Source organism: Bartonella sp. LB28NMGDW (assembly GCF_042194435.1).
In the GTDB taxonomy this organism is placed as follows: domain Bacteria; phylum Pseudomonadota; class Alphaproteobacteria; order Rhizobiales; family Rhizobiaceae; genus Bartonella; species Bartonella grahamii.
On record NZ_JBHIMX010000012.1, the window covers coordinates 1 to 47,800 of the forward strand.

A 47,800-nucleotide genomic window follows, 5' to 3' on the forward strand; every position below is an offset into this window, starting at 1 on the left:
TTATACTTCCTAAATCAAAAACCGGTAAACTTGTTGAAGGTTCATTTGCATGGCTGCTTAAACAATACTTTAACAGCGTTCATTGGCATAGCCTTGCTAAAGCTACGAAAAGACAAAGAGAACTTATCCTTATGAAGGTATGTGATGCTATAGGAAACATTCCATACAGAGAAATAAAGAAATCACATATTACAGCGGGTGTTGAACGCCGCAAAGAAAAACCAACAGCTGCCCAAAATTTTCTAAAAGCCCTTAATGGACTTTTTAATTGGGCGATCGATCAAGAACTTCTGGAGAATAACCCAGCTTTAGGAATAAAAAGACCTCCTCTCAACAACAAAGATGGATTTGCTGTTTGGACAGAAGAAGATGTTGAAAAATATTATCACCATTGGTCACATGGTTCACATGAACGCGTCTGGATTGATGTTCTTCTTTACACGGGTTTGCGTCGTGGTGATGCGGTACGAATTGGTTGGAAAGATGTCAAAGATAATATCATTCATCTCAAGACAGAGAAAAGTAAATTCCAAACAGATGTTTTTCTACCCATTTTGCCTGAATTAGCAGAAACTCTAAAAATTGGTCCTATTGGAAATGAAACATTCATTTGCGGAAAAAACGGAAATAAACTCGTAAAAGAAAGTTTTGGAAACTTATTTCGTGAAGCGTGTAATGCGGCGGGAATCAAAAAATCAGCACATGGCTTAAGAAAATTAGCAGCAACACGCGCCGCTAATTCTGGTGCAACAGTATCACAACTCAAGGCAATTTTTGGATGGACCGACGACAACATGGCATCTCTTTATACAAAAAGCGCAGATCGCAAAAGGCTAGCTATAGAAGCGATAAAAAAGCTCCAAAAAAATGAGGGATAGTGCTATAAAAAACATTAATGGAATCAATAACGATAAATTTCCCCCATATCGCAATAACTCATTTATTTTATTTAAAATTATTGAATCTCTGGGGGCACCATATGATTTTTTAATTACGTGTAGCTTATTCATTTTCCGATCCTTTTTAAATTCAGGAGAAGGTAGAGCTAAACGTGAATTTATAAAACGTATTATTTTATCAAACTTCTTTTTTAATGCTTTAAATTCAACTAATTCCTATTAAGAAAATAGGTTAGAGTTTAAGTTTCTAATGAATATACTAACAACTCCGTAACATTGGCAAAATTATCCGGTGAGCCATTATTAAGAATCAGAAAGTTTTTTGTAAAGTTCTTACCACAAACATTTTCTTCAATAAAACCACCTAATGAATCAGCCTTAACTTTACCAAAGATATAACCAAAGTCTTTTAAAGCTTTAATCGGATAAGGAGTATGATTATAAAATACATGCGTTTCATTTATTAAAGCAATTTTTTTCTTTTAAAAGATTATAGCCTTCTATTTAACAGCGTTTTTTGCTGTAAAACTCAAATTATCTGTCTGCTCAACTAAAAGAACTTTATTGTTTAGCTTTTGTGCTTTTTTCAAAGAGATGTGGGCTTTCAAGAATAAGCTTTTCTCGTGCTTTTTGTAACTGTTTAATGACTTCATCAATCTTTGAAGGAGAACAAAAAGATTCTTGGCTATTCAACAAATGCAGCCTCTCCTTTCCCTCATATAAACATTGCATCTGAGATTGAAGTATTCTAACTTCTTGAAAAAAAAGACGTCCTGTTTCCTTAAAACCATTGTTAAGTGCAAAAAGTTGATCGGAAATGGATAGCAGAATTTGTTTTAAAAAACGCTCATTTTCTTGGCGTTTACGATATTCTAAAATAAGAGCATGGCTTATCTCATCTAACTGTTTTTTTGTAGAATCAATTTGACGCAATAAATTTGGTTTTTCCCCCATATCACCTTTTCTCACCTTCAAAAGCATAGCATGAATATCTAACAACTTAATTGCGGAATGAGATAAATAATCAACAACTGTAGGCGTATTAACATAGCGTTTCCGTGCAATCATCACAAACTCACCTAATGACTGTTTTTTACATTCATCCCGCTATTTATTTTCCATTTTACAAAGCCATTCTAAAGAAAGTGCTAAAAAATATTACCTCCAATGCATTATTCCATGTCCCCTTCTCTCTTTTCACTATCAACGTGGAATCCGTGGAGAGAGAAAACGTACAGGTGTATAAAGGATAAGATGTGTTGTTTTCTCCAACACACTACTACCATCAGCAAGAAGAGCTTGACTAGGTGACAATTCTGTACCTTGCATAATTGTGGAAGCCAAAGAACCTTCTCGAGAAAGAGCCATCAACGTTGGTGAAGATGCAAAGACATTGTGTGCTCCCCCATCCACATGAGAGAAATCAAGAACAGCTATTCCATTTTTACGCAACATTTCAATATCTGAGCCATCGCCCACACGATGATGTCCACCCGTAAGACGTCCTGAAACCGCGAGAGCTTTATCCGCTCTAGATACTAAAATAGCTGTTGGCTGCGGGAGTTTTTTTATATCATTAAGTTGGCGCTCAAATACATCAACATCAATGTCTGGTGCCGCCATTAATAAACTTGTAATACGACGAATAGGCTTATATTTTTTCTGTAAGGCTAAAGTTCTAAATGCTTCCATTATAACAAAATTGCCCATAGAATGCGCAATAACCGAAATCTGATCAGCATTGGTTTCACTAATAAGTGTTAAAAGCTCTATCAATCCGTCACGGGCAAAATTAGCACTGTCACGATCATAAATATAAAGAGGAACAGATCCGGCAGAAGGCCAAGAATAATGCACAGCGACAACATTTAAAGAATAATCGTGTGTAAACTGTGCTGTACGAAATGTACCATCTGCAAAATTATTATTATACCCATGGATAAAAAGAAAAATTTCTCTTTTTCCTTTTGGCTTTTTTTCTAAAGCAGCATTTAATTGCTGTTTAAACTGTTCTTTATTATCGTATTTTTGCAATGCTACTGCTGCAAAATACTTATCATGCGTAGGTTTATAGGCATTTATTTCAACAACTCCCTTTGTATGTTGCTGAGGAATTCCTACGTCAACGCGATTGTAATGTACTTTATTTGATCGCTCTGCACCATAAGGTTGAGCGTAATTATTTTGCATCATACGACTTGTTGCAACATACACTGGAATGATGGCTTTTGGAGAAACCGGGTTCTCTTCAACTTCTCTTTCTACTGCAGTCATAGAAGGAGTTGCATGCACTCCATGCCAAAGCACAGCGCGTGAATCACTACATGCTGACAATAAAGAAATACAAATAAGAAGTGTTAAATATCTCAAAATCATTATACTTCTCACTGCAACTTTACCCCCACCCTATAAAAATATAACATTTCAAATGCACAGATAAAGTAATAAAAAATGAAACATTATTAGCAACACATCAACAAATAACATACAAAAAAAATTTTTCTATAATGCGCATAAATCCCCTCTCTCTACATAACTTCATCTCATTACAGAGACTCACCGCTAACTGGTGCGGTCGAGAAGACTCGAACTTCCACGGGTTGCCCCACAGCGACCTCAACGCTGCGCGTCTACCAATTCCGCCACGACCGCACGTGGGAAGAAAAACATTCTGGTTTTTAGCCTCTAACAAATCATAAAGAAAGGTACAAGCCAATTTTCTCTTTCTCATAATTTATTTTTATCCGAACGATTTATAACTTAATAGAGATTACTAAAAATATCGACTTTACTACGATCTTTGAATCATCATCATAAAGTGTGCTTGTGCAGCTTGATCTTTTTCATAATAACCATGAAAGTTTTTTGTAATTGTTGTAGAGCCCTGTTTTTGGATTCCTCTCATAGCCATACACATGTGCTCCGCCTCAATCAATACTGCTACACCATGAGGCTTCAGATACGTTTTTAACGCGTGAGCCACTTGCGCTGTCATAGCTTCTTGTGTTTGTAAACGACGAGAAAAAATATCTACAACACGCACAATTTTTGAAAGGCCAACAATTTTTTCATTAGGAAGATATGCTATATGTGCTTTCCCAATAATTGGGATCATATGATGCTCACAGTGTGAATAAAAAGGTATATTTTTTACGATTACGGCTTCATTATATCCTGAAACCTCTTCAAAAACTGTACCTAAGGTTTCTTTAACCGATTGACTATAACCACTAAAAAGCTCGCGATATGCCTTGGCTATACGTCTTGGAGTATCTAAAAGCCCTTCTCTATTTGGATTTTCCCCTATCCATAAGAGTAATGTACGAATCGCTTCTTCCACCTCTTCAATACTCGGACGCTTTTCTTCAGATAAAAAAGAATCCTTCGCGTCTTCTTTAACAACATTACGCATTCAAAAACTCCAAGCTTACTCTATACAAAGCATTTGCTCCATACCTATTTCATTTTGTATAATCTCTATATAAGCGAATTAAAAGTTTAAACAATCACGACTCTCAAAATTTCAGGCAATAGCGCATGATTGATAATATCTATAATGATAAAATACTTAAATATGCTGCACATATAGGAAAAATTGGGCGTCTTAATAATCCTGATGCAACATCAAAAAAACATGCACACCTTTGTGGTTCGACAATCACTGTAGATTTAAAAGTGGAAAATGGTATTATTACGGATTTTGCCCATGAAATACACGCATGTGTGCTAGGGCAAGCATCGGCTTCACTTTTAGCATCTCATATCATCGGACAAACAACACAAGATCTTAAAATATTGCGTGAAGTTATTTATCAAATGCTAACGCAAAATGGTCCTTCTCCTCAAGCTCCATTTAAGGATTTTTCTTGCTTACAGCCCATTAAAGATTATAAAATGCGCCATGCAGCAACACTACTACCCTTTGATGCAACGATAGACTGCATTCAAAAAATTGAAGAAAAATAAATGTTCAAATCACAATCTCGACAAAAAAAATTGACTCGAAATTACACAGGCAATTGGCAAAAAACACCTGGACGATTATTGGGTATTTTCTTAATACGTTTCTATCAAATAACACTTTCAAATCTTATAGGCAATCAATGTCGCCATGCCCCGACTTGTTCAGAATATACATATGAAGCGATTGCACGCCATGGGCTTTGGGCTGGTGCATGGATGGGACTCTTTCGTATCATACGTTGTGGGCCCTTTGGAACAGATGGCTTTGACCCAGTACCTATTTCTCTTGGAAATTCTTGCTGTTTTTATAAACCTTGGCGTTACTGGAAAATTTCTGACAAACACAACAAATAATCCTTTTCTTTTTTCGTATGTATTGATAAAAAATCAGTCTATAAGCTTTTTACTCAATTTTCACGAAACCATCCGCAATCGTTAGCGGAATTGGATTAAAAGGGTGTTTTTATGTCTTGCTCTGTTTCTCTTTCTTTTCCTGATGGTTCAAAACGTAATTACCCCTCCGAAATGACTGGTTTGGAATTAGCAGAATCCATTTCTAAATCACTCGCAAAAAAAGCTGTCGCCTATAGGCTTGATGGTATCACGCGAGACTTATCGGATCCATTGGAACAATCTGGTCAAGTAGAGATTATTACCCGAGAAGATTCACGCGCTCTTGAACTCATAAGGCATGACTGCGCCCATGTCCTTGCTGAAGCAGTGCAAGAACTCTTTCCTGAAACGCAAGTAACAATAGGTCCTGTCATTGAGAATGGATTCTATTATGATTTTGCACGCCAACAACCTTTTACATTAGATGATCTCACCGTCATTGAAAAGAAAATGCGTGAAATTATCCAACGCAATAAACCTTTCAGAAAAGAAATTTGGTCTCGTGAAAAAGCGAGAAAAATTTTTTCTGAGAAAAAGGAATTTTATAAAGTTGAACTTATTGATAGCATTCCTGAAAATCAAGATTTAAAAATTTATTATCAAGGAAAATGGTTTGATCTTTGCCGCGGACCGCACATGCAATCTACAGGGCAAATTGGGAATGCTTTCAAATTAATGAAAGTCGCAGGAGCTTATTGGCGTGGCGATGCCAATAATCCAATGCTCACAAGAATTTATGGAACAGCATTTGCAAATGAAAATGACTTAAAAGCCTACCTCCATATGCTAGAAGAAGCTGAAAAACGTGATCATCGCCGCTTGGGACGTGAAATGGACTTATTTCATTTTCAAGAAGAAGGGCCAGGAATGATTTTTTGGCACAAAAAAGGTTGGAAAATGTTCCAAAATTTGATCAACTATATGCGTAGACGCCTTGATGATCATCAATACGCTGAAGTTAATGCACCACAAGTTCTCGATAGGTCACTCTGGGAAATATCTGGCCATTGGGGCTGGTATAAGGAGAATATGTTCAAAGTAACTCCAGCAGCAGAAGATTCAGATCATGGGAATATTTATGCCCTTAAACCAATGAATTGCCCTGGTCATGTGCAAATTTTTAAACATGGTTTAAAATCTTATCGTGATTTGCCTATCAGACTTGCTGAATTTGGACTTGTTCATCGTTATGAGCCTTCGGGCTCTTTACATGGTCTTATGCGTGTGCGTGGTTTTACGCAAGATGATGCGCATATTTTTTGTACTGATGAACAATTAGCCGATGAATGTCTCAGTATTAATGATCTTATTTTATCAACTTATGCTGATTTTGGTTTTAAAGAAATTAGTCTTAAGCTTTCAACACGTCCAGAAAAACGAGTTGGGTCTGATGCATTATGGGATCATGCAGAAAGTATCATGGAATCTGTCCTTAAAACGATTGAAACAAAATTTGCAGGACAAATCAGAACAAGCATCCTTCCAGGTGAAGGAGCATTTTATGGTCCAAAATTTGAATATACATTAAAGGATGCTATCGGTCGTGAATGGCAATGTGGAACAACACAAATAGACTTTAATCTCCCCGAACGTTTTGGTGCATTCTATATTGATAAAGATTCAGAAAAACGTCAACCTGTTATGATCCACCGTGCTATCTTTGGATCAATGGAGCGTTTTCTTGGTATATTAATCGAAAATTTTGCTGGACATATGCCACTTTGGCTTGCTCCTGAACAAGTTGTTGTTGCAACAATTACGTCCGAAGCAAATGAATATGCCCAAAAAATAACAGCAAAACTTAGAGCTATTGGACTTTCCGCAACAACAGATCTCCGCAATGAAAAAATTAACTATAAAATACGAGAACATTCTTTACAAAAAGTCCCCGTAATTTTGGTATGTGGTAAACGTGAAGCTGAAACAAACAGCGTAAATATGCGCCGTTTAGGAAGTACGAATAAAACCCTTTTATCTGTAGAAGATGTGATTAAACAACTCTCAAATGAGGCAACACCTCCGGATTTGCAACGTGTAATAGATGCATAACATCGCAGAAGGTGGTAATACGTTAATTTTTTACTATAAATCTTCAAATTTTGTACAAAATGAGAGGGTTTGATATTGTAGTGTGTTTTGGTTTCATGCACAATTACCTATAACCAGAAAGAATCACGTGATCACTCTCTACAAGGTAGATTGATGAAAAAAATCAATGTAAGCTATGAGCTTTTTTAATGCAAAAATCATAGACAATTGAATATTAATAATAACATTAATCTTTTACCTTTATAATGAAAAGATGGTGCTATTATCATGGATAGATCATTACGATAATTATAGCAACATCAAGCAAGAAGGCTGAAAACAAGATTATATTTATTAATAAAAAATATGTAAAATTAGCTGAACAATGATATGTCTTATTCGTAAGATAAGCTCTTATAAAAAGACAAGATATTGATTTATAATGATAATATATCTTTATTCATATTAAATAAGGTTTCGAATATCATAGGATTGTCTCATTTTAGATATGTTTATGTTGAATCTATCAAAATTATTTTTTGGCACGAGACAAGCGGAATGAGTGTGTGGTTAAAAATTATTGAGAAAGGACTTTTAAAATGCCCACAATGAACCGCCTAAAGTGCTAAGGATTGTTGCAATCATTGAGGGTAGGCTAAACTATAATGCTGATGCCGACTTGCTCCTTCATAAATGTAAAAATAACAGTACTCAACGGGTTTACCATTATATCATTCACGAGAAATCATGGTGAAATAAGCTTAAGAAGCCTTAAGAAACATCTCTTTAAAACAAGCAGATGAATTGGTGAATCAATGGCATTCTACATCCTGCAATCTACACTGATGAGATATTGCATTAGCTTTCATAAAGTCAAATCAGAGAAAAATGGCAAAACTCAGCGCCTATTCTTTCCCCTCTTCATATTTTACCAAATTAAAAACTCTTATAAAAAACTCGTTAAATATACACATACGATACATTACTACTCGTTAAACGTATAAAACTCTGGGCACACCCATAAAACATCTAAATATCTACGAAACACATTGCTATGCTAGACGCAAGATATTGATTTGTAAAACAATTTCAAAACACATATTTTGCTAAAAAAGCAACACATATAAAACAAAAAACATTATTGCTATCGAGCTCTATCAAGAACACGCTTACATTCAATGAGTTCAAATAGGATTTCTTGCAACAATGCTTTATCAGTTTTATCTTTGTAAAGATTCACAGAACCAACAGATGTTTCTCCTTCATTCCTCATGAAATTCAAAAGCCCAAAAGAAGATTTTTTAGGCTTATTGCTAGCATTTTCAGAAGTTTGTCCTGCATGTTTCTTCTCTATGACCACATTCATAGCATCAAGATCACCATTACCCAATGCAGTCACAAAAGCAACACCATTTTCTTTCAAAAGGCGTTGCACACCTTTTATCGTATAACCCTGATCATATAATAACTGCTTAATACCATTGAGCAAATCAACATCGACCGGACGATAATAGCGCCTTCCTCCCCCACGTTTCATTGGTTTAATCTGCCTAAAACGTGTTTCCCAGAATCTTAACACATGCTGCGGAAGCTCCAATAACTCGGCTACTTCGCTAATTGTGCGAAAAGCATCAGAGCTTTTATCCATTTTGCAACACCTTATTTAAAACAAAATAAATTACTTTACAATGACTCATTCCGTCTCAATTTCTCAACAAGATTAGTCAAAAATAAGACCATCATTGACGACTTACACAACTGTCTTTTTCTAAAAAACAAAGACCTTTATTTTATCGTTTTTTTAACAAATACCAAACATACCATGGCATTCATTTATGAGATATCATTTTTTCTGTCTTGCACGATGCGAATCTAAAATTCTCTGTTTAAGGACATTGGCAGCCTTAAACGTTACAACACGTCGCGGCGGAATAGGTGCTTCAACACCTGTTTTTGGATTACGTCCAACACGTTCATTTTTACTGCGAACCTGAAAAGTTGCAAAAGAGGATAATTTAACCGCTTCACCTCTTACAAGTGAGTTGCAAATCTCATCCAAAACCAATTCGACTAAAGCTGCTGATTCAGTATGTGACAAGCCCACTCTTTTACAAACTACGCTCGCTAAATCTGCACGCGTTACTGTCTTACTTGTCATTATAACCACCTATTAAAATATTAAAAATTACAAAATGACTTATACGTTTTCTTGAAATATGGTCAAGTAGCCATAATTTACCAACGAATAAGAATTGCTCCCCATGTAAATCCACCTCCCATGGCCTCTAACATGATAAGATCTCCTTCTTTTATTTTTCCATCGCAAACAGCTGTTGTTAAAGCCAACGGAACTGATGCCGCAGACGTATTACCATGTTGATCAACGGTAATCACAACTTTATCTAGTGAAATTCCCAGTTTTTTAGCAGATGCTTCAATAATGCGCTTATTAGCCTGATGAGGTACAAACCAATCTAGTTGTGAAGAATCCATACCTGCAGCTGCAAAACAATCATCAACCACATCCGTTATCATACCAACAGCATATTTAAAAACTTCTCGTCCTTCCATACGCAAATAGCCTGTCGTTTGTGTTGTTGAAGGTCCACCATCAACATATAGCTTATCTATATAAGCACCATTAGAGCGCAATTTCGCAGACAATATACCACGCTCAAAAGCAATACCCCCCTCAATTTCCTGTGCTTCCAAAATAGCAGCACCCGCACCATCACCAAACAAAACACATGTCGTACGATCTTCCCAATCTAAAATTCGAGAAAATGTATCGGATCCAATAACTAAAATTCTTTTAGCCGCTCCACACCGTAAATAAGAATCTCCTGTTGTTAAAGCAAAAATAAAACCAGAGCAAACAGCTTGAATATCAAAAGCAAATCCATGGCTCATTCCCAAAGCACGCTGAATTTCAACAGCAGAAGCAGGAAAAGTACGATTCGGGGTGGACGTTGCTAAAATAATACAATCAATGTCTTTTATTGTTAAACCAGCATTTGTAAGTGCTGCTTGCGCAGCCTCAACTCCTAAAGAAACAGTTGTTTCATTTTCACTGGCAATATAACGTTGGCGTATTCCTGTACGCTGAACAATCCATGAATCTGACGTTTCAACAAACTTTGCAATCTCATCATTTGATAAACTTTTCTTCGGCAAAGCACTTCCTACACCACGTATAATTGACCGAATCATTAAGCTCTTACCTTTTCTTCAAATTTTTCATTTCTATTATAAGAGCTTATCATAAGGACTCTCCATTCACTGTCTCTTCACCTTCTTGATCAAAAAGTGTTTCTTTATTCTCATGAAACCGTCGCAAATCAGCTGTTATTTTTTTCAAAAGTCCATTATTAACCATCTCATAACCAACGCGGATAGCAGAAGCAAAACCGTTAGCATTAGCACTCCCATGGCTTTTGATCACAACACCATTCAACCCCAAAAGCACTCCTCCATTCACCCTATCGGGATCCATTTTGTGTTTCAGCGTACGAAAAGCACCCCGCGATAAAAAATAGCCAAGAGATGTTAAAAAAGAACTGCGCAGTGCGGAGTTTAAAATCTCTCCTATCTGTCGCGCGGTTCCTTCTGCGGTTTTTAAAGCAATATTACCAGAAAACCCCTCTGTTACAACAACATCGACTGTTCCTTTTCCAATGTCATTGCCCTCAACAAATCCTTTATATTCCAATCCTTCTAATTGCACTTCACGCAATATCATTCCTGCTTTTTTTATTTGATAAAGTCCTTTAACCTCTTCCACCCCCACATTTAAAAGCCCAACACTTGGTCTTTCAGTGTGATATAAAGCGCGAAACATACCCGCTCCCATAACCGCCAAATCAACCAACTGACCAGCAGAGGCACCAATTGTTGCCCCAATATCCAAAACGATACTCTCACTGCGAAGTGTTGGCCAGATACCCGCAATACCAGGACGTTCAGCCTCTGCGAGCATTTTCAAACAAAAATAAGACATGGCCATGAGTGCACCCGTATTACCAGCAGAAATGCAAGCATCAGCTTCACCATTTTTTACCGCTTCAATGGCGTACCACATTGATGATTTACCACGTCCATTACGAAGTGCTTGGCTTGGCTTTTCATCCATGCGTGTATAACTTTCTGTAGGGCAAAAGCGCGATACAGAATCTAAACAAGGGTATTTTTTTAAAACTGGACGAACGTCCTCCTCTATTCCATAAAACAGAAAATAAATATTTGATAAATATTTTTGTACAATTGCTGCTCCTGCAATAGCTGCTTCTGGACCGTAATCACCGCCCATGACATCCACAGAAATTCTAATCACGCTTGCATATCCCACATCTTTTCATTTACATCTTTAAACACATATTATGATTTTTGGCTCCTGAACACTCACAAAGCAAATCTTGCAAAAATCGCTCCGCAGAAAATATCGTTTAGCATACAATAGATATTTTATGTTTTTACAATCACTTCCAATTTTTCAAAACAGAAAATGGCGAGAATTTTTGCTCTGCTTCTTCTAAATTTTCAACCATATCCATCTTTATTCTCTCTTTACGTGGATAATGATTAATAGACAACTCAAAAAACTCTTCCATGATTGCACCAATATCAATTTTATCATCATAAAACACTTCAGGAGTATCAAGCCCCTCCACATCTAAAAACAATTCTCCTGTATCCTCTGATATTTTGGGCTTCATCAAATTTGAATCTTCAGGAACAAAAACAACCTCAATATTTTCACAAAGTATATTTTCTAATGGTTCTAATGTAACAACACATAACTGTAGTATACGCGCTTGCAACAGACCTTTTACACGCACTCCGCGTTTTTTCCACGGGAAAATATGGAAATTTCCCTCACAAGATTTTACTTCAATTAAATCATGGTTCTGAGCTAAATGTATACATTCTTTTTTGTTTGCACAAAGATGAACCCTTATACCTTTAGCAGGTAGAGAACGTACGGATACTGGATAAGCCAAAGCAAATGTCATTTGAGGAATATTTTTAACATTCATTGACAACTCCCAAAGATAAAAACGCATAAAGCACTGTGTTTTTATTTATATCAAGTATTCATGCATTTTTTTCTTTTCTAAAGAAATTCTATATGGCATAATTCACTTTATAACAGGGAAGCTCAGTGTAAGCTACGGTAGATTAAGCTAAAATTAGAAAAAACTTGAGGTTGCCTTCTTGTCCTACATCTCAGTATAAAAAGGAGATATCATTGTTTCAAATGCCTCACATAATAGCCTTAATCAAACGTAAATTATTGATTGGTCTATCAATAACAAGCATAGGAATGCTTGCTGGATGTGGTCTTCTCGATTCTTCAGGTTCGAGCCAAATTTATAGAGAGGGCTATGTTCTTGATAGAAATGCTCTAAATTCTATTTCTGTTGGCTCAAGTCAAGAGCAAGTTCTTTTAACTTTAGGGACCCCTTCATTAAAAACAAAATATGATAATGAAGTTTTTTATTACATCTCACAGACACGCTATCGTGGGATGCAGTTTATGAAAACAAAGATTATTGATCGCAAAGTTTTAGCCATTTACTTCAATAAAAATAATCAGGTTGCAAAAGTTGCTAATTACGGATTACAAGACGGTCAAGTGTTTGATTTTATTGCACAAACAACACCAACTGTAACAAAAGAACATCCTTTTTTAATTCAAATTATAAAAGGCCCTGCGAATTTGCCACCCCATAACTAAATCATATAGTCTACATACCGTCTCAATATTATTAGGTCTGATAATATCTGACCTAATAATGGGGGATTTCTAGCTCTTATGGGCGGACTTTTTTTGCCATACTGTCGAGAACTGCATTAACAAGTTTTGGCTCATCACCTTCAAAAAACGCCTTAGCTATGTCAACATATTCATTCATGACAACCGCAACAGGAACATCTTTACGGTTGATCAACTCCCATAAACCTGCTCGTAAAATTGCTCGCAATATAGAATCAAGACGTGAAAGAGACCACTCTGCAGAAAGCTGTTGATGAAGCAGAGGATCAAGCTGCTTTTGATCTTTTACAACACCCGTTATAATAGCCAAAAACCATTGAAAATCAGCTTCAAGATACTGGTCTCCATCGATATCTTTTCCCAAACGATAAGCTTCATACTCAGCTGCTATTTCCATCACCCCCGAACCCACGATATCCATTTGATAGAGGGCTTGAACTGCAGCGAGTCTTGCTGCTCCACGTTTATTGGCTGAACGCGGAAAATGTCTGCTTTTTATATCAGCCATATTTAACGATTATCTCCAAATCTCTTTTTTAGAGCGATCATACATAAAGCAGCTTCAGCCGCAAAACCACCTTTATTTTTGTCATCTAGATTCGCACGCACCCATGCTTGTTCTTCATTTTCAACAGTCAAAATACCATTTCCAATAGCCAAGTGCTGATGAATAGTTAAATCCATCAATGCACGACAAGAATCATTAGCAACAATTTCAAAGTGATATGTTTCGCCCCGAATAACACAACCAAGAGCAACATAACCATCATAAGATATCTTATTTTGTTCAGCAAAAGCTATTGCACTTGGTATTTCTAATGCTCCAGGAACCGTTACAACATCATAACTTGCTTCAGCTTTTTGCAAAGTATTCACTGCACCTCTCAAAAGCGCATCAGAAATCCCCTCATAAAAACGTGCTTCAACAATCAATACGTGAGGCTTTTTACGTATCTCTTTCATCATAATGGAATTCCACAAAAAACGAATCAAAAAAATCAAGGTTATAAAGCATAAAATTCTGAAAACGATCAATAGAGTTTTGGTTTATTCATCTTCTCTTTTTAAAGCAAAAAGTTTCGCAGCATAACGAGCAAGTTGATCAATTTCCAAATTGACCCGATCTCCAATTCTAGCCTGTCCCCACGTTGTCATTTCGAGTGTATGGCGAATAATAAGAACATCAAAAACACAATCCTCAACACCATTAACAGTCAAAGATGTCCCATTAAGTGCAATAGATCCCTTATTGACAATGAAAGGTATAAATTGTCTTGCAACTTTTAAATAAAAACGAATTGCATCCCCTTCATTTTTTTGATCAATGATTTCAACCAAACCATCAATATGACCAGAAACCAAATGTCCTCCCATTTCATCACCTAATCGAAGCGAACGTTCCAAATTAACAAAAGTTCCTTTTGTCCATTGTGCAAGATTCGTTAAACGTAATGTTTCTTCCCACGCCTCGACAACAAACCAATTAGAATCTTCTTGTTTTAATCCTCGCTCTACAATTGTCAGACAAATTCCTGAACAAGCAATTGATGCGCCAATTGCTAAGCTTTCTATAGCATAGCGTGTAGAAATCTTTAAACGCATCCCCTGCTTTAAAGGTTGAACATCTTCAATACAACCAATATCCGTTATAATTCCTGTGAACATAATGTCTTACGTCTCCATTTATAAAAACGGTCATTTCCAAACATTCTTGTCTCAATCTCATAAAACTGCGAGAGATAATTTCCAAAATGAGGGGCTTCAATACGATTTTTTCCTAAAACCATGGGGGTATGAAAACATATCAAATGATCAACACAACCAGCATTCAAAAACTTTTCCCCTGTCTTTACGCCCCCTTCCAATAAAACACTATTAATCCCATGTTTATAAAGCATCTGTAAAAGAGCAAAGGGTTCCACACAACCATTGTTCATCTCTACCGAATAAACAGACACACCATATTGCTCCAATGCATTTTTTTTGCTTTTCTTTGAAAGATCCACATCACAAATAACCCATGTAGGAATTTTCATAGCTGTTTGGACAACTTTTGCATCAAGGGGGATAGATAAATCTGCATCCAAAATAATACGAATTGGTGAGCGCATCTCCATCCCTGGCAAGCGGCAATTAAGTTGTGGATCATCTGCTAATATAGTACCAATACCAACGAGGATAGCATTATTTTGAGCGCGTAAAATATGCGTATGGGCATGAGAAAGTGTTCCACTAATTTTTACGCTGCCCTTTTCTCTTTTCCCAACACCATTATCAGCAGAAATTGCCATTTTAAAAGTGACCGCACAGCGTTGTATCTTCCTTATGCACCAATGCGTCCATAAAGATTCAAAAGCCTCTTCAGCTAAAATGCCCTCAACCACTTCAATACCCGCCGCTCGCAAAAGAGCAATACCATGACCATCAACACGCTTGTCACAATCAGTCAACGCAACAACAACTCGAGAAATACCTGAATCAATGAGTGCATTCACACATGGCGAAGTTTTTCCATAATGCGCACAAGGTTCTAAAGTAACATAAGCAGTCGCTCCTTGAGCCAAAGAACCAGCCATATGTAAAGCTTGCACTTCGGCGTGAGGACTCCCATGAATAGCTGTTATGCCATAGCCAACAATAAATGCCCCCGCACTATTATCGTTTCGCACAATTAACGTACCAACGGAAGGATTCTCACCTGTAAGACCGACATGACGCTCTGCTAGACGAATAGCTGCAGCCATAAACCGTTCATCTTGCAATTTTTTATTCATCAAAACGAGATTCTGTATCCGCAATACCCTTTGACAATTCATCTATAACATCGTGAAAATCGCTTGCATTACGAAAATCTCGATACACAGAAGCAAAACGAATATAAGCAATATCATCAATTCTTTTCAATGCTTCCATAACAAGATGTCCAATTTTTTCTGAAGCAATCTCCGGTTCTCCCAAACTTTCAAGCTGGCGCACAATGCCAGAAATTGCTCGTTCAATATGATCAGGATCAATATTGCGCTTACGTACAGCCACATCAACTGATCGCATTAACTTATCACGATCGAATGGTTCACATCGTCCACTTTTTTTAGCAACCAATAGCTCACGCAACTGAACACGTTCAAAAGTTGTAAAACGACCACCACAAACGGAACACACACGGCGGCGGCGAATCACTGCCCCCTCTTCTGCTGGACGTGAATCTTTAACCTGTGTATCCTCATATTGGCAGTAAGGACAGCGCATCTTTTGTGTCCTTAACGATTACTAAGATAAGAGTAAAGAGGAAATTGACTCGTTATATCTTTTACCTTTTTCTCAACAGCCATTTCAACGGCATAATTATCTTCATCACTTTTTGCGCTCCGAAGACCATCAAGAACTTCTGAAACCAGATGACCAACTTGAATAAACTCTTTTTCTGAAAAACCACGTGTTGTGGCAGCAGGTGATCCCAAGCGAATTCCCGATGTTATAGATGGCGTTTCAGGATCAAAAGGAATACCATTTTTATTGCAGGTAATATGAGCGCGCCCCAAAGCCAATTCAGCACGTTTACCTGTTAGATTTTTGGAACGTAGATCAACCAACAATAAATGATTATCTGTACCACCAGAAACAATATTAAAACCATTACTCTGTAATATTTTTGCTAAAGTTTTCGCATTAGCGACCACATTGGCACTGTAACTCTTAAAAGAGGGACGCAAAGCCTCCTCAAATGCAACAGCCTTTGCAGCAATTACATGCATTAAAGGACCACCTTGAAGACCAGGAAAAATTGCAGAATTAATTTTCCTGGATAAAGACTCATCATTTGTCAATATTAAACCACCACGAGGACCTCGAAGCGACTTATGTGTTGTTGTTGTTACAATATGCGCATGTGGAACGGGTGAAGGATGCACGCCACCAGCAACAAGACCGGCAATATGAGACATATCAACGAGTAGATGAGCACCAATCTTATCTGCAATTTCACGGAATCGTTTCCAATCCCATAGCCGCGGATAAGATGAGCCACCCGCTATAATAAGTTTGGGCTTACGTTCTTTTGCAAGTTGCTCAACCTCATCCATATCAATAATCTGATCTTCTTGACGCACACCATAGGAAACAACATCAAACCATTTTCCTGACATATTAACAGATGAACCATGCGTAAGGTGACCACCAGCATTTAAGTCTAATCCCATAAATGTGTCACCAGGCTGAAGTAAAGCTAAAAAGACAGCTTGATTCATTTGGCTACCAGAATTAGGCTGTACATTCGCAAAAGCAGCACCAAAAAGCTGTTTTGCCCTTTCAATGGCTAAATCTTCAACGACATCAACAAATTGACACCCGCCATAGTAGCGCTTTCTTGGATAACCTTCTGCATACTTATTAGTTAAAACAGACCCCTGCGCTTCAAGAACCGCTCTTGAAACAATATTCTCTGAAGCAATCAGCTCAATTTCATGTTGTTGACGCTCAAACTCCCCTCTAATTGCATCAAAGATTGCACCATCAACAGTTTGTAAATTATCATTAAAAAAGCGCTTTTGTGCGTCATTTTCTTGCTGAGTCATAAAACACATTCCTAACATAAAAAAATAAAATCACTGAACGATAACACAGCAAACCATGCAAACCAAACATTTTAAACCGCTTACACTCAAAAATAATGACGCAAATATTTATCTTATTCTTTGTTATAAAAAAAACAAAAAACTTCCCTCTCAAGAATGGTAAAAAATGAGATTACATTTCTTTTTTTACACTCTTATTTGTTTACACCTTTTACAAAAGGTATCTATAATCTAAAGAAATTCAATAATTTAATGATTAAAAATAATTTATAATGTGAAAAACTGAATATAATAGGCAAAGTTAATACAAGGCAAATAAGAATGCTAACTAAAGTTTTTATTGATGGTGAACATGGCACAACCGGACTACAAATACAAAAACGCTTAGAGGGGCGTACAGATTTAAAACTACTCTCTCTTGCTCATAAAGATCGCCATAATGTCCATCTGCGACAAGACTATCTTAATCAAGCCGATATTGCTATTTTGTGTCTTCCAGATGATGCTGCACGCGAAACAGTTCATTGGCTTAAAAAAAATAAAAACATTAGGATTATTGATAGCTCGACAGCCCACCGTGTTGCACCAGACTGGGTTTACGGTTTTCCTGAAATGACAACAGGACAAAGAAAGCGCATCCAAGCAGCACATTATGTAACCAATCCCGGGTGCTATCCTACCGGTGCCATTAGTTTGATTCGCCCACTCCGTGAAGCAGGACTGCTAGACGCCTATTATCCCATCTCGATTAATGCAATCTCCGGCTATACTGGTGGTGGAAAACAGTTGATTTTAGAAATGGAAAATCAATCTCAACAAAATATTCAGAACAATTATTTTATCTATGGTCTTAATCTTGAACACAAACATGTGCCAGAAATTAAAATCTATGGACAAATCAACCAAACCCCAATTTTCATACCAAGTGTTGGTCGTTTTCCCCAAGGGATGATTGTGAATCTTCCTCTGCATCGCCATTTATTCACAAAATCAGCAAACTGTTCTGATTTGCGCGAAATTCTCGCAAACCATTACGATGGACAAAATACCATTTTAGTTGCATCACAAGAAGAAACTGCTTCACTTCAAAGACTTAATCCAGAGTGTTTAGCCAATAAAGATAATATGAAACTGTTCGTATTTGGAAATGATCGTGAAGGTATTTTTAATCTCAGCGCCATATTCGATAATTTAGGAAAAGGCGCATCAGCTGCGGCTATCCAGAACCTCGATTTAATGCTTTCAAGCAACTAAAACTCCCTATAAATACAAACTTTTATTCAACAACGCGATATGCCCCTTTCGTTGCTCGCCAGTGCGCAACCGCAAAACATAACACTGCTAGTGCCATACTTTGGTGAATGAGCCCTAAACTTATCGGAACCTCATGTAACAGTGTTAAGATACCCAAGAGTGCTTGGATAATAATCATAACACAGATAAGAAATGCACGACGAGAATGGGTTGAATGTGGAATGTTTTTTTGTACATAGAAAGCATGAACAACTGAAACAATAAATACAAAATAAGCAAAAAATCGATGAATAAATTGAACCATTAATGAATTTTCGAATAAATTGAGCCAAACAGGACGAAGCTGCAACAAACCATCAGGAATAATCTGCCCATCCATAAGAGGCCATGTATTATAGACTTTTCCAGCATGAAGCCCTGCAACCAAAGCTCCGAAATAAATCTCTATCAAAACGAGAACAACAAGCCAAGCCGCAAAATATTGCACCTTTTTATTTGCTGGCTTTTCTGAATATTCTGCAAGTCCTCGAGATAAATAAGTAACAAAAACAATAACAAAACATGCCGTTATAAGATGAAATGCCAAACGATATTGGCTCACACTTGTTAAATTACTTTGCCCAATCCCTGAAGCAACCATCCACCAACCAATAAAGCCTTGAAAGGCGATAAGAATAGGCACGACAATAAGCGGGAGTAAGATATTTTTTTCAACACGCTTAGTCGCCCAAAACCAAATGAGCCCCAATAAAGCGACAAGACCAACAAGACGCCCAAGAACACGATGCGCCCATTCCCACCAAAATATGACCTTAAAAGCACTTAAGGTCATATCAGGATTAAGCAGCTTATATTGTGCTATCTGTTGATATTTTAAAAATTCCTCTTGCCATTGATCCACACCAATCGGTGGAATAACGCCGTGTATTGGCTTCCATTCCGTTATAGATAATCCTGATCCCGTCAAACGAGTAGCGCCACCTACTAAGACAATTGCTAAACAAAGCAATAAAATAGAGTAAAGCCACACCTGTATTTGTTTTCTATTTTTCTTTTGCACGGGCGTTAAAATGCTATTGTTTAATCTCTTTACTGCCATCTCTGATTGCCCCACGCTTCTCTCCAACTACAATGCATTTTAAAATTTAAACATCAAATCATTGTGTATTCTAGTATGTACTATAACTTTAGCAAAAAACAAGCGTACCACTATAACATGCGATACATATTTCTTTTTTATAAAGTTTATGATGCAACAACGCGATAAACAGCCTTTGGAAAGCTGCTTACCATCCGCATCATCCATTCTTGTTCATTAAGAACAGTCTTACAAATATAATAGTCTGTTAGCTCTGCAAATTGCTCAAATCCATATTTTGGTTCGCTTGCCATCTCTAGAATGATAAAATCATATTCTTTTTTAAATTCTTGTAATATATGAGAAATGTCATTTGAAAAATCTTGTGCAGAAATAGCACTTGTTAACCCCTGAGGAAGAATATCAACCCCCGTATCATAATCACGGTAAATAACATCATGCAGCTGGGCATTGCCCGTTAAAATATCACTCAGTCCGCGATGTGGACCAATGACCTTCTCTATTTGTTGACCAGAAATATCGACCAACAGAATTGTTTTGTTCTCTTTTGTGAGATGAAGTGAAAGCTTTGCCGCTGTCCGTGCAGCCTCTGGTCCAATGATTGAAATAATGGTTGAAGCACGCCATTTCAAAACATCAGATAATCCCTCTATCGTAATAAAAGCTTCAAGATTTTTCATTTCTTGAGAGACTAAAATACTCTCGTTCTTCTTAAGAGCATTTTCTTTTGATCTCAAATCCTCTTCTGAAGGTTGATCTTTTTTGCTTTTAAAGCACGGATAAAATAACAATATTCCTAGTAAAAGAGTAAGGAAGCTAGCCAATGCACTCACAAAAATATTTTTTCCATAAAGAGCCATAAAAGAAATTGGTGCTAACGTTGTTGGCATAACCACGTGGATATTTGTGTTTTGTAAAAGAAGAGGATTATCACTCAATCTCCGATATGAACCAATAATTTTTTCTCTTCGTTGAGCAGACTTACTCATCGCTTTATTTTGTGCATCGACTGCTGCTTTTATTTTATTTTCAAACTCGTTAAATATTTCATTCAAAGATTGGGATTGATCTTTTACAAAAAAGTTCATTCTTTTTTTGAGCTGTTTTTCTAATTCCGTTGCAATAACCTCATCTGAATGAACTTGATAAACGATTTGTAAAATTTTATTTTTTAATTGATGAGAAACTGTTTCTAATTCCGCAGTCATTGCTTTAATTTGAGGATGTGTCCACCCCAATTGCACCGCCATATGTGCTCTTTGCGTTTCCAAAAGATCACGTTTAGATTCCAGAGCAACAATTGCTGAATTACCTGCAATAAACGATAAAGACAATAAAGACTGTCCCTTTTCACGCATCGCGTTAATCGTTGAGTTCAAACTTGTTAAATGAATACGCTTTAAAGTTGCTTCCGTTAATTGCATAGAAAGATCATGAAGCTCTGTTTGTTTTACACCCTGCTGAATAAAAGACTCAACAGATGTACGAAATCCCTGCATGATATTAACGATTGCAGTATTATCATATTGTTTGTCTTCTAATTTATCATTTAACAAGAATTGTTTCTGTTTTATGATTGCTTGTGAAAATGCGGAAAACCAAGTTTCCAACCCACGTTGAGCTGCTTCAAGTGTCTCAGCTTCAAAAGTCAAATCGATAAAATCACCACGACGCGATAAACGGATATTTTCATGATTTTTTTTCTTATTAAAAGCACTTAAAGAAAATTGCGAATCATTGAAGAACATAGGCTGTGAAAACAAAAAAGCGATAACATTGTCTTGCTTTTTGATTGGTAACGGTTTTCCTACAGAATCAGATAATGAAAATATTAAAGTTGCTTGGTAACCACGAGGCTGAAAAAAATAATACAACCAAATCAAAGATATACATAGCATTTGTAATAGCAAAACAATCAAAATGCTTCGCCATACAGTACGTAGGAATAGTCTTTTATTACACTTAAGACTCATCTTTATTTTAACCAGCAAAATACTTCTTCATATTGTTTTATTAAGAGAAAGTAGTAACTATCCTCTTAACTTGCTGTCATATTATTTTCAGATAATAAAAACATAAAATTTAAGCACAAATGTTCAGCAATAGCTTTAAAGAACTTAATTCATATTTTTTTGATGTTCTCTAATTGTTTTTTTGCTTCAGAAGTAATAACGGCTCTAATGGTAACAGACCCATCATCATGTCCTTCTTGCATTATTTCCGAAGAGTTTTCATAAAACCAATCGATAAGCGACATTTCATGAGGTTTTAAAAGATATTCAATGCTTTGCACCTCTCCAAAAATTCGCTTTTCAATGGCTCTTAATAATTGATCGAGTCCATCCCCCTTAAGCGCTGATACCATGAGAGCAGGATTTAATCGTGTTTTTGCGCTTGTTTGTAAAACATTCAATGCCTGCTCATCCAACATATCAATCTTATTCCAAACCTCTATGATATGCTCCATATCATCAATATCGATATCAAGACTTGAAAGCACTTCTAAAACATCTTGAGCATGTGCACGATGATCAAGATCTGACATATCTCTTACATGAAGAATGAGATCCGCTTCAACCACTTCTTCAAGGGTTGCTCTAAAAGCTGCAATCAAATTTGTTGGCAAGTTAGAAATAAACCCTACAGTATCAGACAAAAGAATAGTTTTTCCATGGGGAAGAACAACTTTGCGCAAAGTCGGATCAAGCGTTGCAAATAACATATTCTTTGCTAATACATCTGCACCACTTAAACGGTTAAAGAGAGTTGATTTTCCTGTATTCGTATATCCTACCAGTGCCACAACAGGATAAGATGTTTTTTTCCTTTTTGCTCTATGTAGTGCACGTGTTTTAATAACCGTTTCCAATTCGCGTCGAATACGAATAATTTTCTCTTGTAAAAGACGCCTGTCTGCTTCAATTTGCGTTTCACCAGGTCCACCTAGAAAGCCACGTCCCCCCCGTTGCCTTTCCAAGTGCGTCCAACTACGCACAAGTCGCCCTTTTTGATAAGACAAATGCGCTAACTCTACTTGCAAAACTCCTTCTTTTGTTCGTGCACGATCCCCAAAAATTTCAAGAATCAAAGCCGTTCTATCGATAACTTTGCAATTCCATAATTTTTCTAAATTACGCTGCTGTACTGGCGTTAAAAAGTGATCTACAATCGTAAGCTCAATAGAATATTCATCTATATAACAGGTTAACGCATCTACTTTACCTTTTCCAAAGAGAGTCGCAGAGCGAGGCGTTGCAATATTAACCGTTTCATAATTAACAACTTCTAACCTTATAGCACGCGCTAAGCCTAATGACTCTTTAACACGAGAAGATATAGAACACTCTCTCAAAGAGCTTTCACTTCTATTTTCTTGAAAAATCGGTATCAAAACAAGTGCGCGCACCTGCCCTGTATTCTGCGAAAACACCCCTCCTAATCTCTCATTTTTATTTATCATAGCAATCTAAGTACTTTTAAAATGGGATAAGAGGTTTATCTTAAAATGATATGTTTACTCAGGACTTTCACCCTCAAACATCTGCACAGGCTGTCCAGGCATAATCGTAGAAATAGCATGCTTATAAACCAATTGCGCATGTCCATCTCGGCGCAAAAGAACACAAAAATTATCAAATGAAGTTACAATACCCGTGAGTTTAACGCCATTGACAAGAAAAATTGTAAGGGAAATTTTTTGCTTACGCACCGTATTTAAAAACACATCTTGCAGGTGTTGTGATCGCTCTGCCATTATTCTTACACCTTCATCTCGATTGCATAAAATATTCGTGCATGCATATCGACTGAAAAATATCTAATTGTCAACGTAGAAGCTTCAAAATTTAGCAACAAACAACTGAAATTAGAGAAAAAACGGCTCTTTAAGGCAATAATAAAGCGCAACTTACAAAAAGCTATATTAAATTAAAAATTTTTCCACGTTTATTCTTTTATAATCTTACAGTCCAAAGGCATACTTTTATATATCCTAAGCTATTACAGACTATATGTGATGATGAATCTGCTTCGTTTAGAATCAATAAAAGTAAACGGACAACAATATTTATTAACGATCATCGGTATTAATAGAGAGGTGTTCGCACCTTAACTGTGTATATAACGGCTATTAAATTATCCTTGTTTCAAAGACTAGCGGCTTATAAAGTTTTTTATAAACACAAGTTGTAAACAGTATTTTTGTTTTTGTTAGATTCAAATAATAAATTGTTTTTACTATATTTTATAACATTTTTAAACAGGGTATAAGAAACCGCGTTAACTTTATCTTGATAAGTTTTTAAAATTTTTCCCTAAGCATATTCCTTTCTAAATAATTAACAGCTAGTATGTAGAGATTATGTGGAAGAGGACGTATCCCTTTTCCGTCTGTAAGAGTACGAGGCGAGTATGGCACGCAGAACCAAATTGCAAACATTTGAAGTTGAAGTTGAAGAAGCCCTCACAAAAGCTATGAACTTTGATTTCAATGACACAGAATTTGAAACAATATCATCAAATAATTCTGAAAATATTGTTAATGTCGATGATCTGATTCAAAAAATTGCAATGGCAGAAGAAGAATTCTTTGCTGAAAACGGTACGTCAACTTTTGTTTCTAATATTCATGATGAAGCTGTTGTTGATAAATCCGTTGTTGAACAGCTTTTTGCTCCAAAACCTTCACCTGATATTTCAGGTGGGACTGTTCATAATACATTGTTATCTACAAAACTTCTTCCTGCAAATGATGATATAACAACCCCTGTAAATTTTGGACTATTAAAGCAGCGTTCTTCCTCTCGAGTCTACTGGTATACAACAGCGCTTAGTGCTTTATGGGCAACGGGAGGAGCTTTTATTGCGCATAAGCTCGCACCTACCGGACTCAGCTCCTTATCCAATATCAGCACTTTTGTTACATCCCCAACAGGACTCGCTGTAGCAGCCGGAACAGCAATTCCTATCCTTATATCTTGGGGCGTTGCTCAATTAACAAAACGTTCAAACGACTTGCATAATATTGCTCTTCTTATGACAAATGCTGCGCAGCGCCTTAGTGAACCACAACATTTATCTGAAAAACAAGCTATTGCTATAGGGCAAACCATTCGTGAAGAAGTAGCGGCAATGAACGAAGGTATTGAACGTACCCTCGGACGTGCTGTTGAACTTGAAGCAATCATACAAGGTGAAGTTCACAACCTAGAACAAGCCTATGCTGAGAATGAATCACGTATTCACACATTAATCAAAGAATTGAGCAATGAACGCATCGCCATTTTGAATCACGCAGATCGCGTACAATCAACAATTAAAGGAACCCAAGAACAACTGAGTGATGAATTTGGTTTAGTTACCTCTAAAATTGTAACCAATGTTGAGAAGCTTGCACAAACTCTCTCTCAAACTTTACAAAAACAAGGTGAAGACCTTGTTGAAAAACTTTCCTATGCCGGTGATGGCGTAACAAATCAGCTTGTTGAAAAATTTAACGAAACAACAACACAAATTCAGCAGAAAAACACAGAATTTTTTCATGAATTAGGAAAAAACTTCGATGGTTTTTCAAAACGATTTGATCATAATGAAAAGCAAATAGAAAAAACCTTTAATGAAACAGCTGAAAAAGCGGAAGTACATGTTGCTAAAATTGCCACACATATACAAGCAGTAACAGATCAAACTTTGCACGCTGTCGATGAAAAGTTTAAAGCCTTGGATCAAGCTCTTATTGATCGTAATAATCAATCTCTACAGAATTTTGATGAGAAGATCTTAAAGCTCGACGACCAAGCACATAAACTCTCTTCTAAATTTGATAACGTAACCTCGCAAGCAATTGGAGCCTTTGAACAACGTTTAGCCACTGTTGATCTTTCTCTTAAAGAACATAGTGATTCCATCATTGATTCCTTTATAGAACGCAGTCAGGCTTTAGAGGATAATGCTGAAAAACTTGGTAACTTCTTGGAATCTCATGTCTTGAAAATAAATGAAAACCTCCAAGAAAAAACAGCAGACATTACCCATGCATTTACAAATGGACGTGAAGCTATTCTTTCTGCAATTGATAAAAGTAAAGAAAGCCTGAGAGAAGAAATTCAGTATGTCGACAATGCCATTGTTGATATCATCCAAGAACGTTCACAAGATTTTAAAGTACAACTTTCTGATCAACGAGCTCTTATGGCAGACATGCTCGATAACGAGAAGAATAAAATTGCGGATACATTAAGAAATCAAATTGATGTCTTGTCCCAAAACACTTCTCATATTGAAAAAGTTTTGGCTGACAATATTCAAGTCGTTGATAAACAAGCTGAAAATCATATTACAAACATCATTCAATGCACTGAAAAACTACAAGATGTCATTGTACAAAGCTGCAATACAACCCAAGATGCTTTAGAAGCACAAGCGAGAAACATTGATATCCGTGCCGATGCTCTGCGTGACTCTTTAGCGATTAATAGTTTTTCTCTCAATGAAGTTCTTGCCGATCAAGCACGCACACTTGAGCAACGCATGGAAACAATCCATAATCTCATTGCAAAAAGTGATATACGTGTCGATGTTGCATTGAAACAACAAATAGATTTAGTTGAAAGTGCAATTGTCGCCAATAATAAGAACATTACTGAAACGGTTCAAGATCATATCAAAAACCTTGAAAACCATGCCGAAATTTTAAAGAACACTCTCTCTCAATCGAGTGGTGTTTTCTTTGAAACCCTTGAAACACGTATGGAATCATTCGATACAGATCTAGAAGATCGTGCACACAAAATTTTTGAACGAACAACAACGCTAGAGGAAACCTTATCTGAAAAATTTAGCCAAATCTGTGAAGCCATTGATATGCAAACATCTGTTATTGAGGAACGTTCTGACACGTTAAAAACGTCTCTCATGCTTAATAATGAGCAAAGTCAGATAATTCAACAAGCACTGGAAAGCAGTGTTGACAATATGCGTGTAACCTTAGAAGACTCTGTTAATATAGTTACAGATAACCTGCATAATAAGATTATAAAAGCTTCTGATATTCTTTCTTCTACGAGTGAACAAATTCTTTCATCTGTTACAAATGTTACTGCACAAGCAGAAAATATTCTCTCAGAATCAGGCAATCGCATTGTATCAAATGTCAAAAAAACTGTTTATGATACCAGTGAAAAAGTTCTGTCCGTTCTGTCTGAACAAACAGCGCATACTGTCGAAGCTTTCGCAACAGCCAGTCATAATGCACAAGCATTATTGAACGAAACCATTCACACATCAACAACAGCAATAGAGCAAGTTCTTAATGAACGCTGTGATGTTCTTCATCACTCTATGCAAAATTTTAAAAATAATTTAGGTTATCAACTTTCTGATGTAACGAGCCGTTTGGAAGTTGCAGAAAATCAAACAGCAACACAAATTTCAAAACATGTTGGAAAAATAACAGAGCTGACAAATCACTTAAATCAAGCAGCGCAAAATACGACAGAATCAATTGATTCTTTAACACAGCATATCGGTGAACAACTCTCTCTCTCCACACAAGAAGCTGAACAAAGAATTTATGCACACAATGAATTTTTAGTGAATAGCTTAACAAAAGCTAACTCTGAAACACTTCAAACAATAACGGTTATGAAGGAAGAACTTGTTAATAATGTCTCATCCGTCTTAACACAGTTGAATCAATCAATTTACAATTTTCACGAAAATAGTAATGTTTTATTATCAGCTGTTCAAAATATTGATGGTCAGTTTAATGAGAGTGCGAGTAATTTTTTCCGCAACACGGACCAAGTAGCAGAGCGTCTGTCAGCCTCAAATCAAGTGCTCAATAATAATGTTGAAATTCTGCAAGGACTTTCAAAGAATACCTTTGAACAAATTAATCATATAACGAGCAGTTTTGGTGAACATGCAAAAACACTTTCCCAAACTATTCATGTTCTTGAACAGTCTGAAAATTCACTGAGTGCAACACTTGAAGAAAAACATAATACGCTTTCTGTATTAAGTGATGCTCTTGTTTCAAAGTCTCATGAAATTAATCAAATGATTGGGCATTATGAAAAAATCTTCAACTCAGCACTTGAACGCTCTGATAAGAATGCACGTAACTCCACAAATTCATTCCAACAATCACTTAATAGGCTTGTTAGTGAAGCATCGGCGCGTTTTTCAGAAGCAGCAGAAGACATACGTCGCTCCGCTGATGAAGTTCGTTTAGAGCTTTCAAAGATTAATAATGATATCAATGAAAATGTTAAAAAACTTCCGGAAAAGACAAAAGAAACAACGCAAACAATTCGCACAGCTTTGAATGAACAGATTACAGCGTTACAAGATCTAGTCAGTGTTATACAAAATGATCAAAAGGGCGCAAAAAAACAGCTGATATCAGAATTTCCTGCATCATCAATGTTTAATCAAAGAAGTGACAATTCCACTGAGTCCGTTAAAAAGATCGTACCACCTAAGCCTATTCTGCAACAAGATCAAAGCAAAAAAAGACCAAATAAATGGGTGTCAAATCTCTTAGAAAGAGCTTCACGTGAAGAAACGTTTTATGATGCTCCCCCTAGTGATGATGTTTTAACATCAGTGCAAACAAAACCATCTCCTGCAAACTGCTCTCTTAATTCATTAGCTTCTGGTATAGTGCAAGCTATTAATCACAATGCCATTGTTGAGCTATGGGATCATTATCAACGTGGACAAAAAAACATCGTAACAGAACGCCTTTATACCTTAAATGGACAAAAAATATTTGAAATGATTAAGAGAAAATATATGAGCGATTTTGAGTTTAAACGTTCAGTGAATCAATATGTTACAGATTTTGAAAAACTCTTACGTGATATATCGCGCAGTTCTGGTTCTTCCAGCTCAGTTCGCAAATACCTGATATCAGATACCGGAAAAGTTTATACTATGCTTGCTCATGCAAGTGGTCGAATCCAATAAAAAATAAAAAAAGTGGAAAAAGATATTTTTTCCACTTTTTTCCTCTCCAGTTGTTTTAATGGCTCATTGTAGAGTACTTTGCTTTTAACTGCAGCTTTGTACTTCAAAGGCTGGGATAATTGGCGTGCGGTCTTCTGTGATATCCTAAGCAATAACCCTAAAGAAGCGTAATGACTTATAAAACAACATATCATTCTAAGAATGATAAAGCATATTTTCTATTTCCTTATCTTTTTCTTAACTCCTTTATTTTTCATAGTTTCATAAAGGTACAAAATAGGTAATAATTATTTTTGCTAATTGTGAAAAAATTCCGTGCTTTTACATTAAAATAGCTCATAGAAACATTTCTATTTATTTTTTTAATGTTTTTTATCCACACATTACTCTCGTTTGAATTATGTAAGTAAATATTTTTTATTATATTAGGTGAATTTTAAATAAAAGAATCTTATTGTATTCAAATTTCCCATCCAACATACGAAATGATGCATTATAAATTATAAAGAAAAGCGTTATGGAAAATATATGATTTTCATGTTATAAAATCCGCAATTACAGCCATTTCAGCCACATCTTTGTTTATTAAAACACATAATTGTTAGTATATAAAAAATACAGCTTTCACTATTAAGAATCCAATTAAACAATGAACAACACCACTTCCATTTTCAACATTCCAGTCTCCTTTAAAATAGCTGAATAAACAATTTATAAATTACAAATTGTTATTTAAAATTTCTTGTACCTCCGTATGAAACTTTAAATAAAATATATATTTTATAAAAAATGGATGAAATTGATAGGAAATGTTCTTCTGTTCTTTCCTTATTTTGTAAACATTGCAAAAAAATAATGGCTTGATAATGTAATCGTTAGAAAATATTTTATTTTTTTGTAAACTAATCAATTTTTATGAGTTTTATTAAGGAGAGAGAAAGAAAAGTGCTGCTATCAATGAAATTATTCATGCACACAAACAAAAAGAATCATCAAACTGGTTTTACGATCCAGAAGAGTTTGCTCATGCTCATGCATTTTGATATTCAGAGAAATGAGGATCTATTAGTGGACAAAACCTTATCGTAGATGGAACATTTCATATACACATACGCTAACTTGGATATCATAAAAATGCCTAGAGAACGAAATAGTGATTTCAGTTCACCAAAAGCTGAACTTGACAGTGCCGCACTTTTTTATCACCAATACCCAAAACCTGGAAAATTGGAAATACAAGCAACAAAACCTCTTGATAATCAACGTGATTTAGCTCTTGCTTACTCTCCAGGCGTTGCAGCACCATGTCTTGCGATTCATGAAGATCCCAATCTTGCTGCTCAATATACCTCCCGTGCTAATTTAGTCGCTGTTATATCCAATGGAACTGCTGTTCTTGGTTTAGGAAACATTGGTCCACTGGCGTCAAAGCCAGTTATGGAAGGCAAAGCAGTTTTATTTAAAAAATTTGCGAATATTGATGTTTTTGATATTGAAATTGATGCATCCGATATAGAACAAATGGTGCAAACAATATCGACCTTAGAACCTACATTTGGTGGTATTAATCTTGAAGACATTAAGGCTCCTGAATGTTTTGACATCGAAGAAAAGCTTCGTGCTAAAATGAATATTCCAGTTTTTCATGATGACCAACATGGAACTGCCATTATTGTTTCTGCGGCTGTATTAAATGCCTTAAATCTTTCAGGAAAAAAAATTGAAAATGCAAAAATAGTTACCTCAGGTGCAGGTGCTGCTGCCCTAGCTTGTCTTAATCTTTTGGTTCGTCTTGGGGCGAAAGTTGAAAATATTTGGCTTAGTGACTTAGAGGGAGTTGTTTATGAAGATCGCAAGACCCTTATGGATCGTTGGAAAATCAATTACGCACAAAAAACAGACGCACGAACTTTATCTGATATTATTGATGATGCAGATATTTTTCTAGGCCTATCTGCGGGTGGTGTTTTAAAGCCTGAATATCTTAAAAGAATGGCTCAAAATCCACTCATTTTAGCACTGGCTAATCCAGTACCAGAAATTATGCCTGAAGAAGCACGCTCTATACGACCAGACGCAATGATCTGTACAGGACGCTCTGATTATCCCAATCAAGTTAATAATGTCCTTTGTTTTCCCTATATCTTCCGTGGTGCATTAGACGTAGGTGCTAGTGCAATTAATGAAGAAATGAAAATGGCCGCTGTTCATGCGATTGCTGCCCTTGCACGTGAAGAAACTTCAGATGTTGTAGCACGTGCATACTCAAAAGAACCACCCAATTTTGGACCAGACTATCTGATCCCCTCTCCTTTTGATCCGCGTTTAATACTGCGTATTGCTCCCGCTGTTGCTAAAGCAGCAATGGCAACTGGTGTCGCCATTCGTCCCATTGAAGATATGGAAGCCTACTATGATATCCTCAATCGATTTGTCTTTCTTTCTGGTTTAACAATGAAACCTGTTTTTGCTGCAGCAAAAACAGCAAAACGTAAACGCGTCATCTATGCGAATGGTGAAGATGAACGCGTCCTTCGTGCAGCACAAGTTGTCATTGAAGAACAAACAGCAACGCCTCTCCTTATCGGCCGTCCACATGTCGTAGAAGCGAGATTAAAACGCTTTGGTTTAAGAATTCGTCCTGGTATAGATTTTGAATTAACAAACCCTGAAGATGATCCACGTTTTCGTGATTATGTTAATTTATTTTTTCATTATACAGGAAGACGTGGTGTTACGCCTGAAATGGCAAAAACTGTAGTGAGAACATCAACAACGGCTATTGCTGCCCTTGCTGTCATGCGTGAAGAAGCAGATGCAATGATTTGCGGCTTAGAAGGACGTTTTGAACGTCAACTTGAATTAATTGAACAAATTATTGGTCTTGATCCTAATGTTCACCGTTTTTCTGCTATGAGTTTGCTTATCTCTCAACAACGTACTCTTTTCCTCACAGATACTTACGTCAATGAAAATCCTTCTGCAGAAGAAATCGCTGAAATGACTGTATTGGCAGCTCAAGAAGTTGAAGCATTTGGAATAACACCAAAAGCAGCCTTATTATCACACTCAAACTTTGGTTCTAAAAACACAGAAAGTGCGCGTAAAATGCGACGTGCAACAGAAATTCTTGCCAAATTACACCCTGAATTAGAAGCAGATGGTGAAATGCATGGTGATACTGCTCTTTCCAAAGTTTTTCGTGATCGTGTTTTTCCTGATTCTCGTCTTAAAAGTGAAGCTAATTTGCTTGTCTTTCCAACACTTGATGCAGCCAATATCACGCTCAACACTGTTAAAAGCCTCACAAATGCACTCCATGTTGGTCCTATTCTAATCGGGGCAGCACGTCCCGCCCATATCTTAACGCCTTCAGTAACTTCACGGGGAGTTGTTAATATAACAGCCCTTGCTGTCCTTGCGGCCAATAGAAAAAATAGTCTCGTAAAATAAATGCGCAATAAAATTTCAAAGTTTTTTAAAAATTGAGATATAGTGTTTCATGTACTGTAAACCTCTTATCTCTATAGATAAAGACAGCTATATTTTGGATTAAGTCTTTTTTTAAAATAAAAAAAAGGCTAGAAGAACAATATTAAATGTATTTTGAATTTACTAACTCTATAATAAGGAATCCGTACATTGCCTTCCACGTTTGATAAAGTTGCTGATATCATTGCAGAAATCAGTGAAATTGATCGCAATACAATTACACCTGAAAGTCATACAATTGACGATCTAGGAATCGACAGTCTTGATTTTCTTGATATTGTTTTCGCTATTGATAAAGCTTTCGGAATAAAAGTCCCTCTAGAACAATGGACACAAGAAGTCAACGAAGGTACCGTTGCAACAGAAGAATACTTTGTTCTTAAAAACCTTTGTACAAAAATTGATGATCTCGTTGCCTTAAAACAGGCGGAGTAATTTTTTCACCATGCATGATCAATCTGTATTCATCACTGGTATAGGCCTCATAAGCTCTCTGGGGGAAGGAACTGATCAACATTGGAATCTTTTAAACGATCCAATCCGTACACCAAACCTAGATTGTACAACTTTTTCACCCTACACGGTTCATAAATTGCCCGAAATTGATTGGAGTTTACAAATTCCTAAAAAAAGTGATCAACGGCAAATGGGAACATGGCAGCGTCTTGGTACCTATGCGGCTGGTCTTGCTCTTGATGATGCTGGCATGAAAAATAATGAACAACTCACTTCAACAATGGATATGATCGTAGCAGCAAGTGGAGGAGAGCGTGATATTACTGTTGATACACAGATTCTTTCTAAAGCGCGCACAGTTGCCGATCATGCTTCTATGTTAAATGTTGCTCTTTCAACCGAACTTCGTCCAACATTATTTTTAGCACAACTTTCAAACCTTTTGGCAGGAAACATTTCAATTGTTCATAAAGTCACTGGATCATCTCGTACATTTATGGGAGAAGAAGGTAGTGGGCTTTCTGCGCTTCAAATTGCTGTAGCTCGTATTAAATCAGGTCAAAGTACCCATGCTCTTGTAGGAGGTTCCTATAATGCACAAAGTTATGATATGTTGTTGGCGCATGAGCTTGGTGGTCTTTTAACCCATAATGGATGGAGCCCAGTGTGGAATCGTGAAATCCACCCCGGCGGCGGTATTATAGCCGGTTCTGGTGGTATCTTCCTAGTTCTTGAAAGTGGAGAACATGCAGAAAAGCGCAACGCACGTGCTTATGCTGAAATTAGCCAAATTATTACAGACCAAACAGATAGAACCAAAATTCCACTTAGAGAATCAATTGCAACAATGTTAAAAACTGCGAGTGCTAAATCTGCCCTAGCCATTTCAGCAGCCTCAGGAGCTCACGAAGCAACAAAAGCAGAACAAAATGCTCTTGATGATGCTGATCTATCTTACCGTGGCATTACAACATTATTTGGTTATATGCGGGAAGCACAATTTCCTCTAGCTCTAGCTCTTGCAGCACTTTCAATTGAAAAAAAACACTGTTTTCCAGCGTTAAGTCCTCATGAAAAACCTTTTTCTAAAGAAGTACGTGAAATATTTGTTACAACTATTGGCATAAAAAGAGCTGAAGGTATTGTGCGTCTTACAGCTGTTTGAAGGGGATTTCTATCGTGAAATATCATGATCATTTTGGGCGTCCACTTGTCGCAATAACTGGGGCAGGCATTGTCACATCACTGGGACAAGGGAAACATGAAAATTGGCAAAAATTAACAAGCGGTATAAGCGGTATCCACAAAATAACACGTTTTCCCGTTGAGGGATTAAATACATATATTGCTGGAACAATTGATTTTCTCAAAGAAAGTACACTTGGTGCTTCAGCTCTTTCTGAGAAGCTTGCACATCTTGCTGCTGAAGAAGCTTTGGAACAAGCTGCTATTGATATAAAAAATTTTAATGGACCACTCTTTCTAGCAGCTCCTCCTGTTGAACTTGAATGGACCGCACGTTTTAGTCTTGATCAAGAGCAAGAATTCAATAATGAACCTTCTTATGCACATCTTCTTAAAGTCTGTAAGGATAAACTCCATGAAACGCTTTTTGAAACCACACAATTTGGTGCAATTGCAGAAAAACTTCAAAAAACATTTGGCACAAAAGGACTTCCTGTTACACTTTCCACTGCTTGTGCATCTGGTGCAACAGCAATTCAATTAGGTGTTGAGTCTATTAGACGGGGAGAGACAAATCGAGCTCTCATAATTGCGACAGATGGATCAGTTTCAGCAGAATCTCTCATCCGTTTTTCGTTACTATCCGCTCTTTCAACCCAAAATGATCCTGCTGAAAAAGCAGCAAAACCCTTTAGCCGTGATCGAGATGGATTTGTTATGGCAGAAGGCTCAGGTGCTTTTGTTCTTGAATCTCTTCAAAGCGCATTAAACCGTAATGCTACAGTTTTAGGAATTTTAGCTGGCTGTGGAGAAACAGCCGATGATTTCCACCGTACACGTTCAAAACCCGATGCATCACCAGCAATTGAATCCGTTCGCAAAGCTTTAGACGATGCAAAAATAACCATCAATGAAATTGATTATATTAATGCACATGGAACTTCAACACCTGAAAATGAGAAAATGGAATATCTTGCATTATCAACAGTATTCGGTGATCTTTTAGAGCATATTCCAGTCTCTTCTAATAAATCAATGATTGGGCATACATTAACTGCTGCTGGTGCAATAGAAGCGGTTTTTTCGCTTTTAACCATTCAATCGGGGATACTTCCACCTACAATAAATTATGATAATCCTGACCCTGCTATCCCTTTAGATGTTGTTCCTCATCATAGCCGTAAAGCCTGTGTCAATGCGGTTTTGTCCAACTCATTTGGATTTGGTGGTCAAAATATGAGTCTTGTCATCACTGCATATAAAGGATAATCCTTTAATAATAAAATTTTATAACGCTAACCTAATAACATATTTAAAGGGGATGGTAATGCGTGCACTGCAGCTCTTCGATGATCGTCGGCTTGAAATCACTAATATTTCCCCGCCATCTTCACCTAGTCTAGGTGAAGTAACTGTGCGGATAAAAGCCGTTGCTCTTAATCATATTGATGTATGGGGATGGCGTGGCATGGCTTTTGCGAAAAGAAAAATGCCACTCATCATTGGTGCAGAAGCCTCTGGTGAGGTTATACAAATAGGAGATGGCGTTGAACATCTCCAACTTGGACAGATTGTCTCAATTTATGGTGCACAAACCTGCGGAGTATGCCAAGCTTGTCATGAAGGACGGGATAATCTTTGCAGCCATGTAAAGGGAGTCTACGGTTTTCACCTTGATGGATTTGCGTGTGAGCTTGTCAATTTGCCAGCACGTTTATTAGTTCCATCACCTCCTCAATGTGATGAATTGCAGGCAGCGGTTGCTCCAATTACTTTTGGTACCGTAGAACATATGCTTTTCGATAACGCAAAACTACAAGCAGGAGAAACAATCCTGATACAGGCTGGTGGTTCAGGTATTGGCTCTGCAGCCATTCAACTTGCAAAACACATGGGCTGTACAGTTATCACAACTGTAGGTTCAGATGAAAAAATTGCAAAAGCACACTCTCTTGGAGCAGATCATGTGATTAATTATCGTAAAGATCGTTTTGAAGGTATAGTGCGTAAATTAACCCAAAAAAAAGGTGTTGACGTTGTTTTTGAGCATGTTGGTGTAGATACATGGAACGGTTCTTTGTTATGTATGAAAAAAGGAGCACGCTTAGTGACTTGCGGTTCTACCTCTGGTGTTTCAGCACCAATAAATCTCATGCAATTATTCCAGCAACAGCTTAAGATATTCGGTTCATTTGGCTGCCGTATGGAAAATATGAAAAATGCCATGCAAAAAATGGCACAAAAAGCCGTACACCCTGTCATTGATACAATTGTTGGGCTGGATGAAATTGATACAGCTTTAAAACGAATGGAGAGTCGTGATGTTTTTGGTAAAATTATCCTTAAAGTCGATTAAATCATGATGAAGCTTTCTCTTAAAAATCTCATATATCTTATTAAAATTATAGCTAAAAAAATATCCTACTTGTTATGGGCGTATCTGCTCTTTGGTTCTTTATTTATTCTAAAATGCTTTCCTGCCAAAATGGGAGTCTCTTTTTTTTCTTGGTTGGTAAAAAAAATTGGTCCCCTTTTACATCGTCATCAAATCACACTTACAAATCTTAGAGGTGCATATCCAGAAAAAACAGAGCAAGAACTCCATGCGATTGCAATAGAAATGTGGGAAAATATAGGACGTTTCCTAGCCGAATATATTTTTCTTGATAAAATTTTTGATTTTGATCCTCATGCGGACGAGCCAGGTTTCATTGAAGTTAAAGGCGTTGAAATATTTGAGCGATTAAAAAATGAAAAAAAACCACATATTTTTTTCACCGCACATACTGGAAATTTTGAACTTCTGCCTATTTGTGCACAAAGTTTTGATCTTAATGTTACGGTATTATTTAGACCACCCAATAATCCCTATGTTGCCAAACGAGTCCTTAAAGCACGACAAACTTCTATGGGGCATCTTATTCCCTCCAAGGCCGGTGCAGCATGGGCACTAGCAGCCAAATTAGAAGAAGGTGAAAATGTTGGTATGCTCGTTGATCAAAAATTTCGCCGCGGTATCATGGGAACATTTTTTAACAGACCTCTTAAAACAAATCCCTTAATTATAAAACTTGCTCGACAATATGACTGTGATATTTATCCAGCACGTTGTATTCGTTTGCCCAATGGACGTCATCGTTTAGAATTATATGAACATATAGAACTTCCACGTGATGAAAAAAATGATATCGATATAGCTGCTTCTACGCAAAAATTAAATGATATTGTTGAATCTTGGGTCCGTGAATATCCTGGACAATGGATGTGGTTACATAGACGTTGGGACATCTAACATAAGGCTCTATTGCTTACAAAGGAAGTGCAAATGTTAGCCTCAAAAGACATCAAAGATCTCGTTGCAATTATCACTGCATTACGAAATTCTGATAGCGGTTGTATCTGGCATAAAAAACAAACTTTTGAATCCCTCATACCCTATATGCTCGAAGAAGTTTACGAAGTCATCGATGCCATTGAACGAAAAAACCGAAAGGATCTCTGTGAAGAACTTGGAGATCTCCTTTTACAAGTTATCTATCATGCTACCATTGCACAAGAAGAAGGCAGCTTTACTTTTGAAGATGTTGTTTATGCAATCACGGCAAAAATGATTCGACGCCATTCTCACGTTTTTGGAAATGCCGAGCAAAAAAAACGAGGATTTATAAAAGAGGAGTGGGAATATATAAAAAAAAGAGAACAGGTTGAACAAAAAAGTTTGTGCGAAGAAAAAAACAACAATTCCTCCACAAGCATACTCGCACAAGTAAAACAAATCCAGCCAGCAAACCAAGAGGCACTTTCTTTACAAGAAGCAGCAGCTAAAGTAGGTTTTGATTGGAAAAAAAGTGATAAAGTTTTTGAAAAAATAGAAGAAGAACTCGAAGAGCTTAAAGAAGCCATCAAAAATAAACAAAATTCAGAGATAGAAGAAGAGTTTGGAGATCTCTACTTTATTCTCCTTAATCTCGCACGCCACTTAGGGATAGATTCACAAAAAGCATTAAAAAAAACGAATATAAAATTTCGAAACCGTTTTGCCTATATTGAAGAAAAGCTATCCACTCAATCTAAAACACTCACTGACGCATCCCTGAATGAAATGGAAGCGCTTTGGAAGCAAGCTAAAAATGAACAATAAAAAATACTAGATTTCTTCTACCTCAAAGAACAAGTTCCTCTAAAATTACTGAATTATAATTCAGCTCAGCTCAATTTGTTTTATATTGATCCTGCGTAGCAGGACGAAGTTCCACCGATTCGCCACACCCACATGCTGAAACTTGATTAGGATTTTTAAAGACAAAACCAGAACGAAGCGTTGTCACTTCATAATCCATCTGCGTCCCTAATAAAAATAACACCGCATCATGTGCTACGAAAACACGGGCACCATTCACTTCAACAACATCCGCATCTATCCCCTTTTCTTTGACAAGAGTAATTGTATACTCCATCCCTGCACAACCACCTTTTTTGATACCAACAAGAATACCCTGTGCATCTTTTGCATCCATAATCGCTTTAACACGATCCACTGCTGCTTCTGTCAAATTTATTACCGAAAAACGGCTCATCATTTACTCTTTTCTTAGTTCAATAGACACTTTGAAAGTTTTTCCTCTATAGTATTTTAGAAAAAAAACAACAAAACATAAATTAAAGTATTCTGACCTTGTTTATTTGGATAAAAACGCGTACCCGTAAAATGAGATTTATGATTATACAATCCAGAACTTACAATTTTTTGTCCACATAAAACGCAAAATACCTCGTCTATAAAAACTCTAAACAAAGGAAAACGTTTCAATACCATAATTCCCTCCTCTCCTTTTGAAAATCTTTATCTTTTTAGAAAAGTAACGATTAGATAAGGAAAAAATATACCTCCCGTACTCATTTGCTCCCCCCTTCTCCAATTCATACCCCTAAAGCCACCAATCTTACCCTTCACAATCTGCAAAAGTAATTAAATGCATAGATCTATTAACTATAGAGCTAAAAATTTAATGATTACAAAGAATTTTACAGATTCGTTATGTATCTTGAATTGATAACAAAATAGTGATGTCTAAAATTTTTACTTTCAAAAGCTCTAAGTGCAAGAGCATTTTAGATTTTATTCTGTTTATTTTTTCTCTTGCCTTTAAAGAAACAGTCATTTAATCGTTTTACACAAACTCGGAGCGTAGCGCAGCTTGGTAGCGCACTTGACTGGGGGTCAAGGGGTCGTGGGTTCAAATCCCGCCGCTCCGACCATTTTTTAAATGCTATAAAATAAAAAAATAAGCTTACTTAAAAAGTGGATTATCATGCATTTCAATTAGCACATACATGGATTTTTTCTTCAACGTAGAATAATGTTCAATAACATTTTATCATAAACTCGAAATAAGCGGTTTTATTAAAATAAGCTTCGTTCTGAGGAGAACACACACAAAACGCGAGACCTTTTGCCTCGCGTTTTTTATTCTTCAGAAAAATTTATAATTATTCGGTCTCATATTTTCTAAATTTTCCTACACGACAATATCGCTGTTATCATTTTTTGTAATGGATGGTGACATCTGTACGGTTATTTTTTTGGGTTTTAATTCAGCTGGCATTTCCCTTTTAAGCTGAATATGAAGAAGCCCATCTCCAAGTTCTGCTCCAATAACCTTAACATGATCAGCCAAATGAAAACGCCGTTCAAAAGCACGCGAAGCAATGCCTCGATAAAGGAATTCTCGCTCTTCATCATCATTTTCAGACTTTCTGTCTCCCTTAACGATCAGCTGGTTACAATGCGTTTCAATATCAATTTCATCTTGAGAGAAACCAGCAACAGCCATAGAAATTCTATAAGAATCTTCAGTTAAACGCTCGATATTATAAGGGGGATAAGAAGAAACTTCATTTGGTTGTGTTCTAGAATCAAACCAGTTAAAAAGATGATCAAAACCTACTGTGGAACGATAAAATGGTGAAAAATCTACCTGACGCATAATATTGCCCTCCTCTAGAGCGACTATAATTTAACAATCAATTCACAAAGTTCCCAAATGGCAAACTTACTTGTGAACCTGCGGCCCCATCATGGCAACCACACTATATTATCTGGTAATTGTTTTTCTTTATTTCAACTCTTTGGAACCTAAATTGATAAAAACTATCTAAAAAGCAATATACCCCTTTTTAAATCCTTTTTCTTCATTACATAAATGTCAAAGTCCTATCATTATCTCACGTTGCACTAAGCGGCAAATACACTGTAAAGGATTTCAATTGGAAACACCTATTTATCCCATAGACTGGGCTTCCACTCCTCCTAATATCCATCATGGTACTCTTAAAATAGCAATAGATCACGAAATTCGTTTTGCGATAACATATCCTGAGGTAGAAAAATCTAAAGGAACAATTGTTATTCTAAAAAGCTACGCAAGTACTTTAGAAAAATATTTTTTATTAATAAATGAAATTTCTAACCGCGGTTTTCATACAGCAATATTTGACTGGTTTGATCAAGAAAAAAAATCCTTCAAGATAAGAAAACAAACCCGACATCATTGTTTTGATATAAATAGTGATATTAATTACTTATATGAATTTCTTAAAAATATTGTTTATCCTAATTGTCCGCCTCCTTACTCTATGCTCGCCTATGGTATAGGTGGATTGATGGCACTTAGCGGATTAGATCTCATTAATCATCGGTTTAATAAATTGCTCTGTGTTTCTCCCCTTTTTGCTCCATTCGGTAATAAAACGAATGGTTTTCAACATAAATTAACACAATTTCTTTCTGATATAGGTCTTGGCTTTATACCAGCGAAAGATGGGAAAAAATTAAACAAAACAAAACAAAACAATATACAATTGGGACACATGCATAAAGTGCCGTTCCATTCCATTAAGCCCCCAACATCCCAATGGATGGCATCGGTATTTAATGTGATTGATTCTGTGAAGAGAAATGTACTTCACGGAGATTTACGAATCCCAACACTCTTTATTCTTGCCAATCAAAACAATATTGCAAACAACATTGAAGTACGGCAATTATGCCAACACACACACCTGACAGAAAGTATTACTATTACAGGCGCTGAACTGGACACAATCATGGTTAATGAAAATTATAAAAAGCAATTTTGGGCTGCATTTGATGCATTTATTCCCGATAATGTATCTGTAAAATAACACTAAATCTTAATTTCCACTCCGCCCCATAAAAAAATTTCTACGAGTGTTGGATCTACAAACACTTCTTAATACAACGGATTTTACTTTCCAACCACTCATATGATTCGTTTTCTAGCCTCTACAGGCAAGCCATGACCTAAATATTTCACCAGGCATTCTAATAAAAACTATTATATAAATAAAAATATTTTGTATAATTAATAAAAATGAATATAATAAATCTATCTTAATATAGCATGATACATATTTATAAATAAATCATCAAAATACTATTTTTGATATATTATTAAGTGTTAATTTAATATTATATTTAGAAAAATAATAGTTTTTATCTATTTAAGGAAAAAAACTGAAAATAAAGCGCATTTATAATATTTATTACAAATCTCTATAAAAACAAATAACTATAAAATTTCTATTTTTAGGAGAACTTTTTAAAAACAATAAATTAACATAATATTCTTCTAATTTCTCGATATAGAATGAATCACCTTAAAAGTTCTAGAGAACCCCTTCTTTTTTCAAAATCACATATATTTTGAATTTAACCAACTCACAACGAATATGCTGTATTCTGAATAAGAATGTAAGAATTAACCATTTTGCCATTCATTTCAATTATGAGCATTTTACCGTCTTTTTTATAAATACTCTATATTGTATAATTGATGCGGCAAAACTCTGACAAATGGAGCCATTGGAACATAATCATGAAACGAATCCTGCTCGCAGAAGATGATAACGATATGCGTCGCTTTCTCGTAAAAGCCTTAGAACGTGCAGGCTACGAAGTCGCCGATTTCGATAATGGTATTAGCGCGTATGAACGTTTACAAGAAGAGCCATTTTCCCTTCTCCTGACTGATATTGTGATGCCAGAGATGGACGGAATCGAACTCGCACGACGTGCTACTGAGATTGACCCCGATTTACGAGTAATGTTCATTACAGGTTTTGCAGCGGTAGCACTCAATTCAAATAGTGATGCCCCTCCTGATGCAAAGGTTCTCTCTAAGCCATTTCACTTACGTGAACTCGTCAATGAGGTTGAAAAGATCCTTATCGCTGCTTAAAAAGTATTTTTTAAGTTATTTGCATCTGTTGAAAGAGAAAACGAAATTAGGCATTGACGTTTGTCATTCTATATGGTGTATGCAACATCAATGAATGGGCGTGTAGCTCAGCGGGAGAGCACTACGTTGACATCGTAGGGGTCACAGGTTCAATCCCTGTCACGCCCACCAGATTCTTTTTCTTATCCTATAACTTGCTGTATTTATACATCTTTTTTACTGTGAGGAATGTCTGAATAAAGTTAGAGGAATAGGGTTTTTTAACATTTCTCTACAAAGGTAGCATTTTTCTCTCTGTTTGATTCGCGAATTACTTCTGGTATTTGTTTGAATTTTTCTAAATCCTCTTGTGTAAAAATATCTATAAATCTAGAAAACATGCCAACAGCTTCACGCCTCAACCGATCAGAAGTCTTGATTGTAAAACTTTTGCGACAAGCATAAGCTGCTTTTCTTAAGAGTAAAGCCTTCTCTTGATCTAAAGCATAGAGTTCAATTATCTTTTGTCCTACAGGAACAGATTTTTTGCCAATCTCGACAGAAGATAAAAATGCTACAGATATGTCTAATTTCTTAGCCATATCTAAGAAGCGTTCTGAGTGATCAAGACAAAGTTTCCGTAAAATTTTACCAAAGGATGTAAGCATCAAAAAAGTCCTGTTAGAGAAAAAATATTTCTTCTGATTCTAACAAATCTTTTTATGATTTTCTTCAGTTATTACGAATCAAGAGTTCTTTTCGAAGAGTTTTTTTTAGCAAAACCAGATGTCCAAAGGGCCTCTAATTCTAAAAAGTCAAAATCCCTAAAGATCTCTCGAACCTCATCACTATCATTCAGACTCAAGACAAATTTGCCTTGGATGCTTTTGAGAACTTTTGCCATGTTCACAAAATCATCTTCAACAAAATTTCCAGAACTATAACACTTCTTCTTCACAAGATAAGGCGGGTCTAGATAAAATAAACTGTCGGGGGCATCAAAAAGCTCGACAACCCGATCCCATGATAAATTTAAGATCGTCGTATCAAGAAGCTTCTGTCTAACACGTCTCATCCTTGATAACAGCTTATCGGGATTAAACTCTGCCGTTCTTTTTCTTCCAAATCTAAAAGAGTAGTAATCTTCTTTCCCGTACATGACACAACGTTGGAGAAACAAAAAGCGTGCGGCTCTTTCAACCTTGGAGAGACTCTCTAGTTCAATAGCCGCAAGTTCAAAAAACAACTGTCTTGAACAAACAAACCATTCTAGTCGTTTGGATAAATCATCAAAGTCATTTTGAACACATTGAAACAGATTCGTTATCTCTCCATTCAGATCATTAATCACGGAATATTTTGCTGGTCTTTTATTTAGAAAAATAACACCAGAACCTAAAAATGGTTCAACATAGGTTTCATGGTCAATGCTATTTAAAATCGGTATAATTTTCTTACGCAGATAGTGTTTACCACCCATCCACGCAAACAATGTTTGTGTAAATTCTTGTTTCATCATATTTTTAAAGGAGAGATTTGATATCTAACTTTTTGTTATCCACTTTTTGAGGTGTGAGAAACTATTCTCTATGGCGTCCACAAAACGGGAAAAATCTATTACAAACATAAAGACAATAAAGGCTATCAATTTCATGAGGCGTGACATCATCTTTAAGCCTTGATAGGTCTCTATCATCTCGTGAAGGAGTTGTTGTTCTTTTTCTGTAAGATCTTTATCTTTGCTGCTTCGCTTCTTGACCATCTGTCCAACCACATAAATGGGCTCCCTGCTTGTTATGCTTCAAAATATCTCTTGCAAGGTTGGAACTGATGACCGCAACATCCTTATTATCTAAATAAATGGGCAACCAGCCACCACAAGAAACAGACCTATTTGCCGCGCACCCAACGAGAAAGTTCAGAGCGCACACCAGCATCACTTTTTTGATTAACTTCATTTTCTACCTCAAGCCGCGTTGTTGCTGTCTTTAAAGCATTCTCTGTTTGCTTTTGCCGTTCGCTTTGCTTACCAAGGTACAATGCCTTGGCTAAAGCCGCTATAAAGCAAAACTTCTCGAGACAGATATCATTGGTTCTGGAACACCGATACCTCTTAATTTTTTCAAGAAAAAAAACAAAACGCAGCGTAACTTACACAATGTTTGGAAAAAAGAAATCTTGCCTCATGGTTTTATCAAGGGTAGGAGTTTTCCAAAGCGTGTTGATTTTAAAAAGATGAAGAGTAATGTTTTTCAAAGAGTAGACGGAGGTAAATTCCCCCATTGCAAAACAAGAAGGATCATCAATTGCTGGAGTGATGTCCAAACCAGAAATCACAAATTCTATCGCACAATATGCCAGTGAAAGATTAACTAAAAACATACAGAGACAACTTAAACGTCAAGAATACGGTGCTAATAAGAAAGCTAAATAATGTTCTCAAGCTTTATCTACCTATCCCATATCCTTATAAGTTTATGCATTACACACTTTGATTGCAATTTTAAAAACAAATTATCACTTATGCTTTGTTTTTTTATAAAAAAGTCAATAAAATCAATATAAAAGATACTTCCCAGCGAATTAGCTTCGTTACGGGGCAGGCTGCGTAAACTATCGCTAGCGACAGAATTTTCAAATTAACTGTACATTGTACACTTAACTCATTGATAAATAATTATTTCAATATGCACACTGTACAGTATATAATTATTTTGAGATGGAAATTATTTTTATTCTCGACATTATTGCGTCAATGTATATTTTTGAATCAGGTGCCTAAGAAACACCTTAAATCGATAGCGGATAGATTACCGACACAATCTCTTCTCCGCACATTAGAGACTTTGACTCATTATATGCTACATGCATATAATGGATTTGTCGGGTGTAGTTACGCTATACAATACTCTTTATGGGCCAAGCGTAACGACGGATTATCGACCGTGTTTCTTAGCGCTCAGCATTCTTCTGGAATGTCAATAAGGAACCTTAATCGATAGGATTTCACTATGAACACTCTTATAGAAATTAAAGAAATGGTTATTGATAGAGAAGCTGTTCAAACCGTCAATGCTCGTGATTTGCATGAATTTTTGGAAATTACATCAAAATTTGCAGACTGGATTAAAAATCGTATTATAGAATGCAAATTTCGAGAAAATATAGATTTTATAGTTTTTTCTAAAAATTTAGAAAAAGATTGCCTAGCGTAAAATACCACAATACATTAGGCATGGCAAAACACCTTCAATGATCGAGCGTAATGATAAAGGTCATTAACCAAAAGAGTATTTTATCGAATGTGAAAAGCTTGCAAAACAAGTAGCGACACCGCAAATCGATTACTCCAAGCCCGAAGCATTACTTGGCATCTTGATTCAACTACAAAATCAAATCGAACAGAAAGATAGCATCATTGCAGAATTAGCATCCAAAGCAGACGCGCTTGAGAGCTTAAAATCTTCTGATGGTTTGTTCAGTCTTATTGAAGGGGAAAAATCCTTGAAGTACGACCAAAGGACTTAACAGATTACTTGCGTAAACATGATTGGGTGTATCGCCGTGTTCCAAGTAATCCATTATACCCTATCAGGATAAAATCAAGAAAGGATTTATGGATTATCCTGCTATCACTATTCAAAGACCTAATGCTACAGAAAAGGTACTGCCTTCAACAAAAATTACACCAAAAGGATTAGCATATTTGAGAGAACAAATCTTTGGGGGTGTGCAATGAAGGTAGATACCAGTTTTTTATGCGATTTATGGATAACGTTGTTTCACTTTGTTAATTGTGAATATGTAGATAACAAAAATTGTAGTGCTCTGGTCGACATCATGGGCATAGTAGAAAAAGCTTTGATTTTAAAACTTCAAGATGAGGTGCCGAATATTACAAAGATTCTTGCAGTTCTTACAGGTTTTGGAACTTCAGAACTACCGCATAGCATGAATCCGTTATTGCAAGCTTATGCTCCTACTTTGGAAAGTCCTGTTGTAAAAGCTGCTTAACTTAAAAACACAACTCCCCTCCCCGTTCTCAAAATGGGGAGGTGGTTTAAAGATCAAGTTTTGAATGGGAGCCAAGACATACTAAAACCAATCGATCTTGAGCAATCAAGCGATAAATCAACACTAAGTCAGGTCGAATATGACAATCTCGACAATTGCTCCAATTCCCAGTCAATGCATGATCATGATATCGAGGTTCTAAAGGCTGGTCATTTGCTAATGCTGCAATGATTTGGCGCAAATCAATATCTAAAAGATGCCGATACCATCCCTTCATTTCACGCTTGAAATCACATTTGAAGATAGTGGTGCGTTCAATCGTCCACATATAGATCATCAAATAATTCGTCTACGGAATGAAACTTTTTTAAGTTGCCTTCATCTAATTCCGTAAAAGCCGCTATGGTTTCCGCATTGGGTTGAAACAAGAAGAACGGAATAGATTTATCTTGTGCAATACGCGTCATCAACACTCTCACAACATCACTTACTGATAAACCTGAAGCTTGAATAACTTGATTAGCGATATTTTGAATTTCTTCTGGTACACACGCCTAAAGCATACGACTAGCTGCCATAATGATCTCTCCTCTTGTAACTGTATTTCAGTGCAATACAAGTGGAGTTTAATTTCAACCGCAAAATATTTGGCTTATCTGATACGCCGAAAACCCCATTTCTCAATATGGGAAGGAAATCAAGGCAAGGCGAAACTATGAATAAGAAGCATCGTGAGGGGATATCGGTTCGTGCGTTTGCAAAAAAGATGCGTGTTTCACATAATGCAGTGGTTTCTCGGATAAAGACAGGCAAATTTGATGCGGCTCTTTTTGAAGATGGTTCTGTCAATGAAGCCGTTGCAACAAGCAAATCCAACAAGCACCCTACCCCATTTTTAGCGCCTGATGGACAACCGCGAACAAATATCAAACAAACCTCTACAGAGGATGCCAATGAATACAAGATAAAACTGGAGCGAATGCAAGTTGCGCTTGAAAGCGAAAAGATTGCCCTTGAACGCTTACGCGAAACAACCGTTGATCGAGAAGAAATGAAAAAGGCAGCGCGTGAGTTTGGAAGAGTACACCGTGATGCCATGTTGAATTTTCCTCATCGTTTTGCTGCAAGCATTGCTGCACAAGTTGGATGTGATGCCGCCAGCCTTATTGGTGTTATTGATTATTACATGGGCACAGCTTTGCTTGAGGGGGTTAATATTCCAGTACCTTTCATGATCCTCATTCTCCAGAGTTAGAGAACTTGCAAGAAACGAATAATGGATGAAAATACAGTCGAAGAATTTTTCGCCAATGCCAATGACGCACGACAACCAGACCGTCTGAAGCAGATCAACGCGCCGTGATTACAGCACGCTTATGCACAGTAAAAGCTTCTGAACTGCTATGGCCAGATGCCATCACGGATGAGCAAAAGAAAGCAGCCATTCAGTCTTTAGAAGA

The 47,800-nt window shown here is 36.5% G+C and carries 43 protein-coding genes, 3 tRNA genes and 4 pseudogenes; 23 read left to right on the plus strand and 27 right to left on the minus strand.

Features of this window, described 5'->3' with window-relative positions:
- Positions 1-878, plus strand: an 878-nt coding sequence (locus ACFIKG_RS07100; protein ID WP_375626204.1) for a tyrosine-type recombinase/integrase, incomplete at its 5' end; no start/stop codon positions are given.
- Between the two features lie 582 nt (positions 879-1,460).
- Here ACFIKG_RS07100 and ACFIKG_RS07105 read toward each other — a convergent pair.
- From ACFIKG_RS07105 to folE, 4 genes are all read right to left on the minus strand, one after another.
- The gene (locus ACFIKG_RS07105) at positions 1,461-1,967 is read right to left on the minus strand and encodes a hypothetical protein (protein ID WP_375648219.1); all 507 of its coding nucleotides are present in this window, start codon (positions 1,965-1,967) and stop codon (positions 1,461-1,463) included.
- Positions 1,968-2,102: 135 nt separating this feature from the next.
- Positions 2,103-3,275: an alpha/beta hydrolase gene (locus tag ACFIKG_RS07110; protein WP_375626487.1), complete on the minus strand. Its 1,173-nt coding sequence runs from the start codon at positions 3,273-3,275 to the stop codon at positions 2,103-2,105.
- Between the two features lie 191 nt (positions 3,276-3,466).
- A tRNA-Leu gene (locus tag ACFIKG_RS07115) sits at positions 3,467-3,551 on the minus strand.
- Between the two features lie 139 nt (positions 3,552-3,690).
- Complete coding sequence (gene folE / locus ACFIKG_RS07120; RefSeq protein ID WP_375620182.1) at positions 3,691-4,311, minus strand: GTP cyclohydrolase I FolE; 621 nt, start codon at positions 4,309-4,311, stop codon at positions 3,691-3,693.
- 125 nt (positions 4,312-4,436) lie between these two features.
- Here folE and ACFIKG_RS07125 point away from each other — a divergent pair, with 125 nt between their 5' ends.
- From ACFIKG_RS07125 to thrS, 3 genes are all read left to right on the plus strand, one after another.
- On the plus strand, positions 4,437-4,865 hold the full coding sequence (locus ACFIKG_RS07125; protein ID WP_375626485.1) for an iron-sulfur cluster assembly scaffold protein: 429 nt from the start codon (positions 4,437-4,439) through the stop codon (positions 4,863-4,865).
- A complete protein-coding gene (yidD, locus tag ACFIKG_RS07130) occupies positions 4,866-5,216 on the plus strand; it encodes a membrane protein insertion efficiency factor YidD (protein WP_375627362.1) in 351 nt (116 codons plus the stop codon). It abuts the gene before it with no gap.
- A 111-nt stretch (positions 5,217-5,327) separates the two neighbouring features.
- Positions 5,328-7,304 (plus strand): threonine--tRNA ligase, encoded by a 1,977-nt coding sequence (gene thrS, locus ACFIKG_RS07135; RefSeq protein WP_375651986.1) that lies wholly within the window; start codon positions 5,328-5,330, stop codon positions 7,302-7,304.
- A gap of 1,123 nt (positions 7,305-8,427) precedes the next feature.
- Here thrS and ACFIKG_RS07140 read toward each other — a convergent pair.
- From ACFIKG_RS07140 to ACFIKG_RS07160, 5 genes are all read right to left on the minus strand, one after another.
- Positions 8,428-8,931: a MerR family transcriptional regulator gene (locus ACFIKG_RS07140; RefSeq protein ID WP_375627360.1), complete on the minus strand. Its 504-nt coding sequence runs from the start codon at positions 8,929-8,931 to the stop codon at positions 8,428-8,430.
- Between the two features lie 195 nt (positions 8,932-9,126).
- On the minus strand, positions 9,127-9,441 hold the full coding sequence (locus ACFIKG_RS07145) for an integration host factor subunit alpha (protein ID WP_015856447.1): 315 nt from the start codon (positions 9,439-9,441) through the stop codon (positions 9,127-9,129).
- Between the two features lie 77 nt (positions 9,442-9,518).
- The gene (locus tag ACFIKG_RS07150) at positions 9,519-10,493 is read right to left on the minus strand and encodes a beta-ketoacyl-ACP synthase III (RefSeq protein WP_375626477.1); all 975 of its coding nucleotides are present in this window, start codon (positions 10,491-10,493) and stop codon (positions 9,519-9,521) included.
- Positions 10,494-10,542: 49 nt separating this feature from the next.
- Positions 10,543-11,613: a phosphate acyltransferase PlsX gene (gene plsX / locus ACFIKG_RS07155; protein ID WP_375626475.1), complete on the minus strand. Its 1,071-nt coding sequence runs from the start codon at positions 11,611-11,613 to the stop codon at positions 10,543-10,545.
- A 145-nt stretch (positions 11,614-11,758) separates the two neighbouring features.
- Positions 11,759-12,316 carry a DUF177 domain-containing protein gene (locus ACFIKG_RS07160; RefSeq protein WP_375651987.1) on the minus strand — a complete coding sequence of 186 codons (558 nt, stop codon included), beginning with the start codon at positions 12,314-12,316 and terminating at the stop codon, positions 11,759-11,761.
- A gap of 221 nt (positions 12,317-12,537) precedes the next feature.
- On the opposite strand from ACFIKG_RS07160, the gene ACFIKG_RS07165 reads away from it, so the two are divergent.
- Positions 12,538-13,017 (plus strand): outer membrane protein assembly factor BamE, encoded by a 480-nt coding sequence (locus tag ACFIKG_RS07165; protein ID WP_375651995.1) that lies wholly within the window; start codon positions 12,538-12,540, stop codon positions 13,015-13,017.
- A 76-nt stretch (positions 13,018-13,093) separates the two neighbouring features.
- On the opposite strand, the gene nusB is transcribed toward ACFIKG_RS07165, so the two are convergent.
- The 6 genes from nusB to glyA form a co-directional block, all read right to left on the minus strand.
- Positions 13,094-13,564 (minus strand): transcription antitermination factor NusB, encoded by a 471-nt coding sequence (gene nusB / locus ACFIKG_RS07170; RefSeq protein WP_375626471.1) that lies wholly within the window; start codon positions 13,562-13,564, stop codon positions 13,094-13,096.
- Positions 13,565-13,566: 2 nt separating this feature from the next.
- Positions 13,567-14,022: a 6,7-dimethyl-8-ribityllumazine synthase gene (locus tag ACFIKG_RS07175; RefSeq protein WP_375627359.1), complete on the minus strand. Its 456-nt coding sequence runs from the start codon at positions 14,020-14,022 to the stop codon at positions 13,567-13,569.
- 81 nt (positions 14,023-14,103) lie between these two features.
- Positions 14,104-14,721, minus strand: a complete 618-nt coding sequence (locus tag ACFIKG_RS07180) for a riboflavin synthase (RefSeq protein WP_375626467.1) — start codon at positions 14,719-14,721, stop codon at positions 14,104-14,106.
- Positions 14,703-15,830 carry a bifunctional diaminohydroxyphosphoribosylaminopyrimidine deaminase/5-amino-6-(5-phosphoribosylamino)uracil reductase RibD gene (gene ribD, locus ACFIKG_RS07185; protein WP_375627358.1) on the minus strand — a complete coding sequence of 376 codons (1,128 nt, stop codon included), beginning with the start codon at positions 15,828-15,830 and terminating at the stop codon, positions 14,703-14,705. Before ribD ends, ACFIKG_RS07180 begins: the two co-directional genes overlap by 19 nt.
- Positions 15,823-16,305, minus strand: coding sequence for a transcriptional regulator NrdR (nrdR, locus tag ACFIKG_RS07190; RefSeq protein WP_015856456.1), 483 nt, complete (start codon positions 16,303-16,305; stop codon positions 15,823-15,825). Before nrdR ends, ribD begins: the two co-directional genes overlap by 8 nt.
- 11 nt (positions 16,306-16,316) lie before the next feature.
- On the minus strand, positions 16,317-17,630 hold the full coding sequence (glyA, locus tag ACFIKG_RS07195; protein WP_375626463.1) for a serine hydroxymethyltransferase: 1,314 nt from the start codon (positions 17,628-17,630) through the stop codon (positions 16,317-16,319).
- A gap of 321 nt (positions 17,631-17,951) precedes the next feature.
- On the opposite strand from glyA, the gene argC reads away from it, so the two are divergent.
- Positions 17,952-18,884 (plus strand): N-acetyl-gamma-glutamyl-phosphate reductase, encoded by a 933-nt coding sequence (argC, locus tag ACFIKG_RS07200; protein WP_375627357.1) that lies wholly within the window; start codon positions 17,952-17,954, stop codon positions 18,882-18,884.
- Positions 18,885-18,906: 22 nt separating this feature from the next.
- Here the strand turns inward: argC and ACFIKG_RS07205 are convergent, their stop codons facing one another.
- The 4 genes from ACFIKG_RS07205 to hfq all read right to left on the minus strand — a co-directional run bounded on the left by ACFIKG_RS07205 (position 18,907) and on the right by hfq (position 23,737).
- Positions 18,907-19,983, minus strand: coding sequence for a COX15/CtaA family protein (locus ACFIKG_RS07205; protein WP_375651988.1), 1,077 nt, complete (start codon positions 19,981-19,983; stop codon positions 18,907-18,909).
- Positions 19,984-20,129: 146 nt separating this feature from the next.
- Complete coding sequence (locus ACFIKG_RS07210) at positions 20,130-21,956, minus strand: hypothetical protein (protein WP_375627355.1); 1,827 nt, start codon at positions 21,954-21,956, stop codon at positions 20,130-20,132.
- A gap of 149 nt (positions 21,957-22,105) precedes the next feature.
- Positions 22,106-23,443: a GTPase HflX gene (hflX, locus tag ACFIKG_RS07215; protein ID WP_375627354.1), complete on the minus strand. Its 1,338-nt coding sequence runs from the start codon at positions 23,441-23,443 to the stop codon at positions 22,106-22,108.
- A gap of 54 nt (positions 23,444-23,497) precedes the next feature.
- On the minus strand, positions 23,498-23,737 hold the full coding sequence (gene hfq / locus ACFIKG_RS07220) for an RNA chaperone Hfq (protein WP_005773461.1): 240 nt from the start codon (positions 23,735-23,737) through the stop codon (positions 23,498-23,500).
- Positions 23,738-24,393: 656 nt separating this feature from the next.
- Here hfq and ACFIKG_RS07225 point away from each other — a divergent pair.
- The 8 genes from ACFIKG_RS07225 to mazG all read left to right on the plus strand — a co-directional run bounded on the left by ACFIKG_RS07225 (position 24,394) and on the right by mazG (position 38,227).
- Positions 24,394-28,953, plus strand: a complete 4,560-nt coding sequence (locus ACFIKG_RS07225; protein ID WP_375651989.1) for a hypothetical protein — start codon at positions 24,394-24,396, stop codon at positions 28,951-28,953.
- 1,134 nt (positions 28,954-30,087) lie between these two features.
- Positions 30,088-32,406: an NADP-dependent malic enzyme gene (locus ACFIKG_RS07230; RefSeq protein ID WP_375627352.1), complete on the plus strand. Its 2,319-nt coding sequence runs from the start codon at positions 30,088-30,090 to the stop codon at positions 32,404-32,406.
- Positions 32,407-32,595: 189 nt separating this feature from the next.
- Positions 32,596-32,880 carry an acyl carrier protein gene (locus ACFIKG_RS07235; RefSeq protein ID WP_375626449.1) on the plus strand — a complete coding sequence of 95 codons (285 nt, stop codon included), beginning with the start codon at positions 32,596-32,598 and terminating at the stop codon, positions 32,878-32,880.
- Positions 32,881-32,890: 10 nt separating this feature from the next.
- Positions 32,891-34,066 (plus strand): beta-ketoacyl-ACP synthase, encoded by a 1,176-nt coding sequence (locus tag ACFIKG_RS07240; protein WP_375651990.1) that lies wholly within the window; start codon positions 32,891-32,893, stop codon positions 34,064-34,066.
- Between the two features lie 14 nt (positions 34,067-34,080).
- The gene (locus tag ACFIKG_RS07245) at positions 34,081-35,355 is read left to right on the plus strand and encodes a beta-ketoacyl-ACP synthase (protein WP_375626446.1); all 1,275 of its coding nucleotides are present in this window, start codon (positions 34,081-34,083) and stop codon (positions 35,353-35,355) included.
- Positions 35,356-35,413: 58 nt separating this feature from the next.
- A complete protein-coding gene (locus ACFIKG_RS07250) occupies positions 35,414-36,442 on the plus strand; it encodes a zinc-binding dehydrogenase (protein ID WP_375626444.1) in 1,029 nt (342 codons plus the stop codon).
- Positions 36,443-36,448: 6 nt separating this feature from the next.
- Positions 36,449-37,378: a lipid A biosynthesis lauroyl acyltransferase gene (locus ACFIKG_RS07255; RefSeq protein WP_375627364.1), complete on the plus strand. Its 930-nt coding sequence runs from the start codon at positions 36,449-36,451 to the stop codon at positions 37,376-37,378.
- Between the two features lie 33 nt (positions 37,379-37,411).
- Positions 37,412-38,227, plus strand: a complete 816-nt coding sequence (mazG, locus tag ACFIKG_RS07260) for a nucleoside triphosphate pyrophosphohydrolase (protein WP_375626442.1) — start codon at positions 37,412-37,414, stop codon at positions 38,225-38,227.
- Between the two features lie 70 nt (positions 38,228-38,297).
- Here the strand turns inward: mazG and ACFIKG_RS07265 are convergent, their stop codons facing one another.
- Complete coding sequence (locus ACFIKG_RS07265) at positions 38,298-38,663, minus strand: iron-sulfur cluster assembly accessory protein (RefSeq protein ID WP_015856470.1); 366 nt, start codon at positions 38,661-38,663, stop codon at positions 38,298-38,300.
- A 605-nt stretch (positions 38,664-39,268) separates the two neighbouring features.
- Here ACFIKG_RS07265 and ACFIKG_RS07270 point away from each other — a divergent pair.
- Positions 39,269-39,345 (plus strand) — tRNA-Pro (locus tag ACFIKG_RS07270).
- A 260-nt stretch (positions 39,346-39,605) separates the two neighbouring features.
- Here the strand turns inward: ACFIKG_RS07270 and ACFIKG_RS07275 are convergent.
- A complete protein-coding gene (locus tag ACFIKG_RS07275; RefSeq protein WP_375626440.1) occupies positions 39,606-40,073 on the minus strand; it encodes an Hsp20 family protein in 468 nt (155 codons plus the stop codon).
- A gap of 280 nt (positions 40,074-40,353) precedes the next feature.
- Here ACFIKG_RS07275 and ACFIKG_RS07280 point away from each other — a divergent pair, with 280 nt between their 5' ends.
- From ACFIKG_RS07280 to ACFIKG_RS07290, 3 genes are all read left to right on the plus strand, one after another.
- Positions 40,354-41,271: a serine aminopeptidase domain-containing protein gene (locus ACFIKG_RS07280; protein WP_375651991.1), complete on the plus strand. Its 918-nt coding sequence runs from the start codon at positions 40,354-40,356 to the stop codon at positions 41,269-41,271.
- A 713-nt stretch (positions 41,272-41,984) separates the two neighbouring features.
- Positions 41,985-42,347: a cell cycle two-component system response regulator CpdR gene (cpdR, locus tag ACFIKG_RS07285; protein WP_005773448.1), complete on the plus strand. Its 363-nt coding sequence runs from the start codon at positions 41,985-41,987 to the stop codon at positions 42,345-42,347.
- A gap of 96 nt (positions 42,348-42,443) precedes the next feature.
- A tRNA-Val gene (locus ACFIKG_RS07290) sits at positions 42,444-42,518 on the plus strand.
- Positions 42,519-42,607: 89 nt separating this feature from the next.
- Here the strand turns inward: ACFIKG_RS07290 and ACFIKG_RS07295 are convergent.
- The 4 genes from ACFIKG_RS07295 to ACFIKG_RS07310 form a co-directional block, all read right to left on the minus strand.
- Positions 42,608-42,994 carry an XRE family transcriptional regulator gene (locus ACFIKG_RS07295; RefSeq protein WP_375651992.1) on the minus strand — a complete coding sequence of 129 codons (387 nt, stop codon included), beginning with the start codon at positions 42,992-42,994 and terminating at the stop codon, positions 42,608-42,610.
- A 71-nt stretch (positions 42,995-43,065) separates the two neighbouring features.
- A complete protein-coding gene (locus tag ACFIKG_RS07300) occupies positions 43,066-43,842 on the minus strand; it encodes a DNA adenine methylase (RefSeq protein WP_375651993.1) in 777 nt (258 codons plus the stop codon).
- Positions 43,843-43,869: 27 nt separating this feature from the next.
- A complete protein-coding gene (locus tag ACFIKG_RS07305) occupies positions 43,870-44,100 on the minus strand; it encodes a hypothetical protein (RefSeq protein WP_375651994.1) in 231 nt (76 codons plus the stop codon).
- A 116-nt stretch (positions 44,101-44,216) separates the two neighbouring features.
- Positions 44,217-44,444 (minus strand): hypothetical protein, encoded by a 228-nt coding sequence (locus ACFIKG_RS07310; RefSeq protein ID WP_375651996.1) that lies wholly within the window; start codon positions 44,442-44,444, stop codon positions 44,217-44,219.
- Between ACFIKG_RS07310 and ACFIKG_RS07315 the strand changes: the two are divergent.
- From ACFIKG_RS07315 to ACFIKG_RS07325, 3 genes and pseudogenes are all read left to right on the plus strand, one after another.
- Positions 44,391-44,760: pseudogene (locus ACFIKG_RS07315) on the plus strand (hypothetical protein); the annotation flags it as partial. The gene ACFIKG_RS07310 and the pseudogene ACFIKG_RS07315 overlap by 54 nt on opposite strands.
- Before the next feature lie 577 nt (positions 44,761-45,337).
- Positions 45,338-46,065, plus strand: a pseudogene (locus ACFIKG_RS07320) (antA/AntB antirepressor family protein).
- Positions 46,062-46,340: a hypothetical protein gene (locus ACFIKG_RS07325; RefSeq protein ID WP_375627472.1), complete on the plus strand. Its 279-nt coding sequence runs from the start codon at positions 46,062-46,064 to the stop codon at positions 46,338-46,340. The pseudogene ACFIKG_RS07320 and the gene ACFIKG_RS07325 overlap by 4 nt, the downstream one beginning before the upstream one ends.
- Positions 46,341-46,386: 46 nt before the next feature.
- Here ACFIKG_RS07325 and ACFIKG_RS07330 read toward each other — a convergent pair whose 3' ends face one another.
- Positions 46,387-46,668 (minus strand): type II toxin-antitoxin system YafQ family toxin, encoded by a 282-nt coding sequence (locus ACFIKG_RS07330; RefSeq protein WP_375651997.1) that lies wholly within the window; start codon positions 46,666-46,668, stop codon positions 46,387-46,389.
- Positions 46,655-46,876, minus strand: coding sequence for a type II toxin-antitoxin system RelB/DinJ family antitoxin (locus ACFIKG_RS07335; RefSeq protein WP_375627478.1), 222 nt, complete (start codon positions 46,874-46,876; stop codon positions 46,655-46,657). Before ACFIKG_RS07335 ends, ACFIKG_RS07330 begins: the two co-directional genes overlap by 14 nt.
- A gap of 179 nt (positions 46,877-47,055) precedes the next feature.
- Here ACFIKG_RS07335 and ACFIKG_RS07340 point away from each other — a divergent pair.
- Positions 47,056-47,624: pseudogene (locus ACFIKG_RS07340) on the plus strand (hypothetical protein).
- A gap of 42 nt (positions 47,625-47,666) precedes the next feature.
- Positions 47,667-47,800 (plus strand): annotated as a pseudogene (locus ACFIKG_RS07345) (head decoration protein); the annotation flags it as partial.

Excerpts from the sequence above, each read along its gene's own strand:
- ACFIKG_RS07105 (WP_375648219.1), bottom strand. The coding sequence starts at position 1,967 with ATGATTGCACGGAAACGCTATGTTAATACGCCTACAGTTGTTGATTAT.
- ACFIKG_RS07110 (WP_375626487.1), bottom strand. The coding sequence starts at position 3,275 with ATGATTTTGAGATATTTAACACTTCTTATTTGTATTTCTTTATTGTCA.
- folE (WP_375620182.1), bottom strand. The coding sequence starts at position 4,311 with ATGCGTAATGTTGTTAAAGAAGACGCGAAGGATTCTTTTTTATCTGAA.
- ACFIKG_RS07125 (WP_375626485.1), top strand. The coding sequence starts at position 4,437 with ATGATTGATAATATCTATAATGATAAAATACTTAAATATGCTGCACAT.
- yidD (WP_375627362.1), top strand. The coding sequence starts at position 4,866 with ATGTTCAAATCACAATCTCGACAAAAAAAATTGACTCGAAATTACACA.
- thrS (WP_375651986.1), top strand. The coding sequence starts at position 5,328 with ATGTCTTGCTCTGTTTCTCTTTCTTTTCCTGATGGTTCAAAACGTAAT.
- ACFIKG_RS07140 (WP_375627360.1), bottom strand. The coding sequence starts at position 8,931 with ATGGATAAAAGCTCTGATGCTTTTCGCACAATTAGCGAAGTAGCCGAG.
- ACFIKG_RS07145 (WP_015856447.1), bottom strand. The coding sequence starts at position 9,441 with ATGACAAGTAAGACAGTAACGCGTGCAGATTTAGCGAGCGTAGTTTGT.
- ACFIKG_RS07150 (WP_375626477.1), bottom strand. The coding sequence starts at position 10,493 with ATGATTCGGTCAATTATACGTGGTGTAGGAAGTGCTTTGCCGAAGAAA.
- ACFIKG_RS07160 (WP_375651987.1), bottom strand. The coding sequence starts at position 12,316 with ATGAATGTTAAAAATATTCCTCAAATGACATTTGCTTTGGCTTATCCA.
- ACFIKG_RS07165 (WP_375651995.1), top strand. The coding sequence starts at position 12,538 with ATGCCTCACATAATAGCCTTAATCAAACGTAAATTATTGATTGGTCTA.
- nusB (WP_375626471.1), bottom strand. The coding sequence starts at position 13,564 with ATGGCTGATATAAAAAGCAGACATTTTCCGCGTTCAGCCAATAAACGT.
- ACFIKG_RS07175 (WP_375627359.1), bottom strand. The coding sequence starts at position 14,022 with ATGATGAAAGAGATACGTAAAAAGCCTCACGTATTGATTGTTGAAGCA.
- ACFIKG_RS07180 (WP_375626467.1), bottom strand. The coding sequence starts at position 14,721 with ATGTTCACAGGAATTATAACGGATATTGGTTGTATTGAAGATGTTCAA.
- ribD (WP_375627358.1), bottom strand. The coding sequence starts at position 15,830 with ATGAATAAAAAATTGCAAGATGAACGGTTTATGGCTGCAGCTATTCGT.
- nrdR (WP_015856456.1), bottom strand. The coding sequence starts at position 16,305 with ATGCGCTGTCCTTACTGCCAATATGAGGATACACAGGTTAAAGATTCA.
- glyA (WP_375626463.1), bottom strand. The coding sequence starts at position 17,630 with ATGACTCAGCAAGAAAATGACGCACAAAAGCGCTTTTTTAATGATAAT.
- argC (WP_375627357.1), top strand. The coding sequence starts at position 17,952 with ATGCTAACTAAAGTTTTTATTGATGGTGAACATGGCACAACCGGACTA.
- ACFIKG_RS07205 (WP_375651988.1), bottom strand. The coding sequence starts at position 19,983 with ATGGCAGTAAAGAGATTAAACAATAGCATTTTAACGCCCGTGCAAAAG.
- ACFIKG_RS07210 (WP_375627355.1), bottom strand. The coding sequence starts at position 21,956 with ATGAGTCTTAAGTGTAATAAAAGACTATTCCTACGTACTGTATGGCGA.
- hflX (WP_375627354.1), bottom strand. The coding sequence starts at position 23,443 with ATGATAAATAAAAATGAGAGATTAGGAGGGGTGTTTTCGCAGAATACA.
- hfq (WP_005773461.1), bottom strand. The coding sequence starts at position 23,737 with ATGGCAGAGCGATCACAACACCTGCAAGATGTGTTTTTAAATACGGTG.
- ACFIKG_RS07225 (WP_375651989.1), top strand. The coding sequence starts at position 24,394 with ATGGCACGCAGAACCAAATTGCAAACATTTGAAGTTGAAGTTGAAGAA.
- ACFIKG_RS07230 (WP_375627352.1), top strand. The coding sequence starts at position 30,088 with ATGCCTAGAGAACGAAATAGTGATTTCAGTTCACCAAAAGCTGAACTT.
- ACFIKG_RS07240 (WP_375651990.1), top strand. The coding sequence starts at position 32,891 with ATGCATGATCAATCTGTATTCATCACTGGTATAGGCCTCATAAGCTCT.
- ACFIKG_RS07250 (WP_375626444.1), top strand. The coding sequence starts at position 35,414 with ATGCGTGCACTGCAGCTCTTCGATGATCGTCGGCTTGAAATCACTAAT.
- ACFIKG_RS07255 (WP_375627364.1), top strand. The coding sequence starts at position 36,449 with ATGAAGCTTTCTCTTAAAAATCTCATATATCTTATTAAAATTATAGCT.
- mazG (WP_375626442.1), top strand. The coding sequence starts at position 37,412 with ATGTTAGCCTCAAAAGACATCAAAGATCTCGTTGCAATTATCACTGCA.
- ACFIKG_RS07265 (WP_015856470.1), bottom strand. The coding sequence starts at position 38,663 with ATGAGCCGTTTTTCGGTAATAAATTTGACAGAAGCAGCAGTGGATCGT.
- ACFIKG_RS07275 (WP_375626440.1), bottom strand. The coding sequence starts at position 40,073 with ATGCGTCAGGTAGATTTTTCACCATTTTATCGTTCCACAGTAGGTTTT.
- cpdR (WP_005773448.1), top strand. The coding sequence starts at position 41,985 with ATGAAACGAATCCTGCTCGCAGAAGATGATAACGATATGCGTCGCTTT.
- ACFIKG_RS07295 (WP_375651992.1), bottom strand. The coding sequence starts at position 42,994 with ATGCTTACATCCTTTGGTAAAATTTTACGGAAACTTTGTCTTGATCAC.
- ACFIKG_RS07300 (WP_375651993.1), bottom strand. The coding sequence starts at position 43,842 with ATGAAACAAGAATTTACACAAACATTGTTTGCGTGGATGGGTGGTAAA.
- ACFIKG_RS07325 (WP_375627472.1), top strand. The coding sequence starts at position 46,062 with ATGAAGGTAGATACCAGTTTTTTATGCGATTTATGGATAACGTTGTTT.
- ACFIKG_RS07330 (WP_375651997.1), bottom strand. The coding sequence starts at position 46,668 with ATGTGGACGATTGAACGCACCACTATCTTCAAATGTGATTTCAAGCGT.